The sequence below is a fragment of the Massilia sp. NBRC 108631 genome (genome assembly GCF_059704565.1).
In genome coordinates this window covers 1-51,913 of the sequence record NZ_BAAKJE010000018.1, presented here as the reverse complement: position 1 = coordinate 51,913, position 51,913 = coordinate 1, and the positions used below count along the sequence as shown (strand labels likewise).

Below are 51,913 nucleotides of genomic sequence, written 5' to 3'. Positions count from 1 at the left end.
CCACCGCCCGCGCCGCTGTCGCAGTCTGCGCCGTCCGCAGGCAGCAGCGGCGCGGTTGAGTTGCCGCGCTTTGTGGATCTGGTCAAACAGCAAGGCGGCGCGGTCGTCAATATCAGCGCGGTTCGCGCCCTTGCCCGGCCGCCGGTTCCGCCCGACCATCCCTTGTACGAGTTTTTTCGCCGGTTCGGCGGGCTGCCCGACACGGGCGAGGCCGACATCGGCAGCGTGGGGTCGGGGTTCGTGATCCGGGCGGACGGCTATGTGCTGACCAACGCGCACGTGATCGACGGCGCCGACGCGGTGCGCGTGAGGCTGACCAACAAGCGCGAATACCCGGCCAAGGTGATCGGCGCCGATCCGTACACCGACGTGGCGCTGCTCAAGATCGACGCCAGCGGCCTGCAGACCGTGCACGCCGGGGACCCGGCGCGGATGGAACCGGGCGAGTGGGTTGCCGCCATCGGTTCCCCGTTCGGGTTCGACAACAGCGTGACGGTCGGCGTGGTCAGCGCCAAGGGCCGCCTGCTGCCGAATGGCAGCTATGTGCCGTTCATCCAGACCGACGTCGCCGTCAATCCCGGCAACTCGGGCGGGCCGCTGTTCGACACGCGCGGCAACGTCATCGGCATCAACTCCCAGATCTACAGCCAGACCGGCGGCTACATGGGGATTTCGTTCGCAATTCCCATCAACATCGCGATGGACATCTCGGAGCAGCTGCGCCAGCACGGCCGGGTGGTGCGCGGGCGCATCGGCGTGCAACTGCAGGAGCTGACCTACCAGCTGGCCGAGACACTGGATCTCGCGGACATCCAGGGCGCGCTGGTCACCGCAGTCGAGCGTGGCGGCCCGGCGCACCGGGGCGGCATCCGGCCCGGCGACGTGATCCTCTCGCTGGACGGGCAAACGGTGGCCACAACGGCCGACCTGGCGCGGCTGATCGGCAGCGCGCGTCCCGGATCGACCGTGACGGCCGAGGTCTGGCGCAACGGCGCCAAATCCAGCGTGAAGATCGACGTGGACGAACAGCGTGGCATGGGTTGACCGCCGGACATCGAGCCCATGGGGCCCAAACACGATACCGATCCAGTTCGGCGGCATCAAGCGATGCGCTGGACGCTGGCCTAATCCAGCAGGCCGGACATCCTGGGAAGGATAAACCGCGCGTTGGCGCCGGTGGCGGTGCGGACTTCGTCCACGCCGATGCCGCGCAGTTCGGCCAGTACTTCGCCGATGCGAGGGATCTGCTGCGGCGTGTTCACGCCGGGGTGGACCCAGGCCGGCGAAATGTCCGGCGCATCGGTCTCCAGCACGATCGCCGACAGCGGCAGCTCGGCCGCCAGCCGCCGGATCTGCAATGCGCGCGTGAAGGTCATGTTGCCGCCGAAGCCGAGCTTGAAGCCGACGTCGATATAGCCCTGCGCCTGCTGGAAACTGCCGTTGAAGGCGTGCGCGATGCCGCCGTTGGGCGTGATCTGCCGCACCTGCTTGAGCACCTGGTCCTGCGACTTGCGCACGTGCGTGAGCACCGGCAGCTTGAAGTCGCGCGCTATCCTGAGCTGCTCGCGCAGGAAATGCACCTGCTTCTCGCGCATGGCCGGTTCCGCCAGTTCGGGAATGAAGAAGTCCAGCCCGATCTCGCCGATGGCCACGAAGCGCGGGTCGTCCATGGACGCTTCCACCTTGGCCCGCAGCGCGGCCAGGTCGTCGTCGGTGGATTTGGGCACGCAGATGGGATGGATGCCCAGCCCGTAGCAGGCGTTCGGCGCCTGCGCGCCCAGCCCGGCCACAGTATCGAGGTTGTGCCGGTCAATTGCCGGTATGACGATCATGGATACGCCCTGCTCTGCGGCCTGGCGCGCCACGTCCAGCGAGGCGCCGCCGTACTCGCGCGCGTCAAGGTGGCAGTGCGTGTCTATCCACATGATTACTTCTCCGGGTGCAGGCCTTCATCGGTCAGGCGCAGCACGCGGTCGCAGCGGCGCGCCAGTTCGGGGTCGTGCGTGACGATGACGAAGGCCGTGCCCAGGGTGCGCGACAGCTCCAGCATCAAGTCGAAAATCTGCTCCGCCGTGCTGTGATCGAGGTTGCCGGTAGGCTCGTCGGCCAGCACGCAGGCCGGCTGCGTGACCAGCGCACGCGCCAGGGCCACGCGCTGGCGCTCGCCGCCTGACAGCTCGCCCGGCACGTGCGTCACGCGCTTGGCCAGGTTCACGCGCGTGAGCACCTTCTGCGCCTCTTCCTGCGCCATGGATCGCTTGACGCGCCGTATCATCAGCGGCATGGCCACGTTGTCGAGCGCCGAGAATTCGGGCAGCAGATGGTGGAACTGGTAGACGAAGCCGAGCGACTGGTTGCGCAGGTCGCCGCGTTCGCGTTCGCCCAGAGTGGCGAAGTCCTTGCCCAGCAGGGTCACGCTGCCGCTGCTCGGCGTATCCAGCCCGCCCAGCAAGTGCAGCAGCGTGGACTTGCCGGAACCGGACGCGCCGACGATGGCCACGCGCTCGCCGCGCCGCACGTCGATGTCGATGCCGTTCAGCACCTGCACCGAGTAGGTGCCCTGGGTGAAGGTCTTGCCGAGGCCACGGCAGGACAGGACGATGGATTGGTCATTCATAGCGCAGCGCCTCCGCAGGTTTCACACGGGCGGCCCACCAGCTTGGATAGATGGTGGCCAGGAAGGCCAGCGCCACCGCCACCACGCCGATCCTGGTCACGTCCGGCCAGCGCATGTCCGAAGGCACGGTGCTGATGTAGTAGATATCCTTAGACAAGAACTGCACTCCCAAAGTTGATTCAATAAACGGTACGATCACATCGATATTCGAAGCCACCAGTACGCCGCCGGCCACACCCAGCGCGGCGCCCATGATGCCCACCAGCGCCCCCTGGATCACGAAGATGCGCATGATGGATTGGGGAGACGCGCCCAGCGTGCGCAGGATGGCGATGTCGGGCTGCTTGTCGGTCACCGTCATCACCAGCGTGGACACCAGGTTGAACGCGGCCACCGCCACGATCAACGCCAGGATGATGAACATCATGCGCTTCTCGGTCTGCACCGCCGCGAACCAGTTCGCGTTCAGCTTGGACCAGTCGCGCATCTCCAGCCCGGCCGGCATGATCTTTTTCAGGTCTTCCGCCACCTGCGGCGCGCGGTGCATATCCGCCAGGCGCAGGCGCAGGCCGGCCGGCGCGGACAAGCGCAGCATTTTTTCGGCATCGACAATATGGATGAAGGCCAGGCCCGCGTCGAACTCCGCGTGGCCGGCCTGGAAGATGCCGGTCACGGTGAACGAGCGCATGCGCGGCACGATGCCGGCCGGCGTAACCGTGCCCTGCGCCAGCGCCATGGTGACCTTGTCGCCCAGGTTCACCTGCAGCGCGCGCGCCAGGTCGATGCCGAGCACGATGTTGAATTCGCCCTGGCGCAGTTCATTGAAGTCGCCGTACTTGGTGTGCTTGGCCACGTCAGACACATTCGGTTCCTGCTCCGGCAGCACGCCGCGCACAATGGCCGGGCGCAGGTTGTCGCCGCCGTGCTGCAGCATGGCCTGGGTCTCGACGAACGGCGCGGCGCCCTTCACTTCCGGATTCTTGAACGCGTTCCTGGCCTGCTGCTCCCAGTCCGGCATACCGTCGCCCCCGGTGTTGAACACCTCCACGTGGGCCAGCACGGACAGCATGCGTCCGGTGACCTCCTTCTGGAAGCCATTCATCACGGACAGCACGATGATCAGCGCCGCCACGCCCAGGGCAATGCCGCCCATGGAGATCAGCGAGATAAAGGAGATGAAGCTGTTGCGCGAGCTGCGCTTGCCTGCGCGCGTGTAACGCAGGCCCACCAGCCATTCAAAGGGTAGATTCGTAAACATATTCTGATTCACTCGTAGCGCAGGGCATCGGCCGGCTTGACGCGCGCGGCGCGCCAGCTCGGATACAGGGTGGCGACGAAAGCCAGCGCCACCGCCGTGGCGGCGATCACGGTCACGTCATGCCAGCGCAGGTCGGACGGCACGGCGCTGATGAAATAGATGTCCTTGGCCAGGAATTTCATGCCCAGCATGCGTTCGATCGCGGGTACGATCACGTCCACGTTCATGGCCAGCAGTACGCCGCCGGCCACGCCGAGCGCGGTGCCGATAATGCCCACCAGCGCGCCCTGCACCATGAACACATGCATCACCGAGCGCGGCGAAGCCCCCAGCGTGCGCAAGATGGCGATATCGGCCTGCTTGTCGGTCACCGTCATCACCAGCGTGGCCACCAGGTTGAAGGCGGCCACCGCGATAATCAGTGTGAGGATAATGAACATCATGTTCTTCTGCGTCTGCACCGCCGCGAACCAGTTGGCGTTCTGCTTGGACCAGTCGCGCACCAGCAGCTCGCCCGGCACCGACAGCTTCAGCTGGTGCGCCACTTCCGGCGCGCTCTGCACGTCCGCCACGCGCAGGCGCAGCGCGAACGGCAGGTCCAGGTGCAGCAGCTCCATGCCGTCGCCGAGATGGACGTAGGCCAGGCCTGAATCGAATTCGTTGTGGCCGGCCTCGAAGATGCCGGTCACCGTGAAATAGCGCATGCTCGGCGCACCGCCGCTCATCATGTTCTCGCCGCGCTGGGCCAGCGCCAGGGCGACCTTGCCGCCCACATCCACGTCCAGCGCCTTGGCCAGCCCCACGCCCAGCACGATATTGAACGAGCCGGGCTGCAGCGCATCGAAGCTGCCCTGCTTGAGCTGCTTGCTCACGTCGGACACGGTAGCCTCGGCCTGCGGCAGGATGCCGCGCACGATGGCTGGACGCAGCTTGTCGCTGCCGTGTATCAGCATGGCCTGGGTCTCGACGAAAGGCGCGGCGCCGCGCACTTCAGGATTCTTGAACGCTTCCCTGGCCGTGCCCTGCCAGTCCCGCAGGCCGCCGCCGCGCAGGTCGTACATCTCGATATGGCCCAGCACGGACACCATACGCTCGGTCACTTCCTTCTGAAAACCGTTGTAGACCGACAGCACCACGATCAGCGCGGCTACACCCAGGCCAATGCCCAGCATGGAGATGGCGGAGATAAAGGAAATGAAGCTGTTGCGCCCGCTGCGCTTGCCCGCGCGCGTGTAGCGCAGGCCGACCAGCCATTCGAAAGGCAGATTCTTGATGATGCTCATGGGCCCTGTGAAAGATGAATTACGTTCCGAGCCCGAAGTGTGCCATACAAATCACATTTCGTGAGTGAAACACCGCACCATGCCGGCAAGCTGGAGGCGGCGGACTGATACAATCGCGGGTTATGAATCAGCTTACCCTCGTCCTGCCCTTCGCCCTCACCCCGCCCGAACTCGCCTCCGACCTGGCCCGCGCCCTGCAAGTGCCGTCGCTGGAAATGTTGCTTGAACGCAATAGCACGTATCGCGTGTCGGAGGAAGACGGCGGCAACCGCCTGCTGCCGCACGAAAGCTGGCTGTCGCGCGCCTTCAGCGCCGCAGCATACGGTGCGCCATCCGACAACGCCCCCTTTGCCCCCGCCATGATGCGCGCGCTGGGCGTGGCGCAGCCGGAAGGCTACTGGTTTGCCGTGCAGCCGGTGCACCTGCAACTGACCCGCACCCACATGGTGCTGGGCGATCCGCGCTCCCTGAACGTGAACGATGCCGACTCCCGTGCGCTGTTCGACCTGGTCAAGCCCTACTTCGATGAAGTGGGCAAACCGCTGATCTACGCCGCGCCGGACATGTGGTTCATGCGCGCGGACGACTGGAGCGAACTGCGCACCGCCTCGCCCGACGCCGCGGTGAACGACAACCTGGCCGACTGGATGCCCGAGGGCGACGCCAAGCGTGCCTTCCGCAAGCTGCAAAATGAAGTGCAGATGCTGTGGCACGAGCATCCGGTGAACGAAGCGCGCCAGCAGCGCGGGCTGCAGCCGGTAAATTCGTTCTGGCTGTGGGCCGGCGCGCCGGCAATCCCAGGCACCGCTGCAGGCGCCGCCGGCACACTGGCGGTGGCGAACTGTCCGGCGTGGCTCACGCTGCTGGCCGATCCCGCCCTGCGCGCCGCCACGGCCGAACAGGTCCTGCCGCTGGCCGGCGACGCCGTGGTGGTGCTGGGCGAGCTGATCCCGGTCGGCAAAGCGGGCGACTGGTCGCCCTGGCTGGCCCACATGCAGCAGATCGAACAGCAATGGTTCGCACCCCTGCTTGCGGCATTGAAAGCCGGCCGCCTGGGCAGCCTGAAGCTGGTCTTCAGCAGCCACCTGAAGCTGGCCGAGTTCACCATCACCAAGGGCTCTTTGCGCAAGTTCTGGCGCAAGCCCGCCCTCACCAAGTTGACGCCATGACACGTATCGCCACCCGCCCCTGCCCCTTCCGCACCTCGGAAATGCTGCGCCAGGGCGGCATCCACCCTGTACTGGCCCGCCTGTTCGCCGCGCGCGGCCTGACCGATCCGAAAGACCTGTCGAGCGAACTGGCCGCGCTGATCGCGCCTTCCGGCCTGCTGCACATCGACGCCGCCGCCGTGTTCCTGGCCGACTCCATCGCCGCGCAAAAGCGCATGGTGATCGTGGCCGACTACGACTGCGACGGCGCCACCGCCTGCGCCGTGGCCCTGCGCGGCCTGCGCGCCATGGGCGCCAACGTGGACTTCATCGTGCCCAACCGCTTCGAGTACGGCTATGGTCTCACGCCTGAAATCGTGGCCCTGACGGCGCGCGAAAAGCAGCCGGACATCATCATCACGGTGGACAACGGCATCGCCAGCATCGACGGCGTGGCCGAAGCGAACCGGCGCGGCATCGAAGTCGTCGTCACCGACCACCACCTGCCGGCCGACGTGCTGCCGGACGCGCGCGTCATCGTCAACCCCAACCAGCCGGCCTGCGGCTTCCCCAGCAAGAACCTGGCAGGCGTTGGCGTGGTGTTCTACGTGCTGCTCGCGCTGCGTGCCGAACTGCGCCGCCGCGGCGTGTTCGACGCCGCCACCCAGCCCAAGCTGGACCACCTGCTGGACCTGGTGGCGCTGGGCACCGTGGCCGACGTGGTGAAGCTCGACCCGAACAACCGCATCCTGGTGGCGCAAGGCCTGAAGCGCATGCGCGCCGGCCGCATGCATCCCGGCGTGGCCGCATTGTTCCGCGTCGCGGGCCGCCAGGCACGCACCGCCAGCCCGTTCGACCTGGGCTTCGCGCTCGGCCCGCGCCTGAACGCGGCCGGACGCCTGGAGGATATGTCGCTCGGCATCGAGTGCCTGCTCACCGACGACGAGGACCGCGCCTGGCAACTGGCGCAGCAACTCAACGAGATCAACCTGAAACGCCGCGAGATCGAAGCCGAGATGCAGGACGCGGCCCTGCTGCACCTGGACCGCTTCGAACCGGCCGCCAGCAGCACCATCAGCGTATTCGACGAAACCTGGCACCAGGGCGTGATCGGCATTGTCGCCTCGCGCCTGAAAGAGAAGTTCTTCCGCCCCACCATCACCTTCGCGCCGGCGGGCGACGGCTGGATCAAGGGCTCCGGCCGCTCCATCCCCGGCTTCCACATGCGCGACGCGCTGGACCTGGTATCGAAGCGCGCCCCCAGCCTGATCGACAAGTTCGGCGGCCACGCCATGGCGGCGGGCCTGAGCCTGCGCGCCGACGCCTTCGACGCGTTCTCGGAAGCCTTCGAAGCCGTCGGCCGCGCATGGCTGACGGAGCAGCAACTGGAGCGCGTGATCGAAACCGACGGCCCGCTGGAAGACGCCTACTACACCACCCAGTTCATCGAACTGATGGACGGCCAGGTATGGGGACAGGGTTTTGCGCCGCCGGTATTCTGCGACGAATTCCGTGTCGTCAGCCAGCGCATCCTGAAAGAACGCCACCTCAAGCTGCTGCTGGAAAAGAACGGCACCCGCTACGACGCCATCTGGTTCGGCCACACCGACTCCATCGGCGAGCGCGCCCGCGTCGCCTTCAGGCTGGACGCCAACGAATACAACGGCACCACCAAGGTCCAGCTGATGGTCGAACACGCAGAACCGGCATAAAACGTGCGCCCTCCGGGGCCAGCGGGCACGCGTAGCCACCTGCACTACCGAATGCTCTCCAGTCTGTATGTTCGACTGCTTTCCCCCCGAAGCGGAAGCGCCGCCCGATTCGCGCGCCCGCCACGCCTGGCATCAGGTCTTGGGCGTGTCGAGCTTCGCCAGCGCCTGCCTGGCCTTGTCGAACGCGGGATCGAGCGCCAGCGACTGCATGTAGCTCGCGCGCGCCTTGGCCTTGTCGCCCAGCTGCTCGTAGGCCATGCCTTTGCGCCACCAGGCCCCAGCGGGAGGCGCCACTTGGACTGCGGCGTCGAAGCGCAGGTAGCGGTCCAGCAGTGCTATCGCCTCGGTGGCTTCATAGCCGCCGTCGATGCGGGTTCTTGCAGCCTGGTACACCGACGGCGCGTGGCCCGGATTGCGGTCATACAGCTTGGCGGCGCCGCGCAAGTCGCCGCGCATCACCAGATCGAGGGCTAGCATCATGTCGGAATCGGCCTGCACGGCCAGCTGCACCGGTTTGCCGTACAGGCGCGCCTCGACCTTTTCAGCAACGTCGCTTGCTCCCATGCCCGTGTTGGACAGGACGATGACCGTATAGCCGCTGCCCTGGTAGCGGCTGAACACCGCATTGATGCCGGGCGCGCCGCCATTATGGCCGACGACGGTGTCGCCGAAAGCGCTCTTGCGCTGCCAGCCGAAGGCATATTCCCTGTCCGGTCCCACAGGGGTCCACATCGCCGCCTTGCTCGCTTCGGACAACAACGCCGTTCGCTTGAGCGCCTGATCGTAGCGCAGCATATCGCGCGTGGTCGTGCGCATGCCGCCATCGGACGACGGCGGGGGTACTGACCTCACGTTGGAGCTTATGCTGCCGTCGCCGTTGCGGGTGTAGCCGATCGAGCGGTTAGGCAGTGGCTCGTCTTCGAGGGTGAGCGAACTGTCAGTCATGCCGGCAGGCTTGAAGATATGGTCGCGCAAGTAGTCGCGGTAGGACTGGCCGCTGGCTTTTTCGACGACGGCGCCGAGCAGCACCATGCCCGAATTCGAATACTGGAAGCGGCTGCCGGCCGCAAAGCTGGGCGGCTGGTCGTAAATCAGGGGCAGGAAGGCGTCAATGGTGCGCAGCTTGCCCATGTTCGCGGCGAAGTCCTTGTGCGCCATGTAGTTGCCGGTGCCGGCCGAGTGGTTCAGCAAGTGGGCGACGGTGATCGTGTCCTTCTCCGCGTAAGGGATGTCGGGAAGGAAGCGCGAGATCGGGTCGCTTAGTTTGAGCTTGCCCGCTTCGGCCAGCTGCAAGATGGACACCGCGGTGAAGGTCTTGCCGATGGAGCCAATGTTAAAGCGCGTGTTGGCGCGGTTTGGCTCATTGGTCTCGCGATTGGCCAGGCCCACGGCCGCTTCGTAGACGATCTTGCCGTCATGCGCCACCAGCACCGTGCCGGTGAATATGCCGACCTTGCCGTAGCTTTGTACGATGGCATCGAGGTCGCGCTCGATATTGTCCGCCTTTGCGGCGGTGCCGACCATCAAGAGACAGGCAAGCAAAACTCGAAACATATTGTTCTCCATTTAACCGCCCACCCGGCGCATGAGTATATCGCCGTAATTTCGCTGTAGCCTGCATGCGCCTTCTGCTCACTGCCAGCTCGCGCCTGATGCTCAATCGTCGTCGTTCGGATCGAGATCCGGGAACATCACCGAGGTGTAGCCGAACTGGCTGAAGTCGGTGATCCGCATTGGGTAGAGGATGCCGTGCAGGTGATCCACCTCGTGCTGCACCACGCGCGCATGGAAGTCTTCCGCGTCGCGCACGATGGGCTTGCCGTATTGGTCCACGCCTTCGTAATGCAGCTTCTTGAAGCGCGCCACGCTGCCGCGCAGGCCGGGCACGGACAGGCAGCCTTCGAAGCCGGCTTCCTTCTCGTCCGTAATCGCCGTCAGCACGGGATTGATCAGCACCGTCTCCGGCACTTGCGGCGCGTCCGGGTAGCGGACGTTGTTCTTGAAGCCGTAGATCACCAGTTGCAGGTTGACGCCGATCTGCGGCGCAGCCAGGCCAGCGCCGTTGGCGGCGTGCATGGTGTCGAACATGTCCGCGATCAGCGCGTGCAGTTCCGGGGTGTCGAACTCGCGCACCGGTTCGGCCACCCGCAGCAGGCGCGGGTCGCCCATTTTCAGGATTTCACGGACCGTCATTTCGTTCCTGCTCCCAGTTCCAGCTGCATCTCCTGCAGGTATTTGCGGAATTCGCCGGCCATTTCAGGATGCTTCAGGCCCATGGCGGTGGTGGCTTTCAGGTAGCCCAGCTTCGAGCCGCAGTCGTAACGCGTGCCGTCGTAGCGGTAGGCCAGCACGCGCTCGTGCTTCATCAGCGCGGCGATGCCGTCGGTGAGCTGGATTTCGCCGCCGGTGCCCGCGCCCAGGTGTTCGAGGTGTTCGAAGATGCGGCCGGACAGCACATAGCGCCCCACCACCGCCAGCGTCGAAGGCGCCTCTTCCGGCTGCGGTTTTTCCACGATGCCCGAGACCAGCTCCAGCCTGCTCTGGTAAGGCGAGGCGCTGACGATGCCGTACTGGCGCGTGTTCGCGCGCGGCACGTCCTGCACCGCCAGGATGGTGGCGCGTTCGTAGGAGTACACTTCGGTCATCTGCGCCAGCACCGGGCGGGCGCCGTTGTCGGTGTCCATGAAGTCGTCGGCCAGCAGCACGGCGAACGGCTCGTCGCCCACCACGGGTCGCGCGCACAGTACGGCATGCCCCAGGCCAAGCGGCTCGGACTGGCGGATGAAGATGCAGTTGATGTGCTTGGGGATGATGTTGCGCACTTGCTCCAGCAGCGCGGTCTTCTGTGCCGCCTCCAGCTCGGCTTCCAGTTCGTAGGCCTTGTCGAAATGGTCTTCGATGGCGCGCTTGTTGCGGCCGGTAATGAAGATCATGTCGGTGATGCCGGCAGCGACGGCCTCCTCCACCGCGTACTGGATCAGCGGCTTGTCGACAATAGGCAGCATCTCTTTCGGCTGCGCCTTGGTGGCGGGCAGAAAACGGCTGCCCAGGCCTGCAACAGGGAATACGGCTTTACGGATTTGCGTCATTTATTGTTCTCCAGCAGGGCCAGCAGCCCTGCTTCGTCAAGGATAGGGATTTCCAGTTCTTCCGCCTTGGCCAGCTTGCTGCCCGCCTCGGCGCCGGCCACCACGTAGCCGGTTTTTTTCGACACCGAGCCGACTACTTTGCCGCCGGCCGCCTCGATCATGGCGCTGGCCTGGTCGCGGCTCAGCTTAGGCAGCGTGCCGGTCAGCACAAAGGTCTTGCCGCTCAGCGCGCCGGCCACCTCTATCGCTTCCGGCAACTGCGCCAGCAGGTCTTTGCGCAGCGCGTCCAGCGCCAGCAGCTGCTCGCGGTGGCCTGGCTGCGCCATCCATTCTTCCAGCGCGGACACCACCGCCGCAGGCAGGCCGAACACGGAGAACACGCCCAGGTGGGCCAGCACTTCCAGCGTCACTTCCTGCTCCACCAGCTGCTTGCAGCGCGGCTCGGTGAGTTTGGGGATGCCGAGGGCCGCCATCAGCTTGACGGTGTCGAGCTTCTCGCGCAGCTTGGCGCTGGGCGGATGCTCGCCTTGCGGCGTGACGCCCGCCGCCAGCAGTGCGTCGATGGCTTCCTGGTTCTTCGGCTCGGCGAAAAATTCGGCGATGGATTCCGCCACGGTGCCGCCGATATCGGGCAGCACGCGCAGCAGCGCGACCGGGGCGCGGCGGATCAGGTCGAAGCGGCCCAGCCATTCGGCCAGCGTCTTGCCGGTCGATTCGCCCACGTGGCGTATGCCCAGCGCGAACAGCAGGCGCTCCAGCGGCGGTTTCTTGCTGGCGGCGATGGCTTCCAGCAGGTTGTCCGCCCACTTGGTGGCGATCTTGCCTTGCTGGACGGTCTCCGGCGTGGTGCCGTCGCGTTCATCGGCCAGGCGCTTCATCTTCAAGAGGTCGTCCAGCGTCAGCTTGTACAAGTCGGCCACGCGCGTGACCAGGTCGCATTCGACCAGGTTGTCGATGTAGCGGTCGCCCAGGCCTTCGATGTCCATCATGCGGCGGCCCGAGAAGTGACGGATGGCCTCTTTGCGCTGCGCGCGGCAGAACAGGCCGCCGGAGCAGCGCGCAATCGCTTCGCCCTCTTCGCGCACCACGTGCGAGCCGCACACCGGGCACACCTTGGGCAGCACGTAGCGCGGCGGCTCCGGCTGCGGGCGCTTTTCCAGCACCACGGCCAGCACTTCGGGGATCACGTCGCCGGCGCGGCGCACAATCACGGTATCGCCCACGCGCACGTCCTTGCGCTGCACTTCGCCCTCGTTGTGCAGCGTGGCGTTGGTGACGTTCACGCCGCCCACGAACACCGGCTCCAGGCGCGCCACCGGCGTGATGGCGCCGGTGCGGCCCACCTGCACTTCGATGTCGTGCACAATGGTGGTGGCTTCTTCGGCCGGGAATTTGTGGGCGATGGCGAAACGCGGCGCGCGCGAAACGAAGCCGAGCTGCCGCTGGTCGGACAGCTTGTTGGCCTTGTAGACCACGCCGTCGATTTCATACGCCATGCCTGGCCGCTCACGGCCGATCCTCTGGTAGTACTCCAGCAGCCCGGCCGCGCCGCGCACCACGGCGCGCTCCCTGGCCACCGGCAGGCCGAGCGCGTGGTACCAGTCCAGCAGCGCGGAATGCGATTCGGGCATCTCGGCGCCTTCCAGCGCGCCAATGCCGTAGGCGAAGAAGCTCAGCGCGCGCTGCGCGGTGATGCGCGAGTCGAGCTGGCGCAAGCTGCCTGCGGCCGCATTGCGCGGATTGACGAATTCCTTCTGGCCGGCTTCGCGCTGGCGTTCATTCATCTTCTCGAAGTCGCGCTTGTACATCAGCACCTCGCCGCGCACGTCCAGCAGCGTGGGCACATTGCTGCCGTGCAGGCGCAGCGGAATGCCCTTGATGGTGCGGATATTGGCGGTGACGTCCTCGCCGGTGTAGCCGTCGCCGCGCGTGGCGGCCTGCACGAACAGGCCGTTTTCATAGCGCAGGTTGATGGCCAGGCCGTCGAACTTCACTTCGGCGGCGTACTCCACCTGCAGCACGTCCAGGCCTTCGCGCACGCGGCGGTCGAAGTTCTCCACGTCCTCGTCGCTAAAGCCATTGTTCAGCGACAGCATGGGCACCGTGTGCGTCACCTGCGCGAACTGCGGCAGCGGCGCAGCGCCCACCCGCAAGGTTGGCGAATCCTGCTCTTGCAGCGCAGGGTATTCGGTTTCCAGTTTCTGCAGCTCGAGGTAGAGCTGGTCGTACTCGGCGTCCGGAATGGTGGGCGCATCGAGCACGTGGTAAGCGTGCAGATGGCGGTTCAATTCGGCCGTCAGCCAGGCCGCGCGTTCAACCTTGGCCTGGTATTCCTTGTCACTCATTGCGCACCCTTAGCAGAACAGGCGCAGCGCGCGGGTGGAACCGGCTGGGATGTCGGACGATTCCATATCGGCGTAGAAGTCGCGCACCTGGCCGGCGATTTCGGCCAGCGCCTGGTCCGACAGCGGCTGGCTGTAGTCGTCCACGATGGTGCCGTCCAGGCGGCCCGCCAGCGACTTGGCGCAGGCGATCATGGCGCCGAAGCCGTCGCGCGCCGGCGCCACGCAGGGCACGTCCAGCAGCAGCGTCAGGCGCGGCGTAGTTTCCTCTGCCAGCGTGACGTTGGTCGACAGCGAGAACAGGTGCCCGCCTTCGCCGTCCGGCATAACGTAGCGGCCGTCGGGGCGCACGTCGAAGCCCTGCTTCTCCAGCGCACCGAGCAGCGTACTGATGGCCCACGGCGCGCCGTTGGTGTGCAGGTTAACACCCAGCTGGGCGTCGTGGCTGGAGACGAAGCGGTGCAGCGTCTTGGCCTCGGCCATTACTTCCATCATGTCCGGGATGGCCGGCTCGGCGCCGATCTCGTCGGCCATGGCGCGCAGGCGCGTCACCAGTTCGGAATATTCGAGTTCGTTCAGCGCGGTACTGCGGCTGGCCAGCTGCACGCCGCCTTGCAGCTCGGTGTACACGCCGCCGTGGACGATGGGTTCCCAGTCGCCGTTCACGTGCAGGCCGATGTAGTGCACCGGCTTGTTGCCCACCAGGCGCAGCTTCTGCAGCACCGGCAGGATCTTGTCGCCGCGCACCGGCGCCTCCAGCGCCAGCGGCAGCAGGCAGTCGATCAGCGGGTCCACCAGCGCGGTGGCCTGCTCGGCGGCGGGCGTCAATGTGCCAGCCGGATGCACGGGAGGCACGTAGGCTTCGCCGTCGGCCTCGCTCGCGCCGGTGGCTGCGCCGGCGCCCGCAGCCGTGCCGGCTGTGGCATGCGTATCGTCAGCGTCGTAGCCATGCGCGCGTGCCGCAGCCGCGCCGCCGGCGGCGGTGGCCGCGTCGTCATCCAGCGAAAAACTGGGCTCGTGGCGCGGCGCGGCGGGCTCGCCGTCGGGCCGCATCAAGACGTCGTCGTGGTCGGACGAGAAGGCCCGTTCCACGGTTTTCTTGGCCTTGTACTCCTGCCACTTGTTGTACGAGAAAACGCCGACGATAAAGACGCCGCCGGCTGCGATCAAACTCATTTGAAGATCTGTCATGCTGCTTGTGCCTCGGAAGCGAAGTTGGCGGCGGCTTCCATATCCACCGCCACGATGCGCGATACGCCCTGCTCTTGCATCGTCACACCGATCAGTTGATTGGCCATCTCCATCGCAATCTTGTTGTGCGAAATGAAGAGGAATTGGGTCTGGTCGGACATCCGTTTCACCATGCGGCAGAAACGTTCCGTATTGGCGTCGTCCAGCGGTGCATCGACCTCGTCGAGCAGGCAGAACGGCGCCGGGTTCAGGCGGAACATGGAGAACACCAGCGCGGTTGCCGTCAGCGCTTTCTCACCGCCCGAGAGCAAGTGAATGGTGGCGTTCTTCTTGCCCGGCGGCTGCGCCATGACCTGCACGCCGGAGTCCAGGATCTCGTCGCCGGTCATGATCAGCTTGGCCTGGCCGCCGCCGAACAGGATGGGGAACAGCTCGGAGAAGTGGCCGTTGACGCGGTCGAACGTGTCCTGCAGCAGGTCGCGCGTTTCCTTGTCGATGCGGGCGATGGCGTCTTCCAGCGTGTTGATCGCCTCGGTCAGGTCCGCGTTCTGCGAATCGAGGAAATTCTTGCGCTCGGACGCCTGCGCCAGCTCGTCGAGCGCCGCCAGGTTGACCGCGCCCAGCATGGAGATGGCGTTGTTCAAGCGCGTGACCTCGCCCTGAAGGTAGGACGGCTTCATGTCCGGGTTCAGCTTTTCGCCCAGCGCGGCCTCGTCGGCGCCCGCTTCGGCCAGCTGCGCGGCAAACTGTTCCTGGTTCAGGCGCGCGGCCTGCTCCTTGAGCTGCAGCTCCATGATCTTGTCGCGCTGCGGCTGCAGGCTGCGCTCGTTGTTCATGCGCGCGTCCTCGAAGGAGCGCAGCTGCTGCGTGATCTGGTCCAGCTCATGGCGCGCGTCCGACAGCGCGCGTTCCTGCTGCGTGCGGCGGTCCAGCAGCTCCTGCAAGCCTTCGCTGGCGGTGCCGGCCTCCAGGCTTGCCAGTTCGCGCTGGCCGGCGCTCAGGCTGTCGGCCACCTGCGCCGCCTGCGTGGTGGCGGTGGCGATGCTGCGGCGCAGTTCGTCGATCTTGCTGCGCTGGGACTTCTCGGCAAATTCGGCTTCCTGCGCGCCGCGTTCCAGGTCGCGCAGCGCCTGGCGCGCGTCGGCCAGCTTCTGTTCCTTTTCCATGAAGACGGTCTGGCCATCCTCATGCTCTCCTTGCAGGTTGCCCAGCTCCATATCGAGCTGCTCGAACTTCTCTTCGGACTCCAGCTTGACCTGCATCTGCTCCGCTTCCTGCGCGGCGATTTCCGCCAGGTCGGACGCGATCTGCGTGCTGCGCTGGTTAAAGCGCGCTTCGATCTCGGACAGTTTCACCACTTCGATTTGCAGCGCGTGCACCGACTGCTGCAGCTGCTGCACCTTCTGGCGCAGCTCGGCCAGATTGCGCGCATGGGCCGCCACGGCGGCGTCCGCGCGCACCGAGCGGGCGCGCGCCTCGTCGGCCAGGATGGTCTGGGCGCGCAGCTGCTTGGTGATGTTGTCGATCTCCTGCTGGCGCGCCAGCATGCCGTCCTGCTCCGCGTCGGCAGCATAGAAACGCACGCTCGATTGCGTGATGACGTGGCCCTGCGCGGTGACGAACAAGGCGCCAGCAGGCAGCGTGCCGCGCGCCTTGAAGGCGGCGTCCGCGTCGTCGGCGATGAAGACGTTGTGCAGCCAGTCCTGCAGCACGGCGCGCAAGCCCGAATCGTTCAGCTTGAGCAGCGAGATGAAGGGCTTGAGGCCGAGCTGCTCCTGCTGCATGGCGGGCGCCGACGCGCCCGGAGCGAACAGCGCCAGCTTGGCCGGCGGCGCGTCGCTGAAAAAGTGCCTGGCCCATTCGATGTTGGACACCTGCAGCGCCGAAGTGCGTTCGCGCAGGATGGCTTCCATCGCCGTCTCCCAGCCCGCCTCGATCTGCAGCTTCTGCCACAGGCGCGGCAGCGCGTCCAGTTCGTGCTTCTGCAGCCAGGGCGTGACCTTGCCCTGGGTCTGTACGCGCTCCTGCAACTGGCGCAGCGCGTTCAAACGCGCTTCCAGTTGCGCATTGGCGGCCGCCTCGGCGTTCACCTGCAGTTGCGCGTCCTGGCGCTCTGCTTCCAGCCTGGGCTGCTGCTCCAGCGCCTCTTCCAGGTGGTAGGCCTGCTCTTCCAGCGCCTGCTGCTTTTCCTCCAGCTGCAGCTTCAGGTTGGACAGGTGCGCCGAGTCCGGCAGGCTGAGTGCGTTCTTTTCCTGCTGCAGGCGTTCACGCCGCACCGCCAGGCCGTTCAGAATATTGCTGGCGTTGCGCTGGTGCGCCGACTCCAGTTCCAGCTGCTGCTGCGCCTGCATGATGCGGGCGCGCGATTCGCTGCTCTTGTCCTGCGCCGCGCGCCATGCCGCTTCCAGCACCGGCAACGATTCGGCCTTCTGCTCGGCCATCATGCGCGCCTGCTCCACCTTGGCCGACAGCTCTTCCAGGTTGAATTCGGCCTCTTCGATCTGCTCGGTGTATTCGGCCGCCTGGCTCTGCCACTGGTCGCGCTGCGCGGTCAGGGTGCCCAGCTGGTTCTGCAAGCGAGTGCGCGACTCGACCACGAACTTGATCTGCGCTTCCAGGCTGCCGATCTCGGAGTTGGTCTGGTACAGGTGGCCTTGCGCGGTGTGCAGGCGGTCGCCGACAGCGAAGTGCGACTGGCGCATCTGCTCCAGCGTCAGCTCCACGTTGCGCAGCTTGGCGGTCTGCTCTTCGAGGTCGGTCTGCGCCTGCTCCACCTCGCGGAAGAACTTGGTCTGCTCGTACTGCGCTTCGTTCTTGCGCAGCAGCCAGAGCAGCTTCTGCTTCTCGTCCTGGTCGGCCTGCAGCTGGTGGAAGCGGTGCGCCACGGCGGCCTGCGCCTCCAGCTTGTCCAGGTTGGCGTTCAGTTCGCGCAGGATGTCTTCCACCCGCAGCAGGTTCTCGCGCGTGTCGTGCAGGCGGTTCTCGGTCTCGCGGCGGCGCTCCTTGTACTTCGACACGCCTGCCGCCTCTTCCAGGAATACGCGCAGCTCTTCCGGGCGCGATTCGATGATGCGCGAGATCATGCCCTGGCCGATGATGGCGTAGGCGCGCGGACCGAGGCCGGTGCCGAGGAAGATGTCCTGGATGTCGCGCCGGCGCACCGGCTGGCCGTTGATGTAATAGGTGGAAGTGCCGTCGCGTGTGAGCGTGCGCTTGACCGCGATTTCGGCATACTGGCCCCACTGGCCGGAAGCCTTGCCGTCATTGTTGTCGAACACCAGTTCGACCGAGGCGCGGCCGGCCGGTTTGCGGTGCGTGGAACCGTTGAAGATCACGTCCTGCATCGATTCGCCGCGCAGTTCCGACGCTTTCGATTCGCCCAGCACCCATCGCACGGCATCGATAATGTTCGATTTGCCGCACCCGTTGGGACCTACCACGCCGACCAGCTGCCCGGGCACCTGGAAATTGGTGGGATCGACAAACGACTTAAATCCCGACAATTTAATGGAAGATAGACGCACGTTTTGGGACGAATTGAATTGCCACAATGAAAAGTGGCTTATCATACCATTTCAAAGCCGGATTCAGGCTAAAAACGCGTGCGCTGCGGGGCGAGGCCGGCCTCTAACCGCCCGTGCGCGGGCGCCTTGCTATACTGGCGGCGCCGGGCAGGTCCGCCCGCCACATTGGGAGAACATTTTGCAGATACAAGCGGGAGCCGGGGCCGGCTCGAACAGGACCGCCGCCAGCATGGATACGCCGGCGCGCATCGCCATGCTGCGCTCGCAGATCAAGGGCCTGCTGAAGAAAATCCAGACCTTGCGCAAGGCGCTGATGGAGGCCACCGATCCGAAAGAACGCATGGCCATCATGAAGCAGATCATCGACATGCAAGCCCAGGTAGCGATGGCGGAGGCGCAGATCGCCGAGCTGCAACTGCGCGCCAGGCGCCGCGGGCAGCCTGTGCCGGAACCGCTGCCCGAGCCCGAAGAGAAGGACAAGTGGAAGGACGCCTATGGCCCCGCCTGGTGATCCGGCCGGCCCGGCCGGCGGCCGCAAACCGGCCGTGCTGTTCGTCTGCATGGGTAACATCTGCCGCTCGCCGACCGCCGAAGGCGTGTTCCGCCAGCGTGCCGAAGCGGCAGGGCTCCAGCTTGAGATCGATTCGGCCGGCACCCACGCCTACCACGTCGGCAATCCGCCGGACGCACGCTCCGCGCGCCACGCCGCGTTGCGCGGCTACGACCTGAGCGCGCAGCGCGCGCGGCAAGTGTCGGCCAGCGACTTCGCGCACTACGACCACGTGCTGGCCATGGACCACGAGAATTTCGCCCGCCTGCAAGCTGCCTGCCCGCCCCAGCACCGCCACAAGCTGGCCCTGTTCATGCAGTACGCCACCCGCTCCGACTCGGACGTGGTGCCGGACCCGTACTACGGCGGCGCCAACGGCTTCGACCGGGTGCTGGACTATATCGAGGATGCGTCCGACGGCCTGATCGCCGCGCTGAAGAAAGCCTGAAAGGACGGATCAGGCCGCCACGCCGGCCGGGGGATCGAGATTGTCGTCGTTGACGGCCAGGCCGCCCATGGCGGCGGACAGGGCGCGCGCCACCACGCCTTCGGTGCGCACCGCGCGCACGCTGTGGTCGCGGAATTTTTGCACCAGGGCTTCACCCGACAGCGAGAACGCTTCCTGCCGCGCACTGGTGGAGAAAATGTAGAGCGTGCGCAATGGACTGATCCAGGCCAGCTTGACCTTGCGGGTGCTGCCGTCGTCCTGGTCGAACTCCAGCCACATGCCGCGCGCCAGGCCGTCGGCCTCGATGCTGGCGTCGTCGTCCAGCGCCAGCTGCGGTTCGGGCTGCGTTTGGGCGGCCGCTTCGGCAGCCTTCGCCTCCAGCTCCAGGCGGCGCTCGGCGGCTTTCTGCGCCACCTCCAGCGCGATTTCCACCTGCCGCTCCGGCGACAGTTCCAGCGGCGCGCGCACGATGGAGGCGTGGCACTCGGCCAGCTCGGCGAAAAACTGCAGGCGGTCCGCGTCCTGCCAGCGAATCACGTCCAGCCACTTGTTCAGCGTGGAGAGCAACTTGGGCAGCTTGGAAATCAGCTGCTTGCGTTCATCGCCGGTAATTTTCGGCCGCACGCTCCAGATCAGGTCGTCCATGGTCTGCGTGGCGTTCTGCACCGCGCCCGGCTTGCCGTCTTCCACGCTGTAGGCGATGGTCAGCACCGACACCCATTTGTTCTCGAGGAAGGCCTCCACCATGGCGATCACTTCGCCGGTGCCAATGCGCAGGGCGACGGCATTCTTGGCGGACTTGGCGGCCACGGCCATCTTCTCCTGCTTCAGCGCGGCGGCAATCGGCTCGGCGATGGCCGCCGCCGACGCGGCCTCCTCGGCCTTGATGGACGCTTCCAGCTCCTGCACCGCTTCACTGAAAGCGGACACCTCCAGGTCGTGGTCGCGGCCGACGCGTTCGACGCTGCGCTGCATGGCCTGGAACAGCGGATCTTCCGGGCTCTTGCGCTGCTCCCAACCCATCTTGGACAGCAGGTCTATCATGCGCCGCGCCGGATGGCTGTCCTGGAAGAAGAAGTCCTTGTCGACCAGCGCCGCTTTCAGCACGGGGATTTGCAGGAAACGGATCAGGTCGCGGATTTCCTGCGAAATATTCTGGTCGCGGAAGACCGTGTCGAAGATGGCCGACAGCAGGTCGATGGTGCTTTCGTCCGAGCGCGTCAGGCTGCCCTGCGGGGCGTTCTTTTTGATGTTGGGCAGGTAGAAGACGTTGGGCGCAGCGCTGCCGGCAACGCCATCTCCCGTATGCGCCGCGGCACCCAGGCTGGCGATGCCCTGCACGCCTGCGGCGCTGGCCGCGGCGTTCAGCAGGCCGAGCAGGCCTTGCGCGCTGCCGCCCTGCGCACTGCCCTGGCCGCCGGCGGAAACGCCGCCCGCCAAAGCCGCCATAGCCGCCATACCCGGCAAGCCCGCCAGGCTGACCGGGACCGCAAAGCTGCCGGCCGGCACCGCCACCATGCCCTCGGCCGGCACGAAGCCAGTGGCCGGCATGGGATAGCCGCCATGCGCCGCGCCTGGCGCGGCCCATCCGGTACCGCCAGCACCGGCTGCGATTCCGGCCGCGCCATGCGCGCCGGACAAGCCGGCCATGCCTGGCGCCGCAGCGCCGAAGCCGCCCCCATGTCCAGCGGCAGCTGCTGCGGCGGGCAATCCGGCGCCTGCCGGCGCAGCCCCTCCCACACCGACGCCCGCCTGCCCTGCGCCCGCCGGGGCGAAGCCGGTCGCAAAGCCCGGGTAAGGCACGGCCACGCCGCCGCCCTGCGCGCCCGCCATCAGGAAGCCGGCGGCGGGCATGGCGCTCTGCTGCACCTGCGCCAGGTAATTCATCAGCGGCTGCTTGGCTGCGGTTTGCACCGCCCGTTGCGCCACCTCGTTCGCCACGCCGCCCAGCGGTCCTTGTGCGGCGCCCTGCGCCCACGCACCCGCCTTCAAGTTGGCAATATCGGGCAGATCGGGAATGATCAGATCGGGATCGAGCGGCGCGTCCTGCGTAGCCGAGAAGAACTGCCGCAACTGCTGGGCCAGTTCGGCCTGCTGCTTGCGCTTGCGCGCCGGACTGGCGCTGCTGGCGTCGTGCGAATCCGCCTTGCGCAGCTTGTGGCCCTCCGCCGAACCGGGCAACCCGCCCTTGCGCTGCAAGGTCAGGCTCAGCTCCTCCAGCATGGCCGACAATTCCATGAACATGCCGGGCTTGAGCAAGCCCAGCAGCATCCCCGCCGCCTCCTCGTCCGGATTGAACTCCAGCCAGGCCAGCTGCAGCGCATTCAGGAGCACTTCCGGACGGAAGGGATTCTGGTTTACCCGCAGAATGTCGCGGTCCAGCAGGAAGGCCAGGCGCACGTTCAGCGTCGCCAGCGCATCCGAATATTGCACTTCGAACGGCTTGCTGATGCCGCCCAGCGTGACCTTGCTGTCCATCTCTTCAAGCGACACCAGCGACAGCGGCTGGTCCAGCACGCGCGGCTTGACCTTGGCGCCGGGCGCCAGTTCGGCGATCTCTTGCCGCAGCGCGCGCTCCAACTCCCTGAGGGCCAGGTTCAGGTAGCGGTAGTGATCATTCCGCAACAGATTGCCCGCGCGGATGCGGGCCTGGAGTTCGCGCACGTCGCCGCCGCCATCTGCCACGTCGACCAGCGCGGCGGCGATCCGGGTGGTGAAATCGAGGAATTGATCGCCCACATGCCGTTTGACGATCTCGATCAGGTTCTCCAATAGCGCATGCCGCGGGGTGACCGCTTTTTTTGGCGCTGCCGGAGTTGTCGGATGTGAAAGCATGGTCTAACCTGAATGCGGCAGGCTGCGCGGCCGGCCTGTCCATTTCATGTTAACAGCCGCGATACCACATTCTTGCACATTCTTGCCATCTGGCAATAGCCCGCGAGAAACAAATAGTGATTTTGTTTGATTTTTCCCTCACTGCATAAAGGACAGCGACATGAAATCGAAGCAAAGAAGCGACCGGCCGAGCAAAGATAGTGATGCCAACAGCGCCAGCCGTCAATCGGGAGCACCGGGATCGGCCTCGGTAGGCCGCGCCGACATGCAGGGCGGCGCCATCGACCGCAAGGAAGAGAGCCGCCGTTCGCGCAGCGACGAGGCACGCAGCGAGGTCAGCCGCAGCACCAGCCGCAGCGGTTCGCGCAACCGCTAGGCAGCATCGCTGTCCGCGCGCCCCCCCGCCGCCCGGCCCGCTCGGCCGGGCGGTTTCGCGTTGGGCTCAGGCCTCGGACCCGGACCTCGGACTCAGATATTGGTGATGCGGCGGCCCGGCGGCGGACGGAAGTCGCTTACCTTGTCAATCATGTTCACCTTGACGGCCTCGGCGGCGGTCAGGTGCAAGTCCGAATAGGCATGGGTGCGCCAGTGCTCCTCGCTGAACTGCACATGGCTGCGCAGAATTTCCTCCGTGCGGGCGTCGTCCGCCTGCAAGCCTTCGACGATGATGCGCAGCGCATCGGGCCGCGCCCCGGACGGCGCGCTGGCATGCGACTTGTGCACCATGAATCGGGCGGTGCTGCTGGCGTAGCGCTTGTGGCCGGCCAGGAAAACGATCACCGCGATGGACGCCACGGCGCCGGCATTGTAAAGGTGGAAGCGGACCGGCAGCTTGCTCATGTAGTTGTACAGGCAGATGCCGTCGCTCACGTAGCCGCCGTTCGACTGCAGCAGCACGTGCGCATCGGTCACCATGTCCTCGCTCATGTCCGCCGCCGCGTCGAACATGCGGTGCACCATGTCGCTGTTGACGTCGCCGGACAGGGTAAACCACGAATGGCCCTGCAGTTTGTCCTGGTCTTCCATGAATGTATCCTCACTTTTATGCATGCAATGATTCTAACAAAACATAGCGCCTCATAGCGGGACAGGACGGCATTCGTGCGCGGGACGGCAACACCGCGGTCCGGCGCCAGCCGCGCTACAATCTGGCCCAGATCATAAGGAATCAGATGGACAACCTCACTTCGGCATTAACCAGACTCTACCTTCCCGGCGGCGCCAAGCAGACCAACCTGCTGGCGCAACGCGCCCAGGGCCAGACCGGCGTGGACGTGCGGCTGGTTGCGGATGGCCGCACGCGCGCCATCGCCATCCCGTTCCGCCCTGTCGCGGGCGGCCTGGAGGCGCAGCACTGGACCCAGCTGTGCGACGTGGCGAATGCGCTGCAGGCGGAGTTGGGCTTGCCTGCGCCGGCGGTGAGCATTTCCGGCGACAGCGGCTACGGCCTGTGGCTGTCGCTGGCCACGGCGGTGCCGGAAGCGCTGGCGCAGCGCTTCGCAGCGCTCCTGTGGACCAAATATGTGCCCGACCTGCCGCCACCGGGCAGCGCCCTGATGGATGTGCCACCCTGCCTGCATCAGAGCACCGGCAAATGGGCCGCCTTCATCAATCCCGGGCTGGGCGCCTCGTTTGCGGAAGAATCGGGACTGGAAATGCCGCCGCCCCACGCCGGGCAAGCAGCCCTGCTGGACGGGCTGCACAGCATCAGTGATGAGCAATTCCGGCATGCGCTCAGCCTGCTGCAGCAGGCGCCCGTTGCCGAGCAAAGCGCCCCGCCGCCGTCGCCCTCCTCCGCGCCCGCGTCCGCGCCGGCCGACGGGCTGCTGCTGAAAGACGCCACACTGGAGGACATCATTCAGTTCCTGCACGCGAGGAACATTGAGCCAAGCTTCCGGCATTTGATCCGGAAATGACCTGGGATTCTAGTCCACACCCAGAATGGACGGCACGGCCTGCTGCAGCTGCTCGATAAGTTCCGCGTCCATATACTTGTACTCATCTGGAATATCGAGCACGTGGACCTGCTTAAAATCCAGCACTCGCGTGTACTCGGCTTTTAGCCGCGACTTGTGCTTCTCTTCCATGACCAGGATGACATCAGCCCATCGGATGTCATCCTCGGAAACATGGTGCCTGGCATTCGGACTTGTTCCTCCTGACCGGACATTCAGTGCCGGATGGCTGCGCCAGACCGATTCTGCGGTCGGGCTTCTCCACTGATTTCTGCTGCAAACAAAAAGCACATTTATCCGGCCACCACCCTCGATTTTGGAGTTCATATTCCCTGTATCCGATATTCCCGCTTTCCCAGCGGCCGCCACCAGCGGCCCGTTCATTTCAGATTATATCTGCCCCACAGTTTTTTAAGAATGCCGGCGCTTTCCATCTCCGACAGGATTTTGTTGAGTTCGGCGACATCCGGCCTGTTTCCTTTTCTGGCAAGGATGGTGTAGGAATTGACGGCATCAAATTTCGTCGAGACCAGAATTTTCTGTTGTACGTCCGGGTGTCTGAGCAGGTAAATCTGCAAATACTCCCTGACCACCACCGATATATCCGCGCGCCCCGCAACCGCCGCCTCAATCAGGCCATCCTGCGACGTGATCATGTGGGCATTGAAGTGCTTCTTCAGGAACTCATAATCGGAATTGAAGTTGGCGAAGCCATAGTGGTAGCCAAGAATTCCCCAGATCGTTTTCCCTTTCAGATCATCGAAATACCGCTGATCCTTATACTTTTCCATCCGCGTGACGTAGACAGTGCCGCCATGCATGATGACATTCGTCGCCTCGATCTCTCTGCCCAGCCAGCCCCAGTCCAGGGCCTCAAAAAAAATAAGATCGAAACGTTTCTCGTCAAAATGGGAAAAGCGCCGCTTCGATGACGTGTGAACAAATTCGAAGACATACTTTTTCTGAAATGCATTCAGCGCGGCAATCAGATCAAACGTCAGGCTGGCGCTGCCTGCGGTCTTGTCCACAAATGGCGGAAAATCATAGCCGCCGACTTTGACAACTTGCTGCGCTGTTGCCGGAAGCGCGCAAAGTCCGATCAGAAAAGCAAGAGTGAACGCACGGGCAATCTGAACGAGCCGTCCGCAAGACCTTGCGCCTGCGGGCATGCTGGTTTTCCGTTCGACAAGGCGACACGCGCCGCTTTGCGCCCGCGAGGCTTGCCAGTTCAACAATTTTGATTTGTACAACATGAGCAGTAACAGTGGGAGACTGTTTCAACTCTACCAGTATGCTGGCGGCGCGCGCCGCAGCGCTGCGAATTCAGCCGCCTGGCGGCCTCGTCAGCCCATAAGCTGTTGTTGAAAAGCGCCAGGCCGGATCAGAACTTCGATAATTGGGGCCGCTCTCGTGCCTGGTTAATCCGTGATATTTCCAACAACATCGAGCACCTCCGAGGCGAATTCGAGGAGGTCTCCCAGCCCATCGAAGCCGTTCGCAGACGAATTGCCGGGTAGGCTCAGGCCGATTTTCGACAAGTCCTCCTGCTTGGGTGGCTCGACCAGTTCCAGCAACTGGGCAAGCTGGCCAGCGTCCAGCCAAAGGCGCAAACACTGCGGACAGGCGCACATGGCGACGCCCTTGTAGTTCAGCGGCTTCATCGCCTTGCCATCGGCAGGGCACGGGCGAATGCCAGCCGTATCGGCCTGCTTGTGCAGCTGCAGCGCCGCGTGCGCCCGCACTTCGCGCAGCAAGGTGCCGCTCAGTGACACGCCCAGGCACTTTGGGCAGCGGTGAAGCTGGTGGCCGTTGAAACTGCCGGGCGCCAGTTGGGCGTCGTCGATTGGGCAAAGCATGGCAATTCCTTCAGTACAAAGAATGCCCATGAGATTACCAGATTGCCAGGGCGAAAAAGTCACCAATCATCACCGGACGGCACTGGTCATCGCGCTCCCGCGCGCCCCGCAAGATTGACATAAAGTCCCTTCTGGCATATATTCCTCAGTCTTGATCGGGAGAGGGCAAACTCGCGTTGCCGCCGAAGGGGCACTACCCAAAAACTCTCAGGCAAAAGGACCGGTCAAGGGCCAGCGGCGCACCGCGCAGCTGGGTCAAACTCTGGAGAGCGGCTGCGGCACCACGCCAGCAGCCCACCGAAGGGGCGTGCGGATGATCATCCGCTATCTCTCAGGTACCAAGGACAGAGGGGTTCGTCGCATTGTGCTGTGCATTTTGCTTCTGTTAACCCCTATATCTATTGGACTGCCCCATGACGCTCAAAGCGACCCCACTCAATAACGCTCACCGCGCCCTGAACGCTCGCATGGTCGATTTCGGCGGCTGGGACATGCCAGTCAACTACGGTTCGCAGATCGAGGAACACCATGCGGTGCGCACCGACGTCGGCATGTTTGACGTGGCCCACATGTGCGTGGTCGATATCAAGGGCGACAACACCCGTGCTTTCCTGCGCGGCCTGCTGGCCAACAACGTCGACAAGCTGCAGGTGTCGGGCAAGGCGCTGTATTCGTGCATGCTGAACCCGCAAGGCTTCGTGATCGACGACCTGATCGTCTACTTCATCAACGAAGGCTGGTTCCGCCTGGTGGTCAACGCCGGCACGGCAGAAAAAGACGTGGCATGGATGCAAGCGCAGAACGAAGCCACGGGCTCGGGCGTCACCATCACCCAGCGCAGGGATGCCGCGCAAGGCGGCGCCAGCGCCATGGCCCTGATCGCCGTGCAAGGCCCGAACGCCCGCGCCAAGGTATGGGAAGTAATCGCCGGTTCGCAGGCCGCCACCGCCGAGATGAAACCGTTCAACGTGGCCTTCGTGCAGGACACCCCGTACGGCGAGGCGATGATTGCCCGCACCGGCTATACCGGCGAGGACGGCTTTGAGATCGGCGTGGCCGCCGACCAGGCCGAGGCGCTGTGGAACGCGCTGTACGCCGCCGGCGTGAAACCTGCCGGCCTGGGCGCGCGCGATACGCTGCGCCTGGAAGCGGGCATGAACCTGTACGGCCAGGACATGGACGAAACCGTGAACCCGCTGGACGCCGGCCTGGCATGGACCATCGATCTGGTGTCCGAGCGTGACTTCATCGGCAAGGCGGCACTGCAGGCCATGGGTCAGAACGCCCAGTTCGTGGGCCTGATCCTGCGCGAAAAAGGCGGCGTGCTGCGCGCCCACCAGAAGGTTATCGTGGCCGGCTCCGAACAGACCGGCGAGATCACCAGCGGCACCTTCAGCCCAACCATGCAGCAGGCCATTGCGCTGGCGCGCGTGCCAAACGGCGTGAACGTGGGCGACACCGTGCACGTGGAAATCCGCGACAAGAAACTGGCCGCCACCGTAGTGAAGCTGCCGTTCGTGCGTAACGGTAAAATCCTGGTAGCTTGACCCCAATCCTTAAGAACATAACCAACTGGAGCCACACATGAGCAATATTCCTGCAGACCTGAAGTACACCGAGTCCCACGAGTGGGTGCGCGCTGAAGCTGACGGCACCGTGACCGTCGGCATCACCGAGTTCGCGCAGGACGCACTGGGCGATATCGTGTTCGTCGAACTGCCGAAAGTCGGCACCACCTACGGCGCCGGCGACGACGCAGCCGTGGTGGAATCGGTAAAAGCCGCTTCCGACATCTACGCACCGATCGCCGGCGAAGTCGTTGCCGTAAACGACGCCGTGGTCGATGCCCCTGAGTCCATCAACACCGACGCTTACGCCGCCTGGCTGTTCAAGATCAAGCCAGCCGACGCCGGCGCCATCAACGGCCTGCTCGACGCAGCAGCCTACGGCAAGACCACCGACGCTTAATTCCGCATGTCCCCGGGCCAGCATTCCGCTGGCCCTTTTTTCTGCCCGCGCCCAATATCATGACCCGTACCAGCCTGACCCAACTCGAAGCCCGCGATGCTTTCATCGCCCGCCACATCGGCCCGGACGCCAACGAGCAGCAGCAAATGCTCGACGTGCTCGGCTACGCCACCCGTACCGCGCTGATCGATGCGATCGTGCCGCCGTCGATCCGCAACAAGAGCGCCCTGCCGCTCGGCCAGTTCTACCAGCCGATGCCGGAAACCACCGCGCTGGCCAAGCTGAAAGGCATCGCCGCGCAGAACAAGGTGCTCAAATCGCTGATCGGCCAGGGTTACTACAACACCCACACGCCCGGCGTGGTGCTGCGTAACATCTTCGAGAACCCGGCCTGGTACACCGCTTACACCCCTTACCAGCCCGAGATTTCGCAAGGCCGCCTGGAAGCCATCCTGAACTTCCAGCAGGTGATCACCGACCTGACCGGCATGGGTATCGCCAACGCGTCCATGCTGGACGAGGGCACCGCCGCCGCTGAAGCCATGACGCTGATCCAGCGCGTCGGCAAGTCGAAATCGAACACCTTCTACGTCGCCAACGACGTACTGCCGCAAACGCTGGAAGTGGTGCAGACCCGCGCCCTGCCGCTGGGCATCACCGTGAAGACCTTCGACCCGGCCGAACTGGCCGGCGTGACGGACGCCTTTGGCGTGCTGCTGCAGTACCCAGGCGTGAACGGCGTGGTGCGCGATTACCGCGCCGCTGTGGAAGCCGTGAAAGCCAGCGGCGCCATGGTGGTCGTCGCTGCCGACCTGCTGGCCCTGACCATGCTCACGCCGCCGGGCGAATGGGGCGCGGATGTCGTCGTCGGCAACTCGCAGCGTTTCGGCGTACCGCTGGGCTTTGGCGGCCCGCACGCCGGCTATCTGTCCACCCGCGACGACTTCAAGCGCTCGATGCCGGGCCGCCTGGTGGGCGTGACCATCGACCAGCAAGGCAACAAGGCATACCGCCTGGCCCTGCAGACCCGCGAGCAGCACATCCGCCGCGAAAAAGCCACCTCCAACATCTGCACCGCGCAAGTGCTGCTGGCCGTGATCGCGTCGATGTACGCCGTCTACCACGGCCCTGCCGGCCTGCTGCAGATCGCCAACCGCGTGCACCGCTATACCGGCATCTTGGCCGCCAACCTGCGCACGCTGGGCTACAGCATCAACGACACCTTCTTCGACACGCTGACCGTCAAGACTGCCAACGCCGCCGCGCTGCACGCCGCCGCCGAAGCCAATGGCGTGAACCTGCGCAAGATCGACGCCAACCACGTCGGCATCTCGCTGGACGAGACCATCACCCGCGACGACATCGCCACGCTGTGGACCGTGTTCGCCACCGGCGTTGCCAACGCCCCTGCCGCGCCGGACTTCGACACCGTCGAAGCGGGCGTGGACAACAGCTTCCCTGATGCGCTGGCCCGCAGCTCGGCCTACCTGACGCACCCGGTGTTCAACCGCTACCACTCCGAAACCGAAATGCTGCGCTACCTGCGCAGCCTGGCGGACAAGGACCTGGCGCTGGACCGCACCATGATCCCGCTGGGATCGTGCACCATGAAGCTGAACGCCACCAGCGAGATGATCCCGGTCACCTGGCCTGAATTCTCGTCGATCCACCCGTTCGCGCCGAACGAGCAGACCGTGGGTTACCGCGAAATGATCGCGCAGCTGGAAGAGATGCTGTGCGCCGTCACCGGCTACGCCGCCGTGTCGCTGCAGCCGAACGCCGGTTCGCAGGGCGAATACGCCGGCCTGCTGGTGATCCAGAAGTACCACCAGTCGCGCGGCGAAGGCCACCGCAACATTTGTCTGATCCCGTCCTCGGCGCACGGCACCAACCCGGCATCGGCCAATATGGTCGGCATGCAGGTGGTGGTCACCGCCTGCGACGAGCGCGGCAACGTCGACCTGGCCGACCTGAAAGCCAAGGCCGAGCTGCACTCGAAGAACCTGGCTTGCGTCATGGTCACCTACCCTTCGACCCACGGCGTGTTCGAAGACGGCATCCAGGAACTGTGCGACATCATCCACTCGCACGGCGGCCAGGTATATATAGATGGCGCCAATATGAATGCACTGGTGGGCGTGGCCGCACCGGGCGCGTTCGGCGGCGATGTCTCACACCTGAACCTGCACAAGACCTTCTGCATCCCGCACGGCGGCGGCGGTCCGGGCGTCGGCCCGATCGGCGTGGGCGCGCACCTTGCCAAGTTCCTGCCTAACCAGCGCTCCAACGGCTACGTGCGCAGTGAAGACGGCATCGGCTCGATCTCGGCGGCGCCGTTCGGCTCCGCATCGATCCTGCCGATCTCGTGGATGTACATCGCCATGATGGGCGGCGAAGGCCTGACGGCTGCCACCGAGACCGCGATCCTGAACGCCAACTACATCGCACGCCGCCTGGCGCCGCACTACCCCGTGCTGTACTCGGGCCACGACGGCCTGGTGGCGCACGAGTGCATCCTCGACTTGCGTCCGCTGACCGATGCCACCGGCATCAGCAACGAAGACGTGGCCAAGCGCCTGATGGACTTCGGCTTCCACGCCCCGACCATGAGCTTCCCGGTTCCGGGCACCCTGATGATCGAGCCGACCGAATCCGAAGCGAAAGCCGAGCTGGACCGCTTCATCGATGCGATGATCGTCATCCGCGGCGAGATCGCCAAAGTGGAAAGCGGCGAGTTCGACAAGCTGAACAACCCGCTGAAGTTCGCCCCGCATACGGCCGAAGTGCTGACCTCGGACAACTGGGACCGCAAGTACAGCCGCGAAGTGGCTGCCTTCCCGGTGCCGGCGCTGCGCAAGCAGAAGTACTGGCCGTCGGTGGGCCGCGCCGACAACGTCTACGGCGACCGTAACCTGATGTGCGGCTGCGCACCGATCAGCGATTACGAGTAACCGCAAGCAAAAAACCCGGCGCTGCCGGGTTTTTTTTGGCGTGATGGCCACCGTGGGGCGGGTTGGGCGCTGCGCGCCCCAACCGGCCAGCCTTACCAGCCCAGATCCAGCTCGATATTGCCGTCCTCGTTCAACTGGACGCGGCGGCAGCCGGGCTGCGGGCCGGTTGGCAGCACCAGCTGGCCGGCCATCTGGTTGAACAAGCCGGTCGCCGCTTCGCCGAACCCGGCCACTACTTCCTGCTGCAGTACCGCCAGGCTGGCGGGATTGCCTTCCCATTCGTTGCTCAGCTTATTCATATTAAGCAGGTGGCCCAGCGCATCGGACACCATATACATGCCCACCACGCCCGAATCAGTCGCTGCCGGGGAACGCTTGGGGGTCACCGTCACGCGGATCGCGCCATGGTCGTCGGCCACGAACTGCAGCCGCATCGCCCAGTGCATGGTGCAGCGGGCCCAGCCCTTGCCCAGGTTGACCTTGCGGTTGAACAGCGCCATCTTCTGGCTGGCGCGGTCCCACTCGTAGCGCATCAGCGAGCTGTACAGGTCAACCGTCAGGCGCGGCACGCCCATGCTGTCGGGCTGGGTGGACACCGTGACGCTGAACTGCAGGTCTTGCTCCGACTCCCGCACGTGGGACAGGCGGTTGCCTTCGCGCCAATGCAGCAGCACGTGGTCGCGGTAGCCCCAGCCGCTGGCGTTGGGCACGAACACGGCGCGCGAGGCATTGTCCATGGTGGCCGACACGCCGGATTTCTCATTGAACGACTCTTCGCGGTTCAGCGCGCCGTCCGGCGCCACGCGCAGGTTGCGGTAGTCCGGCAACTGGGTCAGGCGCTGCTGGATGGGCTCGATCAGCAGCGGCTTCAGGAAACGCTTGAAAAACACGTCGCGCGACAGTACGGCGCGGGCGGCGCAGCCAGGCGCATAGCCAGGGCGCAGCGTCGCCAGGCCGGGCCCGCCGGCGGCGCCACGGCCGTCCGAGCTGGCCTTGCGGCCCAGCATGTGCAGCAAGTTCAACGTGCCCGCCGCCGCCACGCTGACGCTGCCGGCCTGCAGCCTGCTCAGCGCATCCTCGCCCGGGCAGGCGCGCACGGCCGCGTAGCCGAGCACGAACGGCGTGCCGGTGTCGGCCAGACCGCGCAGCCAGGCGCCGATGGCGTTGACAAAATTGCCAGCCAGAACCGGATCGTCGGTGCCGAGGCGGGTGCGCGCCGGATCGGCGTGCAGCAGGTCGCCATGGTCGAAATCCAGCGCCAGCGCGTGCAGGCGGTAGCGCGTGTCGTCAAAACGCATGAGCGCCCGGGCGCAGTCCGGGCTGGCGTCCTTCATGGCGTCGCCGAGGGCGACCGGTTCCAACTGCAGCTTGACATTGAAAGTCAGTTTCCAACCTGCAACAGACTGCTTGCGCACGTTGGCGCGATTGACCGTGCCGTCATAAAAACTCATGTTTCCGCTTGTAAACAGCAATTCCAGGCTGGCATTGCGCGGCGCGCCGGCGTCCAGCGTCAGGTGCGGGACCGCCAGGCGGACCCGGTCGGCGTCCGGCCCGCCTATCATCAGGCCCGCCGCTTCAAGGTTACCAACCAGGACTTCGGACGGCAGCTTGCCCGCCTTTTGCAAGCCGAAAAGCTGGGCCCGCAGGGTTTCCGGCGCCAGCGCCCAGACCAGATCGTAGCCGCCCAACGCTGCCGGCGCGTGCAAAGCCGAACCCTGCGGCGGGAGGCTTAGCGTGCGCATGCCTCCGGCTTCGACGGCGTTGCTAAAGGTAAACATGGATACATTTGACATCTTATATTCTTTCTTGAGGAAATGCTAATATCTAGCCTGATTGCATGAATGTACTGTAATGTTGATTACCTTCCGGCGCCTTCCTGAATTCTTCCGGATACGTAAGGCATTGATTTTTATCAAAAATTAATCTGATCATAGGCAGCACAATGAGCGACAGGGGCTTTCGCTTCGGCGAATGGCAAATCAATCCAGACAGCAATACGTTGCATAATGGAAACGAAAGTAGTCAGCTGGAACCACGTGCGATGGATGTTCTGCGCTATTTGTGCCGTCATGCCGGTGCCGTAATCCCGGCCGAAGAGCTGCTGCAAGCCTGTTGGGGCAATATGGAACTGGGCGACAATCCGGTCCATAAAGCCATCACGCAGCTGCGCCGCGCACTCGGCGATTCGAGTACGGACCCGCGCTTCATCGAGACCATCCGCAAGCGTGGCTACCGCGCCATCGCGGCCGTGGTCGCCAATGTTGCCGCTGATGAAGGCGGCTGGCTGCAAGGCTCCCCCTTCCGCGGCCTGGAAGCGTTCCAGGAAAATCACGCCGCGGTCTTCTTCGGCAGGATGCAGGCCGTGGCCCAGCTGCGCGACCTGGTGCGCAAGCAAACCACCTCCGGCTGCGCCATGGCCCTGGTGCTGGGCCCGTCCGGTTCCGGCAAAACCTCGCTGGTGCGGGCCGGCCTGCTGCCGCAACTGATGAAAAGCCTGAGCAGCGTGGCCGAACCGGTGGCGCTGGAATGCACGCTGTACCTCGATTGCGCCGACCTGGCAGAAGGCGGCCTGTTCCAGGCGCTGGCCGCCGTGCTGCTGGATACCGAGCTGGACGGCAAGCTGATGTTCAGCGGCGACAACGCCGAGGCGCTGGCCAAGCGCCTGGAGGGCGCGCACAGCGAGGCGGTAATCGAGCGCCTGCAGCTGGGCGGCCGCCGCCCGCGCGTGGGCCTGTTTGTCGACCGCCTGGAAGCGATTTTCCGCGCGCCCGGCATGAACGACGAGACCCGCGCCCGCTTTATTGCATTACTCGAGCAACTGGCCCGCTCCGGCGCCGTGCTGGTAATGCTGGCCTGCCGCAATGATTTCTACCCGGACGTGATCGCCCTGCCCGCGCTGATGGCGCTCAAGGCGCGCGGCGGCCATTTCGACCTCAGCCCGCCGGAAGGGGCGGACATCGCCCAGATCGTGCGCCAGCCCGCGCGCGCCGCCCAGCTGCGCTTCGAGCAGGACCCGGTCAGCGGCGCCAGCCTGGACGACGTGCTGTGCGACGCCGCGCGCGGCAGTCCGGATACCTTGCCTTTGCTACAGTATTGCCTTAACGAGCTGTACCGCCAGCGCAGCGAGGACGGCATGCTGCGCTTTGCCGTGTTCGAGCAGCTGGGCGGCATCGACGGCGCCATTGCCGCGCGCGCCGAACAGGTGGTGGAGGCGCTGGAACCGTCGCAGCGGGCGGCCCTGCCGCATGTGCTGTCGCTGCTGGTCGACCTGTCCGAAGAGCAAGGCGCGGTCACCGCGCGGCGCGCCGCCTGGTCCTCGCTGCACGGTGCCGAGGCGCAGGCGCTGGTGCGCGCGCTGGTCGAGGCGCGCCTGTTCGTCAGCGAGCTGGCCAGCGACGTAGCCAGCTTCGGCGTCACCCATGAGGCGCTGCTGCGGCGCTGGCCGCGCGTGGCCGACTGGATCGAACAGCACCGCCACGCGCTGCAGGTGCGCACCCGCATCGGCTACGACGCCGAACGCTGGGCCGCCGCCGGCCGCCCGCGCGACCTGCTGCTGCCGCGCGGCAGCCAGGTCAACCAGGCGCGCGCGCTCCTGGACCTGGACGGTTTCACGCTGGCGCCGCTGGAACAGGAATACGTGCGCGTCTCGGTGCAAGGGGTCAAGCTGGCCGAACGCATCAAGGTGGCCATGATGGCGGGCGTGACGCTGCTGGCGATACTGGCCGTGATCCTGGGCATCGCCGCCCGCAACGCCGAGCGCGACGCCGAGCAGCAGCGCACCGAGGCCGAAGGCCTGATGAGCTATATGCTGGGCGAATTCGTCGAGAAATTGCGTCCGCTGGGCCGGCTGGACCTGCTCGATGGCATCAGCGGCCGCGCGCTGGCCTACCTGTCCTCGGCCCAGAACACGGATGCCGGCCCGACCACGCTGTCGCAACGCGCCAAGGCGCTGCATGTGATCGCCGAGGTGAATATCGCGCGCTCCAACCTGACCAACGCCACCGAAGCCTTGCAGGCGGCGCACGCCATCCTGCTCCGCCTGCAGCACACCGACACCGATCCCAAGGCGCTGTACAAGGCGCTGGGCGCCAATGCCTTCTACCAGGGCCAGATCCATCTGCTGCGGGGGGAACTGGAACCGGCCGAAAAGTTCTTCATCGAATACCGGCTGCACAGCGACAGCCTGGCCGCGGCCGCGCCCGACGACAGCGAGAGCTGGATCGAGCAATCGTATGCACACAGCAACCTCGGCGCGCTCGCCATGCGGCGCAGCAACTACGCGGCCGCCGCCGACTCGTTCGACAGTTCCGTACAGCTCAAGCAGAAGGCGCTGGCCGCGCAGCCCGGCCACCCCAAATTGCCGGCCGACCTGTCCAACACCCTGTCCTGGCTGGCGGACGCGAAAAGCAAGCTGGGCCTGCTGAACGAAGCCAAAGCGCTCTACCAGCGCGAGGAAGAACTGCTGCTGCCGCTGCATTCATCCGCCCCGAGCGACGCGCTGTGGACCTATCGCATCGCCAACGCCATGGCATTCCAGAGCGAACTGCTGCTGGCGATGGGACAACAGCACGAGGCGCGCGTCAAACTGCGCAACGCCGAAAGCCTGATGCGCGAGGTGGTCAAGCTGGACGCCAGCAACCGCCACTGGCAGGTCAACCTGTACGCGGCGCAAAGCAAACTGTACGCGCTGGACAGCGAACTGGGTAACGCAGCCGAGAGCCTGCCGAAACAGTTGGCGCTGCGTGAAAAGCTGGCCTCGCTGCCCTCGCCCGACCGGAAGCCGCCCACCGACCGCATGCTGCAGGTCACCGCCTTGGCTCAGCAGGCGCTGGCCACCACCCAGCTCCAGCTCGGCAAACTGGGCGATGCGCGGCGCAACCTGGCCGACGCCACCGCCATTCTGGAACAGCTATACGAGAGCAACAAAAAAACCACCCAGCCGGTGCCGCCGCTGGCGACCGCGCTGCTGATGCAGGCGGACCTGGAGCGCGCGGCGGGCGATGGCGAGGCGGCGCGCGCCGCCTGCCTCAAGGCGCAGCAAGTGCTGGGCAGCTTGGCCGAACACAGTTTCGACTACGCATTGCTGGCCCCCCACGTGCGTGCGCACCTGTGCACCGGCAACGCTGCGGCGGTGGCGGAACAAAAAGCCAGGCTGCAGCGCATCGCTTACCAGGAAACGCATTATGTGCGCGCACTGGCCGCGTCCGCCGGCAAGGCTAGCCCATGAACAACATGTTTTGTAGCAGCAGTTTCGCAGATGCGCCGCAACGCACATCTGTTTTCCGAGCAGTTCCCATCGTCGTTTTTTAAGGAGTACACCATGCAATCGATCTTCTCCGTACTGAGCAGCGCCTTCTCGACCAACGCCGCGCCGGTGGCCACCACCGCCATGCGCGAACTGTCCACCGCTGAAGTGACCGCAGTCGCCGGCGCGCCGGAACTGGGCCATGACCTGGTGCCGTACGCGGCAGCCACCATCACGGTCGCCGCCAAGGCCTAAGCACGCAGCGCGCCAGCCAGCCTAGCCAGCCAGCGCGTTCAACACCAGCCGGGCCGCCCTCGGGCAGTCCGGCTCAACCCCGCACATTTTATGGCATCCGCGTATGAATAGCCTGTTCCGGCAACAGGCCATTACCCACAAGACCCACAGATTTCACGGCACCGTCGTGCTTGCCCGCACCTGGAGCTACCCGGCGCTGACGCTGTTCTTTTGCGCGCTGGTCGCGGCCATCATCGTCTTCGCCCTCAATTTCGGCTTCACCCGCAAGGAAACCGTCAGCGGCATGCTGGTGCCCGAACGCGGCAGCGTGCGCCTGGCCACGCCGCAGGCCGGCGTCATCAGCCGCCTGTACGTGCGGGAAGGCCAGGCCGTGCGCGCAGGCGACCCCTTGTATCTGCTGTCAAGCGAGCGCACCAGCGCCAGCGGCGCCACCCAAGCGGCCATCAACCAGTCGCTGCAGGCGCGCATCGCCCATTTGCAGCAAGAACTGGAACAGCAAGGCCAACAGCGCGGCAACCGGGGCGCAGAGCTGGCGCAGCGCCTGGCCAACCTCCAGGCCAGCTTGCGCCAGCTCGACAGCGAACTGGCGCTGCGCCGCGAAAAAGTACAGATCATGCGTGAAGTGAGCAGCAACGTCGCCGATCTCGCCCGCGACGGCGCCGTGCCGCGCAACGCCGCCAGCGACAAGGCTGCCGAACTGGTGGAACAGCAAGCGCGCATCGCCGCGCTGGAAGTGACCCGCCTGGCGCTGCAGCGCGACATCGGTGCGCTGGCCGCCAGCCGCGCCGACTTGCCGCTGCAAAGCGGCCGCGAAGCATCGCAGTTGCAGCGCGACATAGAAGCGCTGAAACAGGCGGCCAGCGAGAGCGAAGCGCAGCGCGAACTGCTGGTGCGCGCCGACCAGCCCGGCCGCGTGGCAGCCATCGTGCTCGACCAGGGCCAGGCCGTGACGGCCGACCAGCGCGTGGCCAGCCTGCTGCCGCAGGACAGCGCGCTGGAAGCGGAGCTGTATGTGCCCACCCGCGCCGCCGGCTTCATCCGTCCCGGCACCGCCGTGCTGCTGCGCTACGATGCCTTCCCCTACCAGAAATTTGGCCAGTTCACTGGCCAGGTGCGGGAAATTTCGCAGGCCACCGCGCCGCTGGGCGAGCTGCAGCGCGCCGGCGGCCACGCCACGGCCGCCACCGGCGCACCCGGCATGCCCACGCTGGGCGCGGCCGAACCTGTTTACCGCGTCCGCGTCCGGCTCGACGCGCAACAGATCAGCGCCGCGGGCCAGCGGCGCGCCCTGATGCCCGGCATGCAGCTGGGCGCCACTTTGGTGCTGGAACAGCGCACCTTGGCCGAGTGGGCGCTGGAACCGCTGCTGGGCATGCGGGGCCGGTTATGAAGAAAGCAACAAGAAGGCAAGCCGAATGATCAATCTGGGATGGCGCCGCAAGGCGCCGGTCTTCCTGCAGACGGAAGCCACCGAATGCGGCCTGGCCAGCCTGGCCATGGTGGCCGACTACCACGGCTACCGCACCGGCCTGGCCGCGCTGCGGCTGCGCTTTCCGATTTCGCGCAAAGGCGCCACGCTGGAGAGCCTGATGCGCATCGCCCGTGCACTCAAGCTTGAGAGCCGGCCGCTGCGCCTGGAGCCGGCCAACCTGCCGGAACTGGCCCTGCCCTGCATCCTGCACTGGGACATGGACCATTTCGTGGTGCTGGTGTCGGTCTCGGCGCGCCAGGTGGTGATCCACGACCCGGCCGTGGGCCGGCGCAGCATGACCCTGGCCGAATTCGGCAAGCATTTCACCGGCGTGGCGCTGGAATTGCGCCCGGCCTCCGACTTCCGTCCGGCGCGCCAGGAATTGCAGTTCACCCTGCGCGGCCTGATGGGCCATATCACCGGGCTGCGGCGTGGCATGAGCCAGATCCTGCTGCTGGCGCTGGGACTGGAGTGCGTCGCTATCGGCTTGCCATTTTTCCTGCAATGGGTGGTCGACCAGGCGCTGCTGTCGGCCGACCGCGACCTGCTGGCCACGCTGGCGCTCGGCTTCGGCCTGCTGGTGCTGATCCAGGCCGCCATCACCGCCGTGCGCGGCTGGTTCGTGGTGGCGCTAAGCACCAGCATGAATTTCCAGTGGTTCGGCAATGTGTTCTCGCATATGATGCGGCTGCCGCTGGAGTATTATGAAAAACGCCACGTCGGCCGCATCATTGCCAGCTTCGGCTCGATTGCCGCGATCCAGAAAACGCTCACCACCGGCTTCGTGCAGGCGCTGGTGGACGGCGTGATGGTGGCCGGCACGCTGGTCATGATGATGCTGTACAGCCGCACCCTGGCCGCCGTGGCGGTAGGCGCCGTGGCGCTGTACGCGCTGCTGCGCTGGAGCCTGCTGCACGCGCTGCGCGACGCCACCGCCGAGCAGATCATCCACGCGGCGCGCCAGACCACGCACTTCTTCGAAACCGTCAACGGCATCCAGAGCGTGCGCCTGTTCGGCAAGGGCGAGCAGCGCCGCGCCGGCTGGCTCAACATCCTGGCCGAGCAGTTCAACGCCGAGCTGCGCATGCAGCGCCTGCACATCAGCCACGACACCGCGCGCACCCTGCTGTTCGGCGCCGAGCGCATCCTGGTGGTGTGGCTGGCCGCGCGGGCCGTGCTCGACCATCAGTTCACGGTCGGCATGCTGTTCGCCTTCATTGCCTACCAGGACCAGTTCTCGCAGCGCCTGGGTGCGCTGATCGACAAGCTGGTGGAGTTCCGCATGCTGCGCCTGCACGGCGAGCGCGTGGCCGATATCGTGCTGACGGAAAGCGAAGCCGAAGGCCCGCACGACGCCGACGAACCGGACCTGCCGGCCGGTGCGCCCAGCCTGGAGTTGCGCGGCGTCGGCTTCCGCTATTCGCCCACCGAGCCGCTGGTATTCGACCAGGTCGACCTGAAGATCCAGCCCGGCGAATGCGTCGCCATTACCGGCGCCTCAGGCTGCGGTAAAACCACGCTGATCAAGATCCTGCTGGGCTTATTAACGCCGGAACACGGCGAGGTATTGGTAAACGGCGTACCGATCAGAAGGCTGGGATTAACCAGTTACCGCCAATTGATAGGCACGGTGATGCAGGAGGACCGCATGTTTTCCGGATCGGTGGCGGAGAATATCAGTTTCTTCGATCCCGAACCGGATTGGCAGCGTATCCGCGCATGCGCGCAGCAGGCGGCGGTACACCAGGAAATAGAAAATATGCCGATGGCTTACAACACCATTACGGGCGATAACGGCGTGGGAATCAGCGGCGGACAGAAACAGCGCATATTACTGGCGCGCGCCTTATACCGCCGTCCGAGCATCCTGGTGCTGGACGAAGCGACCAGCGAACTCGACATCGCAAACGAAAAGAGCGTCAATGCCACCATCCAGGCGCTGGGACTGACCCGCATCATCGTCGCCCACCGCCCCGAGACCATCGCCATGGCGGAGCGCGTCATCGTGGTCAGGAACGGGCGGCTGGAAGCCGAACCATGCCATATTCTGGCTGCTTCGTGCTGATTCCAGGCATGCCAGGAAGCCTGCCGCAGGAGCTGGCGATGCGCGGCGGACGGCGCCCAATTACAGCCAGGGCCCGGTCCGCCAGCGCCAGCGTGCCCGGTTCCGCACCAGATCGTGGCTGTCGGTATTGCCGAAAGAAATTAATCGGCCATTGCCGATTTTGAATTGCGCCTGCGGCACGCGCCGCAACATGTTTCAACGCCGTAAATAGAGATTCGCCGTGTTCGCCGGCGGCGGGAACTTGGCGCTTCACAGGGGAAATATTACTGCCTTGACCGCAACGGAGATGATTGGAATACCAGTCGCCGATGGCTCACAGCATGGGCATGCTTGCGCTGTGCAACAAACAACACGTTCCCACGGTTTTGCAAAAAGAGTAAGATAAGGACTCACTGTTCAGGAGGACGGCCATGAAGCAATCACTCAAGGCGGCTTTGATTTCGGGCCTGCTGTTTCCGGGGCTGGGGCAGATACTGGTACTGAAGCGCTTCGCGCGTGGCTGCATTTTCCTGCTGCCCACGCTGGCTGGCGCGCTGTACATCCTGCGCGTGGTGATGGCGCAGGTGAACGTGCTGGCCGGGCAACTGGCCAACGGCACCATACCTTTCGATATCGCCATGATCGCCCAGCAGATCGCCGCGTCGCGCACGGAAGGGCCGGCCATGACAGCCGCCACGCTGGCATGCGTACTGTGCTGGTCGGCCAGCATACTGGACGCGATATTCTTTGGCAACGATCACCACTACCACCATCCCCACCCACAGCAAGGACAATCATGATGCATGCCCGACTGGCGGCGCGCAGCTTGGCCGCCATGGCCGCCATGGCCGCAACCATGCTGGCGGTGCCCGGCGCACAGGCGCAGGGTGGCGGCATCCAGCGCACCGTGGTGCAAAGAGGCGACGTGTCGGTGCCGGGCCGCGAAGCGGTGGTGGCCACCGTGGAAGTGGCGCCCGGCGTGCTGGCGGGCCGCCATACGCATCCGGGCGACGAAGTCAGCTATGTGATGGAAGGTGAAGGAGAATTGCTGATCGACGGTCAGCCGCCGCGCAAGCTGAAGCCGGGCGACGCCTTCATCCTGCCGGCCGGCACCATCCACGACGCCCGCAACACCGGCAGCGTGCCGATGAAGCTGGTGGGGGTGTTTACGGTGGAAAAGGGGAAGCCGCTGGCCTCCCCTGCGAAATAACCGTCAGGTCAGCTTGGCCGCGTGCTCGCGCGTGGCGTGGAACTGCAGCTTAGGCCAGCGTTCCTGCGTCAGGCGCAGGTTGACGCTGGAAGTTGCCAGGTAAGCCATATTGCCGGCCGCATCGTAGGCCACGTTGTGGCCCAGCGCCGCCTCGAAGTCCACCAGGGCCTTCTTGTCGTCCGACGAGACCCAGCGCGCGCTGCTGATGCTGGTGCCTTCGAACACGGCGTCCACGCCGTATTCGTTCATCAAGCGGCTGGCCACCACCTCGAACTGCAGCACGCCGACCGCGCCCAGCACCAGTTCGCCGCCCTGCACCGGCTTGAAGACCTGTACCGCGCCCTCCTCGCCCAGCTGCTGCAAACCCTTGTGCAGCTGCTTGATCTTCAGCGGGTTGCGGATGCGCACCTGGCGGAAGAAGTCCGGCGCGAAATACGGAATGCCGGTAAAGGTCAGCAGTTCGCCTTCCGAGAAGGAGTCGCCGATCTGCATATTGCCGTGGTTGGGCAGGCCGATGATGTCGCCCGCGTACGCCTCTTCCACCTGCTCGCGCGAGGAGGCCATGAAGGTCACCACCGACGACACTTTCACCTCGCGCCCCAGGCGCAGGTGCTTGACCTTCATGCCGCGCTCGAAACGGCCCGAGCAGACGCGCAGGAAGGCAATGCGGTCGCGGTGCGCCGGGTCCATATTGGCCTGGATCTTGAACACGAAGCCGGTGAACGGCTGCTCGGTCGGCTCGACCACGCGCACGGTGGCGTCGCGCCCGCGCGGCGCCGGGGCCCAGTCGACCAGCGCCGACAGGATCTCGCGCACGCCGAAGTTGTTGATGGCGGAACCGAAGAACACCGGGGTCTGCACGCCGGCCAGGAACGCTTCCAGGTCGAACGGGTGCGAGGCGCCCTTGACCAGCTCGACCTCCATGCGTAGCTGATCCATTTCCAGCGGGAACATTTCCTGCAGGCGCGGATGGTCGATGCCCTTGATGATTTCCACCGCCTGGTCGGCGCTCTCGGAACCGGCGCGGAACAGCAGGATCTCGTCGTTCAGCAGGTGGTACACGCCTCGGAAGTTCTTGCCCATGCCGATCGGCCAGGTCACCGGCGCGCACTGGATCTTCAGCACCGATTCCAGCTCGTCGAGCAGTTCCAGCGGATCGCGGCACTCGCGGTCCAGCTTGTTCATGAAGGTGACGATGGGCGTATTGCGCATGCGGCACACGTCCAGCAGCTTGATGGTCTGCGCTTCCACGCCCTTGGCGGCGTCGATCACCATCAGCGCCGAGTCCACCGCCGTCAGCACGCGGTAGGTGTCTTCCGAGAAGTCCTGGTGGCCGGGGGTATCGAGCAGGTTGATGATGTGGTCGCGGAAATCGAACTGCATCACCGACGACGCCACGGAAATGCCGCGCTGCTTCTCGATCTCCATCCAGTCCGAAGTGGCGTGGCGGCCGCTTTTGCGCGCCTTGACCGTGCCGGCCATCTGGATCGCGCCCGAGAACAGCAGCAGTTTTTCGGTCAGCGTGGTTTTACCCGCATCCGGGTGGGAAATGATGCCGAAGGTGCGGCGGCGCTGGGTTTCGCGCGCGATCAGCGCAGGCGTCTTGCCGCTGCCGGCTGCCGGGGCGTCGTCTGGAATGTCAGGAATGCTGTTGTCGATGTCGTTGGCCATGTTCGCGACCATAACAATGGCCCCGCGTAAAACCCGTTATTTTACACGGGGCCGCCCGCCGGGGCCATCCTTGCTTCGCCGATTTGCTTAGTCGATCTTGATCCTGCGCCATCCGGCGCGGTGCGCGGCGGTCGATTCCAGCTCCACCAGCGGCCGGGTCAGCGTTTCGCCCTTGGCGGTGGTGGTGATCATCTTCAGCTCGCCCTTCGGCAGGCGTACGATGATGAAGCCGACCGCCGCCGAGGTGTTCGACAGCGTGCTGCCGGCGATGGTGCCAATCGCCGCATTGCCGTTGCACACGTCCACCGCGTAGGCATTGCTGGTGCCGCCCACCGAGCACGACGAGGACGAGGTCGGCAGGTTGGTCACCACGTTGGCCACCCCGCTCACCACTTTCGGATCCAGGTTCATGCGCTCGCCGTTGTTCAGCGCCCAGTCGAAGTACCAGCCGTCCTGGGTGACCAGGTTGACCGGGTTGCTGGTGATGGTGTAGGTGTTGATGTTGCTGCTCGATCCCTGCAGCGCCAGGGTCTGCTTGACCATGCTGTCCCCGCGCGCCGGGATGCACGGCGAGCTGGTGCAGGTGTCGGCGTCCTTCACCAGGTACAGGCTTTGCAGGTCGATATTGACGGTATCGGGCACGTCGAGCAGGCGCCCGGTGCCGAACAGCACCACCCGCTGGGCGAAATCGGTGACCGCGCCGGTGGTCTCGTCGGTGCGGCTGGCCTTGCACAGGGTTACTTCCGGACGGGTGGTGATGGGCTGCAGCGCCCCCGAGTCCGACATCAGGCGCTTGGTCAGCGCGTTGACGTCGAAGCGCCACAGCTGGCCCTGGTTGTCGCCGCCGTACACATAGGTCACGGCCGGATCGGTGGACGGATTGTTGGTGATGGCGGTGATCTTGGCCAGCCCCGACGGCGTGCTGGTGTTGCCCGAGCCGGTGTCGATCTTCTGCAGGATGACGCCGGTGGCCACGTCGATGATGAACAGGATGCCCCTGCCGCTGCCGCCGGCCACGCCGTCGGTGCCCGGCACGTTGTTGTAGCCGGAGCTGACGAACACCACCCACTGCCCGCGCCAGGTGCCGAACTGCGGGTTGCCGAAGCTCAGGCCCAGGTCGGGGTCGGCGTTGGCGCAGACGGTGCTGTCGGCGCAGGTTTCCCACAGCGCGCGCGGCGCGGTCGGATCGGTCACGTCCAGCGCGTAATAGCCGCGCCCGCCGCCGTTCAGGCCGGCCACCAGCACGGTCTTCCACACGCCGCCAATTTCCACGTCCGCCACTTCCGGCGAGCCGTCGGTGGTGAACTGGTGATTGGTGCCGTAGGTGGTGCTGGCCAGCGCGTGCAGTTTCTTCATGGTGATGCGCGGCACATAGGCCCACAGTTCATGCCCGTCCGAGGCGCGGAAGGCGTGCAGCATGCCGTCGTTGGCGGCGGTAAACACGGTCGGCACGCGCTCGGCGGTCCACTTGGCGCGGTAAGCGGCATAGCTGGCCGAGGTGTAGCCCTTGCGCGGTTCGCGCAGGTAGGCCGGCTTGGACGAGGCGATGTCGCCCAGCACGATGGGCACCGGGCCCGCCTGGCCGGCCGGCGTGTGGCCGGTCAGGCTGTAGGCGCGGAAGATCTCGTCGTTGGCATAGGTTTGCTCGCCGCGCAGCCAGTTGACCAGGTTGGCGCCGCTGTTGACGATGGCGCGGTCGGCCGTGGACAGCAGGGTGCACTGTGCCAGCGCCAGGCATTTGTTGCTGAACCAGCCCTGCATCAGCGCCGAGCCGCCCATGTTGGCATAGCGGAACTCGGTCAGCGTGGTGGTGCCGGCCGGGTCCAGCATGTAGATGGTGCGTCCGCCCGAGGTGGCTGGCGTGCCGCCGGTGCCGGCGATGGCTTGCGGGCCCACGGTGTCCGAGCTGATCCACACCGGGGTGGTGCCGACGATGCCGGTGGCCGGGTCGATCTTCTTGTCCGACAGTTCGCCGTACCATTTCACGGTGGTGAAGGTATCCGAGAAGATGTCGTTGTCCTGCAGCGAAATGTTCGGCGTGGACGTGGCCGCGGCAGCCGCCGCGCCCACCGACACCTGCATATTGGCCAGCGCCGAGGCCAGGCCCTGCACCACTTCCTTCGGTTCGTTGGCGCTGAAGTACTTGCCGTGGCCGGCAATGGCCGCATGCCACAGGTCGTCCACCCGCTCCTGCACGGTGCTGGCGGTGCTGCTGGTCTGCGGATCCGGCCATACATAGGCACCGTTGTTGTTCCACGGGCAGCCGGAGGCGGCGCCCGTGATCAGGTTGTAGAAATCGCCGCCCGGCCGGGGCGCGGTGTCGTAGTTCGGCTCATAGGTCATCACGCCATCCATGCCCAGGCCCAGCGTGTAGGTGTTCATGTGCAGGTGGGTGTTTTCGCCGCCGGCGGCCGGCACCTGGCCGGGCTTGGTCATGTCCGGTTCCAGCGACGGCCGCAGCGACACGGTGCCGGTGCTGGAGCCGCCGTTATACCAGTGCAGCGCCACGTCCGAGATCGACGGCTGGGCCTGTTCGCGGCGGTCGACGCAGCCGCGCGCCTGGGTGCAAAAGCGCGACGGGCTTTCCACATTGTCGTTGTTGACCACATTGGCGGTGGTGCTGCCGTTCCAGTAGCCGTCCGTGGTCAAGATCAGGAAATTGGGCTGGCAGGGGAACTGCACCACTTCCTGGCCGGCCGCGTATTCGTAAGGGCTGAGGTTGGCGTACATGCGGCCCACGTTGTCCATCGCCGCGCGGATCGGGGTCGAGCCGCTGGTGGTGGTGCCGTACAGGGTGCTGTACCAGGTGGTGCGCGCGCTGCCGGAAAAATCGGCCGGCTTCATGTCGATGGCGCCGCCGGCGGCGGACTGCGACAGGCGCACGAAACCGGCGCGGTAATTGCTGTTGAGGGCGGCGAACGCGATGCCGACCGAGGTCTTCATCATCTGCAGCCGGCTCTTGTAGTAGCTGTACCAGTTGGCGAAGTTGGTCATTTCCTCGTCGTAGGTGCAGGTGGCGCCGGCGCAGTCCACCCGGTCCGCCGACTTGGGATAGGTATTGCCGCTGGTAATGTTGACGCGCACAAAGGTGCTGGGCGGTTCGGTGCCCGACGAAATGGCGGCGGTGGTGGTCGGGATGGCATCGGTGACGGCGCTGGCGGCCGGCACGTAGCCGCCGCCGGCGGTGGTGCTGAAGCTGACGCCGCCGCCGCTGACGGTGCCCACCGAGGGTGTGTTGGAGTTGCCGGTGGCGGCCGTGTCGACCAGGCAGAAGCGCGTATTGCCGCTCAGCGCCGCGCAGGCGGGCGTGACGCTGTTGCCGGCCGCGTAGGCGCGGATGGTGCCGCTGGTGCCGATGTCGGCAATGATGCTGGCGGTGATCTGGGCGGCGCTGCGGTTGCGGCCCAGCGACAGGTCGCTCACCAGCGTGGTGCCGCCCCAGCTCAGGCTGGACAGCCGGGGGGTGCCGGAGTTGGCGGTGGTGCCCGACACGGTGACCGAGGCGGTGGGCGAGACGCGCGTCACGGCCGCCGTCACCGTCACGCTGGGCGCGTTGACGGTAATGCCCCAGCCGGCGCGGCTGTTGTCGGCGATCGGGATGCAGCTGGCCTGCGACTTGGTGCCGCTGCACACCACGGCGATCACCGCCACCACGTTCTCGGCCGACAGCGTGATGCCATAGCTCGAGCAGGCCGGCACGGTGGTCTGGCCGATCGGCGTCCTGACGCAGGCAAAGTACTGGTTGGTCAGGCCGGTCCGGGCGATGATGCTGGCCGCCAGTGCGCTGGCCATGGTTTGCTGCTTGAGCGCCGTATTGGTGCCGTTGGGCGCCGTCACCGCACCGCTGGTGATGGTGCGCGCGGTGCTCGGGTCCGGTATCGTGACGCTGCTGATGGTCATCGAGGCGCTGCTGGACGAGGCGCCGATGGCGATCGTGCCGAAAGCGGCCACGCCGCCGCTGGCGGTCGAATAGCGCGGGTAGATGAAGTTGCCGACGCGCTTGGCCTGGCAGTTGATCAGCGTGGTCTCCCGGCACCAGCGCACCTTCACCGGCACCGGATAGCCGGACGGCGCGGTGGCGCCGGCCGCCGTGGAGCGGCAGTTGGTCATGCTCTCGTCGGTGCAGAACTCCGCCACGCCGATGTTGTAGTAGTACGGGCTGGTCGACACGGCCGACGCGCTGCGGTAGGTGTTGTTCGGGTAGGTGTAGGTGGCGCTGTTGACGCGGCAGTCGCCGGTGTTGTCCGGGTCGCACCACTGCAGGTCGGGAAACTCGGTCAGCAGGTTGATCTCGGTGTCGCTGGCGGCGTACAGGTTGCGGTTGTAGACGCCGAAGCCGTCGCTGACGACCCGGGTCCAGCCGGTGGTGTTGGCCGAGGTCTGTTCATTGTAATAGGTGCCGTCCGCCTTGATCGGTGGCTGGTAGCGGATCTTGGGGTTGTAGTACTGGCGGTTGAAGTCGGCCGCCATGAAAGGCGGGTGGCCGACGTTGCAGGCCGTGGTGCCGCTCGACAGCTTGGCGGTGGAGCGGCACAGGTTGTCGTTCACATAGTCCGGCGTGTAGTGCTGCTCCATCGAGCCGGAATTGTCGAACAACAGCATCAGGTTGGGCTTGACGGTGCCGGTGCCGGCAATGTTCAGCAGCGGCACCTGCGCGATCTGCGTGGTGCCGGCCCAAGCGGCCGGAGCCAGGATGGCCAGCGCGCATGCCAGCCCGATGGCGTGGCGCGCGGCCCGCCTGGAAATTTGCTTGTTCATATGCGGTCCTATCGCTGCAATCTACTCTTAAAGAGGCCTCACGGGCCCATCATCACCACGGACTGCGTCACCACGTTGCCGCCGCGCGCGCCATAGATGCGCGCAGTGACCACGTAGTGCAGCTCGGGCATGTCGGCATACTCGGAACGGTCGGTCGACAGGCTGTCGCCCAGGCCGGTGGAACTGGCCACGGCCTGCTTGGCCGCCGTCAGCGTGCAGTTGTTGGCCGGCGCCGAGGCGTTGTAGGCGCCCGGCAGCATGCACATGCGGTGGATGATGTACTGCACCGTGTTGTTGGCGCCGTCGCGCACCGTGGTGGAGCCGGTCCAGAAGTCCGGATGGTTCACGCCCCGGTTGGGCGCCATGCTGGCCACGTAGCCGGCCGCAGGAATATCGGCCACCAGGGCGGCCTTGGGCTGGGTGGCCAGGAACTGGAACGCCGTGTGCAGGCCCAGGTCGGCGGCCTTGGCCAGCGCGGAGTCGTACGCCAGGTTGCTGGTGGTCATGGTGGTCGAATTGGTCGAGCGCAGCAGGTATATGCTGCTGAGCATCATCACGGCCAGCATGATCAGCATGACCGGCAGCGCGATGCCGCGTTGCGGTCGGTTCAAGGTGCTCACGTTGGCCTCCAGCCCGCGTTGCGGATAGGGATGATGGTTTCAAACACGCGGTAGCGGTAGCACTTCCAGTCCACGCTGTCGCCGGCCTGCGCCACTTCCACCGTCACCGGCACGGCCGCCACGCTGGCCGGGCTGGCGGCGGCGAACACCACCGGCTTGGCGGTGGTGGCGCTGCACTGGCCGCTGGTGGCGGACGGTTTTTCCGGCATCTTGCTGCGCGCCACCACCGCCACGCGCACCGCCGCGACGCGCTGGAAATCGCCGGCGCTGCCGGTCACGGCGTCGCCGTCGGCATTGATCATGGTGTTCGACCACTGCGCCACCTGCAGCCCGGCGGCCGGATTGAAGGCGCCGGTGGCAAAACCGTACTGCGCCTTGAGGGCCACGATGCCCTCCACCACCGTCGAGCGTGCCGCAATGGCGCCGGCCAGGTTGGCGGCGCGCAGCATCAGCACGCTGTTCTGCACCGACCAGGTATGCAGCGCCAGGTTGCGCGCCGGCCCCAGGTTGTAGACCCGCGCCACGTTGGCGCCGAACGCCGCGCCGAGACCGTTGCGGTTGTAGCGCGCCTCGTTCACCGCGCTGAAGGTCAGCGTGGTGGCGAGCGGATCGGCCGTCAGCTGCGCCAGCGCGCAGTCGCCGCCGCGCGGCTCGGGCACCACGATGACGGCGTCGCCGCTGGCGAAACCGAACGGCGCGGCGGTCGAGATGCTGAGGGTGTCGGCGCCGGCGTAGGCCGCGCTGACCCGCACCGAGCCGACGCCGGACGGCGAGCTGCCGCTATTCAGGCTGAGTTCGTCCGAGCCGTTGGCGTTGTTGCGGATTACCACCGCCGCCAGCGGCGTGATGGCCACCCCGCCCCGGTCCGCCGCCAGCAAGGCGTAGCCGGCGGTGTCGCTGAACACGGTGTTGCAGCCGGCAATCAGGTCGTCGTTCATGCCCCAGCCGGCCTGGGCGGCGTCCTCGCTGATGGAAAACAGGGCCAGCATGCCGTTCTGCATCTGGTCCGAACCGCCCAGCGACACCGCCTTGTTCTGCTCGGAATTGACGATCAGGCGGGTGGCGAACATGATGGCCAGCATGCCGACCGTGACGGCCACCATCAGTTCCACGATGGAAAAGCCGCGCGCGGCATGGGAGGGCGTGTGCGGGCGCATCAGGTGGCCCTCGCAATGTAGGAGGTCAGCACGTGGCGGTTTTCGGCCGCGCCGGTCTTGCGTGTCCAGCGGATGCTGATCACAACCATGGTGGTGGTGGTGTTCTGCTGCGCCAGCTGGACCGATACGATGGCGCCCGGGATCTGCGCCTTGGTGTCGGCCAGCCAGGGCGCCACGGCGGCGCCGGGGGTGGCGTTCTCGGCCAGCGCGTAGTTGGCCAGGTTGGGCAGGTCGTTGCTCATGATGCCGAACAGCCGCTCGCCGGCGATGGTGGCCTCGGCGCGCATGCTCGCGTCCGACAGCGCCGAATAGGAACGCGCCTGCAAGCCCACCGTGCCGAGCAGGCCGATGGCCAGGATCACGATGGCGATCAGCGCTTCCAGCATGGCCACGCCGCGCTGGCGCTGCGGCCGGGACAGGCGCCGGGCCGGGCTGGTGGACCGGATGGCGGGCCGGGTGGCGGGCCGGCACAGGCGGCCGGAGGCAGGGCCAGGGGGGCGGTGCAGTCTCATGGCGGGCTCACGGTGGGCAGGCGCGCGAATCCGGCGCGCTCAGCAAGGGGTTGCATTTGATGGCCAGGCCGGCCAGCGACACGGCCACCGCCACCGGCGGGATGCCGGCGTTTTGCCCGGCCGGATCGAGGCGGATGCGGCTCAGGCGGTCGGCGTAGCCGGTGTCGACCCAGCCCAGCGACGTGAAATACACGGCCGAGGCGCCTTCCGGTTCCAGCCGCGGCGCCAGCAAGTCGCTCTGCGGCAGCGCGTCGGCCGGGCGCAGCACCGATTTGTAGCCGTTCGCGCCTTCCGGGTCGAGCGGCGCCACCTCGGTGGTGGTGGACCAGGTGCCGCTGCTTGCCGAGCAGGGCACGCCCGGCGCCGGGAAGCACAGGTCGACCTGCCAGTCCATCTGGCCGTTGTTCAGGTTCGGCGTCAGCACGATGCGGCTGGCGGCGTTGTGCAGCACCGCCTGGCGGCGCGCCATGGCGAAGCCTTCGGCATAAAATTCGCCGGCCGAGATCACCTTGTTGCCGCTGATCCAGTTAACCATGCTGGGGATGCCGACCGCCGCCAGCACCGCCAGGATCACCAGGCCCACCATCAGCTCGATCAGGGTGGTGCCGCGCTGGCGCGCAGCAGGACGCGGCCGGGGGCGTGTCAATTGCTGCATAAGCCGCCCGCCCGGTCTACCCAGCAGTTGCTGCTGGTGCCCCACTCCGGGGTGGCGGTCGTGGCGCGGCCGCCGTTCTGGTCCACCGTGTAGGAAAAGCCGGCCGCCTTGCCCTTGCCGGTGGCCGTGATGACGTAGGCCGAGGCCGACGCGCTGGACAGCGAATAGTCGAAATTGGCGGTGGAGCCGGGGAAGGTGGCGGCGTCGCCAAAGCCCTCGTAGCTGCGGGTGTTGGCCCAGAACTGCTCGGCGGCCGGCTGGGCCCCGCCCAGCGAGGTGAACGCCTCGGTCAGCCGGGCCCGGGTCACGTACTTGGTGTAGGCCGGCAGGGCCACCGCAGCCAGGATGCCAACCACCGCCACGGCGATCATGACTTCGATCAGCGTAAAGCCCTTGTGCGTGCGTTTCATTCTGGTGCGCTCCCGGTTATGTTGTCGTACGTCATGACAGCATGGTAGCGTCCCTAGCTTGCATTTCCCTGAAGAAATACTGACAAAACCCTGACAAGTGCACAGTAGCGCACTCGCGCGCCGTCACGGGCGCAGCTGGTGCACCGGGAAACGCACCGAAAACAGCGCCCCCTGCCCGCCCGCCGGGCTGGCGACGGCGATGCGGGCGCCATGCGCGGCCGCGATGTCGCGCACGATGGCCAGGCCCAGCCCGCTGCCGGCTATCGTGTCGTCCAGCCGCACATAGCGCCGGAACACCGCCTCGCGCAGCGCCGGGGCGATGCCGGGCCCGGAATCCTCCACTTCCAGCACCGTGCCGCCGGTCAGCGCGCCGCCGCCCTCCTCCCCCGGCCGGCAGCGCACCGTCACCGTGCCGTGCGCCGGCGTGTAGCGGATGGCGTTGTCGACCAGGTTGTCGATCAGGTCGCGCAGCAGGAAGCGGTCGCCCAGCACGCTGGCGTGCTGCAGCTCGAAGCCGATGTCGATCGCCTTGCGCGCCGCCTGCTCGACGAAGTGCTGCACCGTCTCCTCCACCAGCGCGTCCAGCGCCAGCGGTTCCAGCCGGGTCTTCTCGAAATGGCTGGGTTCGGCGCGCGCCAGCGCCAGCAGCTGGTTGGTCTGCCGTATCATGCGTTCGGTCGACAGCTGCATCAGGCGGATCGAATGCGCGGTATCCGGCTCGGCGTGGCGGTTGCCCAGCCATTCAAGCTGGGTCTGCAGGCCGGCCAGCGGGGTGCGCAACTGGTGCGCCACATTGGCAAGGAAGTCCTGCTGCGCCTGCGCGCCTTCGCTGACGCGGGCCAGCAGGCCGTTGAAGGCATGCACCACGGGCGCCAGCTCATAGGGCACGTCCTCCTGCTGGATCGGCGCCAGCTGGTCGCCGGCGCGCGCGTTCAGGCCGGCGCGCATGCGGTCCAGCGGGCGCAGGCCGTTGGTCACGGAAAACCAGATCAAGCCCACGCACGCCAGCGTGAACAGGCCGTCCAGCAGCACCAGCGCGCGGAAAATCGCCTGCCGCACCTGGGTGCGCTGGCGCAGCGTGCGCGCCACGCCGACATAGGCCGGCGCGGCTGCGCCGCCGGCGGCGGCCACGCGCAAGGTGCCCACGCGCACCGCCTCGCCGCGCATGGCGCCGTCGT

At 65.9% G+C, this 51,913-nt stretch carries 41 protein-coding genes and 2 riboswitches; of the genes, 16 read left to right on the top strand and 25 right to left on the bottom strand.

What is annotated here, in order from left to right:
• Window positions 1-72: 72 nt before the first annotated feature.
• Window positions 73-1,044 (top strand): trypsin-like peptidase domain-containing protein, encoded by a 972-nt coding sequence (locus AC6H42_RS01630; protein ID WP_497547262.1) that lies wholly within the window; start codon window positions 73-75, stop codon window positions 1,042-1,044.
• A gap of 80 nt (window positions 1,045-1,124) precedes the next feature.
• On the opposite strand, the gene AC6H42_RS01625 is transcribed toward AC6H42_RS01630, so the two are convergent.
• From AC6H42_RS01625 to AC6H42_RS01610, 4 genes are read right to left on the bottom strand one after another with little or no spacing between them, the layout of a single operon-like run.
• On the bottom strand, window positions 1,125-1,925 hold the full coding sequence (locus tag AC6H42_RS01625) for a TatD family hydrolase (RefSeq protein ID WP_057157049.1): 801 nt from the start codon (window positions 1,923-1,925) through the stop codon (window positions 1,125-1,127).
• 2 nt (window positions 1,926-1,927) lie between these two features.
• Complete coding sequence (gene lolD / locus AC6H42_RS01620; protein ID WP_057157048.1) at window positions 1,928-2,617, bottom strand: lipoprotein-releasing ABC transporter ATP-binding protein LolD; 690 nt, start codon at window positions 2,615-2,617, stop codon at window positions 1,928-1,930.
• The gene (locus AC6H42_RS01615) at window positions 2,610-3,875 is read right to left on the bottom strand and encodes a lipoprotein-releasing ABC transporter permease subunit (RefSeq protein WP_057157047.1); all 1,266 of its coding nucleotides are present in this window, start codon (window positions 3,873-3,875) and stop codon (window positions 2,610-2,612) included. The genes lolD and AC6H42_RS01615 overlap by 8 nt, the downstream gene beginning before the upstream one ends.
• An 8-nt stretch (window positions 3,876-3,883) precedes the next feature.
• Entirely contained in the window at window positions 3,884-5,158 is a 1,275-nt protein-coding gene (locus tag AC6H42_RS01610) for a lipoprotein-releasing ABC transporter permease subunit (RefSeq protein ID WP_057157046.1), read from the bottom strand.
• Window positions 5,159-5,280: 122 nt separating this feature from the next.
• Between AC6H42_RS01610 and AC6H42_RS01605 the strand changes: the two genes are divergently transcribed.
• Together AC6H42_RS01605 and recJ are read left to right on the top strand one after the other, a co-directional pair.
• The gene (locus tag AC6H42_RS01605) at window positions 5,281-6,327 is read left to right on the top strand and encodes a hypothetical protein (RefSeq protein ID WP_497547261.1); all 1,047 of its coding nucleotides are present in this window, start codon (window positions 5,281-5,283) and stop codon (window positions 6,325-6,327) included.
• Complete coding sequence (recJ, locus tag AC6H42_RS01600) at window positions 6,324-8,018, top strand: single-stranded-DNA-specific exonuclease RecJ (RefSeq protein ID WP_057157044.1); 1,695 nt, start codon at window positions 6,324-6,326, stop codon at window positions 8,016-8,018. The genes AC6H42_RS01605 and recJ overlap by 4 nt, the downstream gene beginning before the upstream one ends.
• A 132-nt stretch (window positions 8,019-8,150) precedes the next feature.
• On the opposite strand, the gene AC6H42_RS01595 is transcribed toward recJ, so the two are convergent.
• The 6 genes from AC6H42_RS01595 to smc all read right to left on the bottom strand — a co-directional run bounded on the left by AC6H42_RS01595 (window position 8,151) and on the right by smc (window position 18,164).
• Window positions 8,151-9,572, bottom strand: coding sequence for a serine hydrolase domain-containing protein (locus AC6H42_RS01595; RefSeq protein WP_497547260.1), 1,422 nt, complete (start codon window positions 9,570-9,572; stop codon window positions 8,151-8,153).
• A gap of 102 nt (window positions 9,573-9,674) precedes the next feature.
• The gene (gene def / locus AC6H42_RS01590) at window positions 9,675-10,211 is read right to left on the bottom strand and encodes a peptide deformylase (RefSeq protein ID WP_057157042.1); all 537 of its coding nucleotides are present in this window, start codon (window positions 10,209-10,211) and stop codon (window positions 9,675-9,677) included.
• The gene (gene galU / locus AC6H42_RS01585) at window positions 10,208-11,107 is read right to left on the bottom strand and encodes a UTP--glucose-1-phosphate uridylyltransferase GalU (RefSeq protein WP_057157041.1); all 900 of its coding nucleotides are present in this window, start codon (window positions 11,105-11,107) and stop codon (window positions 10,208-10,210) included. The genes def and galU overlap by 4 nt, the downstream gene beginning before the upstream one ends.
• Entirely contained in the window at window positions 11,104-13,452 is a 2,349-nt protein-coding gene (gene ligA, locus AC6H42_RS01580) for an NAD-dependent DNA ligase LigA (RefSeq protein ID WP_497547259.1), read from the bottom strand. The genes galU and ligA overlap by 4 nt, the downstream gene beginning before the upstream one ends.
• A gap of 9 nt (window positions 13,453-13,461) precedes the next feature.
• Window positions 13,462-14,640 (bottom strand): cell division protein ZipA C-terminal FtsZ-binding domain-containing protein, encoded by a 1,179-nt coding sequence (locus tag AC6H42_RS01575; RefSeq protein WP_057157039.1) that lies wholly within the window; start codon window positions 14,638-14,640, stop codon window positions 13,462-13,464.
• Window positions 14,637-18,164, bottom strand: a complete 3,528-nt coding sequence (gene smc / locus AC6H42_RS01570) for a chromosome segregation protein SMC (RefSeq protein ID WP_497547258.1) — start codon at window positions 18,162-18,164, stop codon at window positions 14,637-14,639. The genes AC6H42_RS01575 and smc overlap by 4 nt, the downstream gene beginning before the upstream one ends.
• Window positions 18,165-18,342: 178 nt before the next feature.
• Here smc and AC6H42_RS01565 point away from each other — a divergent pair, with 178 nt between their 5' ends.
• Both AC6H42_RS01565 and AC6H42_RS01560 read left to right on the top strand, forming a co-directional pair.
• Window positions 18,343-18,675, top strand: coding sequence for a FlxA-like family protein (locus AC6H42_RS01565; RefSeq protein ID WP_162249932.1), 333 nt, complete (start codon window positions 18,343-18,345; stop codon window positions 18,673-18,675).
• The gene (locus tag AC6H42_RS01560) at window positions 18,659-19,162 is read left to right on the top strand and encodes a low molecular weight protein-tyrosine-phosphatase (protein WP_497547257.1); all 504 of its coding nucleotides are present in this window, start codon (window positions 18,659-18,661) and stop codon (window positions 19,160-19,162) included. Before AC6H42_RS01565 ends, AC6H42_RS01560 begins: the two co-directional genes overlap by 17 nt.
• 9 nt (window positions 19,163-19,171) lie before the next feature.
• On the opposite strand, the gene AC6H42_RS01555 is transcribed toward AC6H42_RS01560, so the two are convergent.
• On the bottom strand, window positions 19,172-21,934 hold the full coding sequence (locus AC6H42_RS01555) for a DUF1631 family protein (RefSeq protein ID WP_497547256.1): 2,763 nt from the start codon (window positions 21,932-21,934) through the stop codon (window positions 19,172-19,174).
• Window positions 21,935-22,157: 223 nt separating this feature from the next.
• Between AC6H42_RS01555 and AC6H42_RS01550 the strand changes: the two genes are divergently transcribed.
• A complete protein-coding gene (locus tag AC6H42_RS01550; RefSeq protein WP_157201063.1) occupies window positions 22,158-22,373 on the top strand; it encodes a hypothetical protein in 216 nt (71 codons plus the stop codon).
• A 92-nt stretch (window positions 22,374-22,465) separates the two neighbouring features.
• Here AC6H42_RS01550 and AC6H42_RS01545 read toward each other — a convergent pair whose 3' ends face one another.
• On the bottom strand, window positions 22,466-23,023 hold the full coding sequence (locus AC6H42_RS01545; RefSeq protein WP_497547255.1) for an ATP-dependent Clp protease proteolytic subunit: 558 nt from the start codon (window positions 23,021-23,023) through the stop codon (window positions 22,466-22,468).
• Between the two features lie 146 nt (window positions 23,024-23,169).
• Between AC6H42_RS01545 and AC6H42_RS01540 the strand changes: the two genes are divergently transcribed.
• Window positions 23,170-23,913, top strand: a complete 744-nt coding sequence (locus tag AC6H42_RS01540) for a hypothetical protein (protein ID WP_497547254.1) — start codon at window positions 23,170-23,172, stop codon at window positions 23,911-23,913.
• Between the two features lie 9 nt (window positions 23,914-23,922).
• Here the strand turns inward: AC6H42_RS01540 and AC6H42_RS01535 are convergent, their stop codons facing one another.
• The 3 genes from AC6H42_RS01535 to AC6H42_RS01525 form a co-directional block, all read right to left on the bottom strand.
• On the bottom strand, window positions 23,923-24,279 hold the full coding sequence (locus AC6H42_RS01535; RefSeq protein WP_082552022.1) for a low molecular weight protein tyrosine phosphatase family protein: 357 nt from the start codon (window positions 24,277-24,279) through the stop codon (window positions 23,923-23,925).
• A gap of 53 nt (window positions 24,280-24,332) precedes the next feature.
• Complete coding sequence (locus AC6H42_RS01530; RefSeq protein ID WP_497547253.1) at window positions 24,333-25,184, bottom strand: substrate-binding periplasmic protein; 852 nt, start codon at window positions 25,182-25,184, stop codon at window positions 24,333-24,335.
• A 186-nt stretch (window positions 25,185-25,370) separates the two neighbouring features.
• Window positions 25,371-25,871, bottom strand: a complete 501-nt coding sequence (locus AC6H42_RS01525) for a zf-TFIIB domain-containing protein (protein ID WP_497547252.1) — start codon at window positions 25,869-25,871, stop codon at window positions 25,371-25,373.
• A gap of 83 nt (window positions 25,872-25,954) precedes the next feature.
• Window positions 25,955-26,041, top strand: a riboswitch (glycine riboswitch).
• Window positions 26,042-26,060: 19 nt separating this feature from the next.
• A riboswitch (glycine riboswitch) is annotated at window positions 26,061-26,166 on the top strand.
• Between the two features lie 55 nt (window positions 26,167-26,221).
• Between AC6H42_RS01525 and gcvT the strand changes: the two genes are divergently transcribed.
• From gcvT to gcvP, 3 genes are read left to right on the top strand one after another with little or no spacing between them, the layout of a single operon-like run.
• On the top strand, window positions 26,222-27,355 hold the full coding sequence (gene gcvT, locus AC6H42_RS01520) for a glycine cleavage system aminomethyltransferase GcvT (RefSeq protein ID WP_057157032.1): 1,134 nt from the start codon (window positions 26,222-26,224) through the stop codon (window positions 27,353-27,355).
• Between the two features lie 37 nt (window positions 27,356-27,392).
• Window positions 27,393-27,776 (top strand): glycine cleavage system protein GcvH, encoded by a 384-nt coding sequence (gene gcvH, locus AC6H42_RS01515; protein ID WP_057157031.1) that lies wholly within the window; start codon window positions 27,393-27,395, stop codon window positions 27,774-27,776.
• A 59-nt stretch (window positions 27,777-27,835) separates the two neighbouring features.
• A complete protein-coding gene (gene gcvP / locus AC6H42_RS01510) occupies window positions 27,836-30,727 on the top strand; it encodes an aminomethyl-transferring glycine dehydrogenase (RefSeq protein ID WP_497547251.1) in 2,892 nt (963 codons plus the stop codon).
• 92 nt (window positions 30,728-30,819) lie between these two features.
• Here gcvP and AC6H42_RS01505 read toward each other — a convergent pair whose 3' ends face one another.
• Together AC6H42_RS01505 and AC6H42_RS01500 are read right to left on the bottom strand one after the other, a co-directional pair.
• Window positions 30,820-32,520, bottom strand: coding sequence for a hypothetical protein (locus AC6H42_RS01505; RefSeq protein ID WP_497547250.1), 1,701 nt, complete (start codon window positions 32,518-32,520; stop codon window positions 30,820-30,822).
• A gap of 119 nt (window positions 32,521-32,639) precedes the next feature.
• Entirely contained in the window at window positions 32,640-32,876 is a 237-nt protein-coding gene (locus AC6H42_RS01500; RefSeq protein ID WP_162249927.1) for a hypothetical protein, read from the bottom strand.
• On the opposite strand from AC6H42_RS01500, the gene AC6H42_RS01495 reads away from it, so the two are divergent.
• The 6 genes from AC6H42_RS01495 to AC6H42_RS01470 all read left to right on the top strand — a co-directional run bounded on the left by AC6H42_RS01495 (window position 32,769) and on the right by AC6H42_RS01470 (window position 40,952).
• The gene (locus AC6H42_RS01495) at window positions 32,769-35,954 is read left to right on the top strand and encodes an nSTAND1 domain-containing NTPase (protein WP_497547249.1); all 3,186 of its coding nucleotides are present in this window, start codon (window positions 32,769-32,771) and stop codon (window positions 35,952-35,954) included. The two genes, AC6H42_RS01500 and AC6H42_RS01495, sit on opposite strands and share 108 nt — an antisense overlap.
• Before the next feature lie 93 nt (window positions 35,955-36,047).
• Window positions 36,048-36,227, top strand: a complete 180-nt coding sequence (locus AC6H42_RS01490) for a hypothetical protein (RefSeq protein ID WP_157201060.1) — start codon at window positions 36,048-36,050, stop codon at window positions 36,225-36,227.
• Between the two features lie 103 nt (window positions 36,228-36,330).
• The gene (locus tag AC6H42_RS01485) at window positions 36,331-37,617 is read left to right on the top strand and encodes an HlyD family secretion protein (protein WP_497547248.1); all 1,287 of its coding nucleotides are present in this window, start codon (window positions 36,331-36,333) and stop codon (window positions 37,615-37,617) included.
• A 25-nt stretch (window positions 37,618-37,642) separates the two neighbouring features.
• On the top strand, window positions 37,643-39,763 hold the full coding sequence (locus tag AC6H42_RS01480; RefSeq protein ID WP_497547247.1) for a peptidase domain-containing ABC transporter: 2,121 nt from the start codon (window positions 37,643-37,645) through the stop codon (window positions 39,761-39,763).
• Window positions 39,764-40,173: 410 nt separating this feature from the next.
• The gene (locus AC6H42_RS01475; protein WP_057157024.1) at window positions 40,174-40,542 is read left to right on the top strand and encodes a hypothetical protein; all 369 of its coding nucleotides are present in this window, start codon (window positions 40,174-40,176) and stop codon (window positions 40,540-40,542) included.
• Between the two features lie 35 nt (window positions 40,543-40,577).
• On the top strand, window positions 40,578-40,952 hold the full coding sequence (locus tag AC6H42_RS01470; RefSeq protein WP_157201107.1) for a cupin domain-containing protein: 375 nt from the start codon (window positions 40,578-40,580) through the stop codon (window positions 40,950-40,952).
• Window positions 40,953-40,955: 3 nt separating this feature from the next.
• Here the strand turns inward: AC6H42_RS01470 and AC6H42_RS01465 are convergent, their stop codons facing one another.
• From AC6H42_RS01465 to AC6H42_RS01430, 8 genes are all read right to left on the bottom strand, one after another.
• A complete protein-coding gene (locus tag AC6H42_RS01465; protein ID WP_057157323.1) occupies window positions 40,956-42,623 on the bottom strand; it encodes a peptide chain release factor 3 in 1,668 nt (555 codons plus the stop codon).
• 87 nt (window positions 42,624-42,710) lie between these two features.
• Complete coding sequence (locus tag AC6H42_RS01460) at window positions 42,711-47,381, bottom strand: PilC/PilY family type IV pilus protein (RefSeq protein ID WP_497547246.1); 4,671 nt, start codon at window positions 47,379-47,381, stop codon at window positions 42,711-42,713.
• A gap of 38 nt (window positions 47,382-47,419) precedes the next feature.
• Entirely contained in the window at window positions 47,420-48,001 is a 582-nt protein-coding gene (locus AC6H42_RS01455; protein WP_229418288.1) for a pilus assembly PilX family protein, read from the bottom strand.
• The gene (locus AC6H42_RS01450) at window positions 47,998-49,158 is read right to left on the bottom strand and encodes a PilW family protein (protein ID WP_057157022.1); all 1,161 of its coding nucleotides are present in this window, start codon (window positions 49,156-49,158) and stop codon (window positions 47,998-48,000) included. The genes AC6H42_RS01455 and AC6H42_RS01450 overlap by 4 nt, the downstream gene beginning before the upstream one ends.
• Window positions 49,158-49,670, bottom strand: coding sequence for a prepilin-type N-terminal cleavage/methylation domain-containing protein (locus AC6H42_RS01445; RefSeq protein WP_157201059.1), 513 nt, complete (start codon window positions 49,668-49,670; stop codon window positions 49,158-49,160). The genes AC6H42_RS01450 and AC6H42_RS01445 overlap by 1 nt, the downstream gene beginning before the upstream one ends.
• A 7-nt stretch (window positions 49,671-49,677) precedes the next feature.
• Window positions 49,678-50,325 (bottom strand): pilus assembly FimT family protein, encoded by a 648-nt coding sequence (locus tag AC6H42_RS01440; protein WP_057157021.1) that lies wholly within the window; start codon window positions 50,323-50,325, stop codon window positions 49,678-49,680.
• Entirely contained in the window at window positions 50,313-50,735 is a 423-nt protein-coding gene (locus AC6H42_RS01435) for a type IV pilin protein (RefSeq protein WP_057157020.1), read from the bottom strand. The genes AC6H42_RS01440 and AC6H42_RS01435 overlap by 13 nt, the downstream gene beginning before the upstream one ends.
• 123 nt (window positions 50,736-50,858) lie before the next feature.
• The coding region (locus AC6H42_RS01430) for a sensor histidine kinase (protein ID WP_497547245.1) at window positions 50,859-51,913 on the bottom strand (1,055 nt) is incomplete at its 5' end.

What these genes read in the sequence shown, in the direction of transcription:
- ligA (WP_497547259.1), bottom strand. Translation starts at nt 13,452, where the DNA reads ATGAGTGACAAGGAATACCAGGCCAAGGTTGAACGCGCGGCCTGGCTG.
- AC6H42_RS01505 (WP_497547250.1), bottom strand. Translation starts at nt 32,520, where the DNA reads ATGTCAAATGTATCCATGTTTACCTTTAGCAACGCCGTCGAAGCCGGA.
- AC6H42_RS01450 (WP_057157022.1), bottom strand. Translation starts at nt 49,158, where the DNA reads ATGCGCCCGCACACGCCCTCCCATGCCGCGCGCGGCTTTTCCATCGTG.
- AC6H42_RS01575 (WP_057157039.1), bottom strand. Translation starts at nt 14,640, where the DNA reads ATGACAGATCTTCAAATGAGTTTGATCGCAGCCGGCGGCGTCTTTATC.
- gcvP (WP_497547251.1), top strand. Translation starts at nt 27,836, where the DNA reads ATGACCCGTACCAGCCTGACCCAACTCGAAGCCCGCGATGCTTTCATC.
- recJ (WP_057157044.1), top strand. Translation starts at nt 6,324, where the DNA reads ATGACACGTATCGCCACCCGCCCCTGCCCCTTCCGCACCTCGGAAATG.
- AC6H42_RS01490 (WP_157201060.1), top strand. Translation starts at nt 36,048, where the DNA reads ATGCAATCGATCTTCTCCGTACTGAGCAGCGCCTTCTCGACCAACGCC.
- galU (WP_057157041.1), bottom strand. Translation starts at nt 11,107, where the DNA reads ATGACGCAAATCCGTAAAGCCGTATTCCCTGTTGCAGGCCTGGGCAGC.
- AC6H42_RS01625 (WP_057157049.1), bottom strand. Translation starts at nt 1,925, where the DNA reads ATGTGGATAGACACGCACTGCCACCTTGACGCGCGCGAGTACGGCGGC.
- AC6H42_RS01445 (WP_157201059.1), bottom strand. Translation starts at nt 49,670, where the DNA reads ATGAGACTGCACCGCCCCCCTGGCCCTGCCTCCGGCCGCCTGTGCCGG.
- AC6H42_RS01465 (WP_057157323.1), bottom strand. Translation starts at nt 42,623, where the DNA reads ATGGCCAACGACATCGACAACAGCATTCCTGACATTCCAGACGACGCC.
- AC6H42_RS01595 (WP_497547260.1), bottom strand. Translation starts at nt 9,572, where the DNA reads ATGTTTCGAGTTTTGCTTGCCTGTCTCTTGATGGTCGGCACCGCCGCA.
- AC6H42_RS01550 (WP_157201063.1), top strand. Translation starts at nt 22,158, where the DNA reads ATGAAATCGAAGCAAAGAAGCGACCGGCCGAGCAAAGATAGTGATGCC.
- AC6H42_RS01460 (WP_497547246.1), bottom strand. Translation starts at nt 47,381, where the DNA reads ATGAACAAGCAAATTTCCAGGCGGGCCGCGCGCCACGCCATCGGGCTG.
- AC6H42_RS01440 (WP_057157021.1), bottom strand. Translation starts at nt 50,325, where the DNA reads ATGCAGCAATTGACACGCCCCCGGCCGCGTCCTGCTGCGCGCCAGCGC.
- gcvH (WP_057157031.1), top strand. Translation starts at nt 27,393, where the DNA reads ATGAGCAATATTCCTGCAGACCTGAAGTACACCGAGTCCCACGAGTGG.
- AC6H42_RS01480 (WP_497547247.1), top strand. Translation starts at nt 37,643, where the DNA reads ATGATCAATCTGGGATGGCGCCGCAAGGCGCCGGTCTTCCTGCAGACG.
- AC6H42_RS01535 (WP_082552022.1), bottom strand. Translation starts at nt 24,279, where the DNA reads ATGAACTCCAAAATCGAGGGTGGTGGCCGGATAAATGTGCTTTTTGTT.
- AC6H42_RS01500 (WP_162249927.1), bottom strand. Translation starts at nt 32,876, where the DNA reads ATGGACCGGATTGTCGCCCAGTTCCATATTGCCCCAACAGGCTTGCAG.
- AC6H42_RS01560 (WP_497547257.1), top strand. Translation starts at nt 18,659, where the DNA reads ATGGCCCCGCCTGGTGATCCGGCCGGCCCGGCCGGCGGCCGCAAACCG.
- AC6H42_RS01470 (WP_157201107.1), top strand. Translation starts at nt 40,578, where the DNA reads ATGGCCGCCATGGCCGCAACCATGCTGGCGGTGCCCGGCGCACAGGCG.
- AC6H42_RS01615 (WP_057157047.1), bottom strand. Translation starts at nt 3,875, where the DNA reads ATGTTTACGAATCTACCCTTTGAATGGCTGGTGGGCCTGCGTTACACG.
- AC6H42_RS01610 (WP_057157046.1), bottom strand. Translation starts at nt 5,158, where the DNA reads ATGAGCATCATCAAGAATCTGCCTTTCGAATGGCTGGTCGGCCTGCGC.
- AC6H42_RS01475 (WP_057157024.1), top strand. Translation starts at nt 40,174, where the DNA reads ATGAAGCAATCACTCAAGGCGGCTTTGATTTCGGGCCTGCTGTTTCCG.
- AC6H42_RS01485 (WP_497547248.1), top strand. Translation starts at nt 36,331, where the DNA reads ATGAATAGCCTGTTCCGGCAACAGGCCATTACCCACAAGACCCACAGA.
- def (WP_057157042.1), bottom strand. Translation starts at nt 10,211, where the DNA reads ATGACGGTCCGTGAAATCCTGAAAATGGGCGACCCGCGCCTGCTGCGG.
- AC6H42_RS01495 (WP_497547249.1), top strand. Translation starts at nt 32,769, where the DNA reads ATGGATGTTCTGCGCTATTTGTGCCGTCATGCCGGTGCCGTAATCCCG.
- AC6H42_RS01435 (WP_057157020.1), bottom strand. Translation starts at nt 50,735, where the DNA reads ATGAAACGCACGCACAAGGGCTTTACGCTGATCGAAGTCATGATCGCC.
- AC6H42_RS01545 (WP_497547255.1), bottom strand. Translation starts at nt 23,023, where the DNA reads ATGGAAGACCAGGACAAACTGCAGGGCCATTCGTGGTTTACCCTGTCC.
- lolD (WP_057157048.1), bottom strand. Translation starts at nt 2,617, where the DNA reads ATGAATGACCAATCCATCGTCCTGTCCTGCCGTGGCCTCGGCAAGACC.
- gcvT (WP_057157032.1), top strand. Translation starts at nt 26,222, where the DNA reads ATGACGCTCAAAGCGACCCCACTCAATAACGCTCACCGCGCCCTGAAC.
- AC6H42_RS01540 (WP_497547254.1), top strand. Translation starts at nt 23,170, where the DNA reads ATGGACAACCTCACTTCGGCATTAACCAGACTCTACCTTCCCGGCGGC.
- AC6H42_RS01605 (WP_497547261.1), top strand. Translation starts at nt 5,281, where the DNA reads ATGAATCAGCTTACCCTCGTCCTGCCCTTCGCCCTCACCCCGCCCGAA.